The 56,834-nt window shown below is 59.5% G+C and carries 53 protein-coding genes and 1 pseudogene; 20 read left to right on the plus strand and 34 right to left on the minus strand.

Going from position 1 to position 56,834, the window contains the following annotated elements; genetic code table 11:
* Positions 1–22: 22 nt before the first annotated feature.
* The 3 genes from ACZ3HH_RS04520 to ACZ3HH_RS04530 form a co-directional block, all read right to left on the minus strand.
* Entirely contained in the window at positions 23–730 is a 708-nt protein-coding gene (locus ACZ3HH_RS04520; RefSeq protein WP_123358790.1) for an SPOR domain-containing protein, read from the minus strand.
* A gap of 1 nt (position 731) precedes the next feature.
* Entirely contained in the window at positions 732–2,468 is a 1,737-nt protein-coding gene (argS, locus tag ACZ3HH_RS04525) for an arginine--tRNA ligase (protein ID WP_465802986.1), read from the minus strand.
* Between the two features lie 238 nt (positions 2,469–2,706).
* Positions 2,707–4,926: a primosomal protein N' gene (locus ACZ3HH_RS04530; RefSeq protein WP_465802988.1), complete on the minus strand. Its 2,220-nt coding sequence runs from the start codon at positions 4,924–4,926 to the stop codon at positions 2,707–2,709.
* A gap of 170 nt (positions 4,927–5,096) precedes the next feature.
* On the opposite strand from ACZ3HH_RS04530, the gene rpmE reads away from it, so the two are divergent.
* From rpmE to ACZ3HH_RS04545, 3 genes are all read left to right on the plus strand, one after another.
* The gene (gene rpmE, locus ACZ3HH_RS04535) at positions 5,097–5,327 is read left to right on the plus strand and encodes a 50S ribosomal protein L31 (protein ID WP_007899231.1); all 231 of its coding nucleotides are present in this window, start codon (positions 5,097–5,099) and stop codon (positions 5,325–5,327) included.
* 14 nt (positions 5,328–5,341) lie between these two features.
* Complete coding sequence (locus ACZ3HH_RS04540) at positions 5,342–6,142, plus strand: thermonuclease family protein (RefSeq protein ID WP_465802989.1); 801 nt, start codon at positions 5,342–5,344, stop codon at positions 6,140–6,142.
* A 183-nt stretch (positions 6,143–6,325) separates the two neighbouring features.
* Positions 6,326–7,594, plus strand: a complete 1,269-nt coding sequence (locus ACZ3HH_RS04545) for a malic enzyme-like NAD(P)-binding protein (RefSeq protein ID WP_007899225.1) — start codon at positions 6,326–6,328, stop codon at positions 7,592–7,594.
* Positions 7,595–7,865: 271 nt separating this feature from the next.
* Here ACZ3HH_RS04545 and ACZ3HH_RS04550 read toward each other — a convergent pair whose 3' ends face one another.
* Positions 7,866–10,304: a penicillin-binding protein 1A gene (locus tag ACZ3HH_RS04550; RefSeq protein WP_465803394.1), complete on the minus strand. Its 2,439-nt coding sequence runs from the start codon at positions 10,302–10,304 to the stop codon at positions 7,866–7,868.
* Between the two features lie 218 nt (positions 10,305–10,522).
* Here ACZ3HH_RS04550 and ACZ3HH_RS04555 point away from each other — a divergent pair, with 218 nt between their 5' ends.
* The 11 genes from ACZ3HH_RS04555 (at position 10,523) to hemE (ending at position 26,317) form a co-directional block, all read left to right on the plus strand.
* Positions 10,523–11,587, plus strand: a complete 1,065-nt coding sequence (locus ACZ3HH_RS04555; RefSeq protein WP_465802991.1) for a pilus assembly protein PilM — start codon at positions 10,523–10,525, stop codon at positions 11,585–11,587.
* Positions 11,587–12,153: a PilN domain-containing protein gene (locus ACZ3HH_RS04560; RefSeq protein WP_465802993.1), complete on the plus strand. Its 567-nt coding sequence runs from the start codon at positions 11,587–11,589 to the stop codon at positions 12,151–12,153. Before ACZ3HH_RS04555 ends, ACZ3HH_RS04560 begins: the two co-directional genes overlap by 1 nt.
* The gene (pilO, locus tag ACZ3HH_RS04565; RefSeq protein WP_465802995.1) at positions 12,150–12,770 is read left to right on the plus strand and encodes a type 4a pilus biogenesis protein PilO; all 621 of its coding nucleotides are present in this window, start codon (positions 12,150–12,152) and stop codon (positions 12,768–12,770) included. Before ACZ3HH_RS04560 ends, pilO begins: the two co-directional genes overlap by 4 nt.
* The gene (locus ACZ3HH_RS04570; RefSeq protein WP_465802997.1) at positions 12,767–13,294 is read left to right on the plus strand and encodes a pilus assembly protein PilP; all 528 of its coding nucleotides are present in this window, start codon (positions 12,767–12,769) and stop codon (positions 13,292–13,294) included. Before pilO ends, ACZ3HH_RS04570 begins: the two co-directional genes overlap by 4 nt.
* 13 nt (positions 13,295–13,307) lie before the next feature.
* A complete protein-coding gene (pilQ, locus tag ACZ3HH_RS04575) occupies positions 13,308–15,383 on the plus strand; it encodes a type IV pilus secretin PilQ (RefSeq protein ID WP_465802999.1) in 2,076 nt (691 codons plus the stop codon).
* A gap of 4 nt (positions 15,384–15,387) precedes the next feature.
* Positions 15,388–15,906, plus strand: coding sequence for a shikimate kinase AroK (gene aroK, locus ACZ3HH_RS04580; RefSeq protein WP_201121330.1), 519 nt, complete (start codon positions 15,388–15,390; stop codon positions 15,904–15,906).
* Positions 15,907–16,056: 150 nt separating this feature from the next.
* Positions 16,057–17,157, plus strand: a complete 1,101-nt coding sequence (aroB, locus tag ACZ3HH_RS04585) for a 3-dehydroquinate synthase (RefSeq protein ID WP_465803001.1) — start codon at positions 16,057–16,059, stop codon at positions 17,155–17,157.
* Positions 17,158–17,167: 10 nt separating this feature from the next.
* Positions 17,168–18,754, plus strand: coding sequence for an AAA family ATPase (locus tag ACZ3HH_RS04590; RefSeq protein ID WP_465803003.1), 1,587 nt, complete (start codon positions 17,168–17,170; stop codon positions 18,752–18,754).
* A gap of 351 nt (positions 18,755–19,105) precedes the next feature.
* Positions 19,106–23,551, plus strand: coding sequence for a glutamate synthase large subunit (gltB, locus tag ACZ3HH_RS04595; protein ID WP_465803005.1), 4,446 nt, complete (start codon positions 19,106–19,108; stop codon positions 23,549–23,551).
* A 33-nt stretch (positions 23,552–23,584) separates the two neighbouring features.
* Complete coding sequence (locus tag ACZ3HH_RS04600; RefSeq protein WP_465803007.1) at positions 23,585–25,003, plus strand: FAD-dependent oxidoreductase; 1,419 nt, start codon at positions 23,585–23,587, stop codon at positions 25,001–25,003.
* A 246-nt stretch (positions 25,004–25,249) separates the two neighbouring features.
* Positions 25,250–26,317, plus strand: a complete 1,068-nt coding sequence (gene hemE / locus ACZ3HH_RS04605) for a uroporphyrinogen decarboxylase (protein ID WP_465803008.1) — start codon at positions 25,250–25,252, stop codon at positions 26,315–26,317.
* 181 nt (positions 26,318–26,498) lie between these two features.
* On the opposite strand, the gene ACZ3HH_RS04610 is transcribed toward hemE, so the two are convergent.
* Complete coding sequence (locus ACZ3HH_RS04610; RefSeq protein WP_465803396.1) at positions 26,499–27,725, minus strand: MFS transporter; 1,227 nt, start codon at positions 27,723–27,725, stop codon at positions 26,499–26,501.
* Positions 27,726–27,891: 166 nt separating this feature from the next.
* Here ACZ3HH_RS04610 and ACZ3HH_RS04615 point away from each other — a divergent pair, with 166 nt between their 5' ends.
* Complete coding sequence (locus ACZ3HH_RS04615; RefSeq protein ID WP_465803010.1) at positions 27,892–28,794, plus strand: LysR family transcriptional regulator; 903 nt, start codon at positions 27,892–27,894, stop codon at positions 28,792–28,794.
* Between the two features lie 45 nt (positions 28,795–28,839).
* Here the strand turns inward: ACZ3HH_RS04615 and ACZ3HH_RS04620 are convergent, their stop codons facing one another.
* Both ACZ3HH_RS04620 and ACZ3HH_RS04625 read right to left on the minus strand, forming a co-directional pair.
* On the minus strand, positions 28,840–29,094 hold the full coding sequence (locus ACZ3HH_RS04620; RefSeq protein WP_253417139.1) for a hypothetical protein: 255 nt from the start codon (positions 29,092–29,094) through the stop codon (positions 28,840–28,842).
* Between the two features lie 36 nt (positions 29,095–29,130).
* Positions 29,131–29,511, minus strand: coding sequence for a DUF6124 family protein (locus ACZ3HH_RS04625; RefSeq protein ID WP_465803011.1), 381 nt, complete (start codon positions 29,509–29,511; stop codon positions 29,131–29,133).
* Between the two features lie 413 nt (positions 29,512–29,924).
* On the opposite strand from ACZ3HH_RS04625, the gene ACZ3HH_RS04630 reads away from it, so the two are divergent.
* Together ACZ3HH_RS04630 and ACZ3HH_RS04635 are read left to right on the plus strand one after the other, a co-directional pair.
* Positions 29,925–30,521, plus strand: coding sequence for a helix-turn-helix transcriptional regulator (locus tag ACZ3HH_RS04630; RefSeq protein ID WP_332731989.1), 597 nt, complete (start codon positions 29,925–29,927; stop codon positions 30,519–30,521).
* Positions 30,514–31,386, plus strand: coding sequence for a queuosine precursor transporter (locus tag ACZ3HH_RS04635; RefSeq protein WP_465803012.1), 873 nt, complete (start codon positions 30,514–30,516; stop codon positions 31,384–31,386). The genes ACZ3HH_RS04630 and ACZ3HH_RS04635 overlap by 8 nt, the downstream gene beginning before the upstream one ends.
* Before the next feature lie 37 nt (positions 31,387–31,423).
* Here ACZ3HH_RS04635 and queC read toward each other — a convergent pair whose 3' ends face one another.
* From queC to ACZ3HH_RS04660, 5 genes are all read right to left on the minus strand, one after another.
* Entirely contained in the window at positions 31,424–32,122 is a 699-nt protein-coding gene (queC, locus tag ACZ3HH_RS04640) for a 7-cyano-7-deazaguanine synthase QueC (RefSeq protein WP_465803014.1), read from the minus strand.
* Between the two features lie 221 nt (positions 32,123–32,343).
* Positions 32,344–32,622, minus strand: a complete 279-nt coding sequence (locus tag ACZ3HH_RS04645; RefSeq protein WP_465803015.1) for a DUF6953 family protein — start codon at positions 32,620–32,622, stop codon at positions 32,344–32,346.
* Positions 32,623–32,651: 29 nt separating this feature from the next.
* Positions 32,652–32,963, minus strand: a complete 312-nt coding sequence (locus ACZ3HH_RS04650) for a (2Fe-2S) ferredoxin domain-containing protein (protein ID WP_253417133.1) — start codon at positions 32,961–32,963, stop codon at positions 32,652–32,654.
* Between the two features lie 19 nt (positions 32,964–32,982).
* Positions 32,983–33,879, minus strand: coding sequence for a DMT family transporter (locus ACZ3HH_RS04655; RefSeq protein WP_253417132.1), 897 nt, complete (start codon positions 33,877–33,879; stop codon positions 32,983–32,985).
* A complete protein-coding gene (locus tag ACZ3HH_RS04660; protein ID WP_465803017.1) occupies positions 33,879–34,649 on the minus strand; it encodes an iron-containing redox enzyme family protein in 771 nt (256 codons plus the stop codon). Before ACZ3HH_RS04660 ends, ACZ3HH_RS04655 begins: the two co-directional genes overlap by 1 nt.
* 132 nt (positions 34,650–34,781) lie before the next feature.
* Between ACZ3HH_RS04660 and ACZ3HH_RS04665 the strand changes: the two genes are divergently transcribed.
* Entirely contained in the window at positions 34,782–35,696 is a 915-nt protein-coding gene (locus tag ACZ3HH_RS04665) for a LysR family transcriptional regulator (protein WP_465803019.1), read from the plus strand.
* Between the two features lie 12 nt (positions 35,697–35,708).
* Positions 35,709–35,857, plus strand: a pseudogene (locus ACZ3HH_RS04670) (DUF6124 family protein); the annotation flags it as partial.
* A 162-nt stretch (positions 35,858–36,019) separates the two neighbouring features.
* Here ACZ3HH_RS04670 and ACZ3HH_RS04675 read toward each other — a convergent pair.
* The 21 genes from ACZ3HH_RS04675 to ACZ3HH_RS04775 form a co-directional block, all read right to left on the minus strand.
* The gene (locus ACZ3HH_RS04675; protein ID WP_465803021.1) at positions 36,020–36,823 is read right to left on the minus strand and encodes a hypothetical protein; all 804 of its coding nucleotides are present in this window, start codon (positions 36,821–36,823) and stop codon (positions 36,020–36,022) included.
* Positions 36,824–36,848: 25 nt separating this feature from the next.
* On the minus strand, positions 36,849–38,075 hold the full coding sequence (locus ACZ3HH_RS04680; protein WP_465803022.1) for a beta-ketoacyl-ACP synthase: 1,227 nt from the start codon (positions 38,073–38,075) through the stop codon (positions 36,849–36,851).
* On the minus strand, positions 38,075–38,803 hold the full coding sequence (gene fabG / locus ACZ3HH_RS04685) for a 3-oxoacyl-ACP reductase FabG (protein ID WP_465803023.1): 729 nt from the start codon (positions 38,801–38,803) through the stop codon (positions 38,075–38,077). The genes ACZ3HH_RS04680 and fabG overlap by 1 nt, the downstream gene beginning before the upstream one ends.
* Complete coding sequence (locus tag ACZ3HH_RS04690) at positions 38,803–39,261, minus strand: hotdog family protein (protein WP_465803024.1); 459 nt, start codon at positions 39,259–39,261, stop codon at positions 38,803–38,805. Before ACZ3HH_RS04690 ends, fabG begins: the two co-directional genes overlap by 1 nt.
* The gene (locus ACZ3HH_RS04695) at positions 39,258–40,466 is read right to left on the minus strand and encodes a beta-ketoacyl-[acyl-carrier-protein] synthase family protein (RefSeq protein WP_465803026.1); all 1,209 of its coding nucleotides are present in this window, start codon (positions 40,464–40,466) and stop codon (positions 39,258–39,260) included. Before ACZ3HH_RS04695 ends, ACZ3HH_RS04690 begins: the two co-directional genes overlap by 4 nt.
* The gene (locus ACZ3HH_RS04700; RefSeq protein ID WP_465803028.1) at positions 40,463–40,960 is read right to left on the minus strand and encodes a hypothetical protein; all 498 of its coding nucleotides are present in this window, start codon (positions 40,958–40,960) and stop codon (positions 40,463–40,465) included. The genes ACZ3HH_RS04695 and ACZ3HH_RS04700 overlap by 4 nt, the downstream gene beginning before the upstream one ends.
* Entirely contained in the window at positions 40,960–41,685 is a 726-nt protein-coding gene (locus tag ACZ3HH_RS04705; protein WP_465803030.1) for a class I SAM-dependent methyltransferase, read from the minus strand. The genes ACZ3HH_RS04700 and ACZ3HH_RS04705 overlap by 1 nt, the downstream gene beginning before the upstream one ends.
* Complete coding sequence (locus ACZ3HH_RS04710) at positions 41,682–42,929, minus strand: NAD(P)/FAD-dependent oxidoreductase (protein ID WP_465803031.1); 1,248 nt, start codon at positions 42,927–42,929, stop codon at positions 41,682–41,684. The genes ACZ3HH_RS04705 and ACZ3HH_RS04710 overlap by 4 nt, the downstream gene beginning before the upstream one ends.
* On the minus strand, positions 42,916–44,076 hold the full coding sequence (locus ACZ3HH_RS04715) for a sodium:proton antiporter (protein WP_465803033.1): 1,161 nt from the start codon (positions 44,074–44,076) through the stop codon (positions 42,916–42,918). The genes ACZ3HH_RS04710 and ACZ3HH_RS04715 overlap by 14 nt, the downstream gene beginning before the upstream one ends.
* The gene (locus tag ACZ3HH_RS04720) at positions 44,073–46,412 is read right to left on the minus strand and encodes an MMPL family transporter (protein ID WP_465803034.1); all 2,340 of its coding nucleotides are present in this window, start codon (positions 46,410–46,412) and stop codon (positions 44,073–44,075) included. The genes ACZ3HH_RS04715 and ACZ3HH_RS04720 overlap by 4 nt, the downstream gene beginning before the upstream one ends.
* Positions 46,396–46,998 carry an outer membrane lipoprotein carrier protein LolA gene (locus ACZ3HH_RS04725; protein ID WP_465803036.1) on the minus strand — a complete coding sequence of 201 codons (603 nt, stop codon included), beginning with the start codon at positions 46,996–46,998 and terminating at the stop codon, positions 46,396–46,398. Before ACZ3HH_RS04725 ends, ACZ3HH_RS04720 begins: the two co-directional genes overlap by 17 nt.
* Complete coding sequence (locus tag ACZ3HH_RS04730; RefSeq protein ID WP_367373881.1) at positions 46,995–47,420, minus strand: acyl-CoA thioesterase; 426 nt, start codon at positions 47,418–47,420, stop codon at positions 46,995–46,997. Before ACZ3HH_RS04730 ends, ACZ3HH_RS04725 begins: the two co-directional genes overlap by 4 nt.
* Positions 47,413–48,957: an HAL/PAL/TAL family ammonia-lyase gene (locus ACZ3HH_RS04735; RefSeq protein ID WP_465803039.1), complete on the minus strand. Its 1,545-nt coding sequence runs from the start codon at positions 48,955–48,957 to the stop codon at positions 47,413–47,415. Before ACZ3HH_RS04735 ends, ACZ3HH_RS04730 begins: the two co-directional genes overlap by 8 nt.
* Positions 48,938–49,885 (minus strand): LpxL/LpxP family acyltransferase, encoded by a 948-nt coding sequence (locus ACZ3HH_RS04740; RefSeq protein WP_465803040.1) that lies wholly within the window; start codon positions 49,883–49,885, stop codon positions 48,938–48,940. Before ACZ3HH_RS04740 ends, ACZ3HH_RS04735 begins: the two co-directional genes overlap by 20 nt.
* Complete coding sequence (locus ACZ3HH_RS04745) at positions 49,882–50,616, minus strand: glycosyltransferase family 2 protein (RefSeq protein WP_465803042.1); 735 nt, start codon at positions 50,614–50,616, stop codon at positions 49,882–49,884. Before ACZ3HH_RS04745 ends, ACZ3HH_RS04740 begins: the two co-directional genes overlap by 4 nt.
* Before the next feature lie 155 nt (positions 50,617–50,771).
* The gene (locus ACZ3HH_RS04750) at positions 50,772–52,454 is read right to left on the minus strand and encodes an ApeI family dehydratase (RefSeq protein WP_465803044.1); all 1,683 of its coding nucleotides are present in this window, start codon (positions 52,452–52,454) and stop codon (positions 50,772–50,774) included.
* Positions 52,451–52,996: a COG4648 family protein gene (locus tag ACZ3HH_RS04755; RefSeq protein ID WP_465803046.1), complete on the minus strand. Its 546-nt coding sequence runs from the start codon at positions 52,994–52,996 to the stop codon at positions 52,451–52,453. Before ACZ3HH_RS04755 ends, ACZ3HH_RS04750 begins: the two co-directional genes overlap by 4 nt.
* The gene (locus ACZ3HH_RS04760) at positions 52,993–53,247 is read right to left on the minus strand and encodes an acyl carrier protein (RefSeq protein WP_007903178.1); all 255 of its coding nucleotides are present in this window, start codon (positions 53,245–53,247) and stop codon (positions 52,993–52,995) included. Before ACZ3HH_RS04760 ends, ACZ3HH_RS04755 begins: the two co-directional genes overlap by 4 nt.
* A gap of 9 nt (positions 53,248–53,256) precedes the next feature.
* Entirely contained in the window at positions 53,257–53,517 is a 261-nt protein-coding gene (locus ACZ3HH_RS04765) for a phosphopantetheine-binding protein (protein ID WP_123721556.1), read from the minus strand.
* Complete coding sequence (locus tag ACZ3HH_RS04770) at positions 53,498–54,307, minus strand: lysophospholipid acyltransferase family protein (RefSeq protein WP_465803047.1); 810 nt, start codon at positions 54,305–54,307, stop codon at positions 53,498–53,500. Before ACZ3HH_RS04770 ends, ACZ3HH_RS04765 begins: the two co-directional genes overlap by 20 nt.
* Entirely contained in the window at positions 54,283–55,008 is a 726-nt protein-coding gene (locus ACZ3HH_RS04775) for a beta-ketoacyl synthase chain length factor (RefSeq protein ID WP_465803048.1), read from the minus strand. Before ACZ3HH_RS04775 ends, ACZ3HH_RS04770 begins: the two co-directional genes overlap by 25 nt.
* A gap of 357 nt (positions 55,009–55,365) precedes the next feature.
* On the opposite strand from ACZ3HH_RS04775, the gene ACZ3HH_RS04780 reads away from it, so the two are divergent.
* Positions 55,366–56,136, plus strand: coding sequence for a ParA family protein (locus ACZ3HH_RS04780; protein ID WP_008009127.1), 771 nt, complete (start codon positions 55,366–55,368; stop codon positions 56,134–56,136).
* Positions 56,137–56,281: 145 nt separating this feature from the next.
* On the opposite strand, the gene trxC is transcribed toward ACZ3HH_RS04780, so the two are convergent.
* Positions 56,282–56,716 (minus strand): thioredoxin TrxC, encoded by a 435-nt coding sequence (gene trxC, locus ACZ3HH_RS04785; protein WP_367373891.1) that lies wholly within the window; start codon positions 56,714–56,716, stop codon positions 56,282–56,284.
* Between the last annotated feature and the right edge of the window lie 118 nt (positions 56,717–56,834).

The following is a 56,834-nucleotide window of genomic DNA, read 5'->3' on the forward strand; positions in this document are numbered from 1 at the left end:
ACGCGGCTACCCTGTCGGGAAATCAGCGGCTCTGGCGTTGTTGTAACAACAGGTTGCTAAAACCGCTGCCAGCCAGTTGCTTCTGGGCGGTGGTCAGCTGTTCGCGATTGCTGAACGGGCCGACCAGCACCCGATACCAGGTCTCATCTTTCACCGTGCCGGATTCGACCGCCACGGCCTGACCCAGCAGGATGATCTGCGCACGCACCTTGTCGGCATCGGCTTCCTTGCGGAACGAACCAGCCTGCAGGAAGAACTTGGTCACCGGCGCCGCTTTCGCCACGGGTGGCGCTGGCGGCGGGGTGATGCCAGCCAATGCCGCTTGAGCCCGGGCGGTGTCGATCTTCGCCGCTTCCGCTGGCGTCACCGGCGTGGTCGGAATGGCCGGTACTTGTGGCGTCGGCAGGGTTTTCTCCGGCACCGCGTCCGGCGGCACGATGACTTCAGATTCCGGCAGCAAGGTGTAGAAGTCGTACTTCGGCTTCACCGGTTGCGTCGGGCTCGGCGGAGTCTTGTTGGCCTCGGCGATCTTGGTGGCTTTCTGTTGCTCGATCTTCTCGCGCTTGACGCTGTCGCTGCCCTTGCCCGGCTCCAGCTTCATCAGAAACACAATGAACGCGCCGACCGTCAGGCCGATGGCCATCCACAGCCAGCCCGGGATCGGTTGCTTTGCAGGAGCTTGGTAACGGCTGGCGCCACGCTTGGGTGCAGGTTTTTTCTTGGCAGCCAACTTACATACGCTCCAGAGTTTCCAGACCCAAGAGTTCCAGGCCTTGCTTGAGAGTGCGGCCGGTCAGCGCGGCGAGGCGCAGACGGCTCTGCATTTGCGCCGGGGTGTCGGCGCCGAGGATCGGGCAGTTCTCGTAGAAGCTGGAGAACAGGCCGGCAACATCGTACAGGTAGGTGCAGAGGATGTGCGGCGTGCCTTTGTCGGACACGTTATTGAGGATTTCACCAAACTGCGCCAGTTTTGCCGCCAACTCATGTTCGTGGGCGGCTTCGAGGACGATCTGCCCTTCGACTTCGCTGAAGTCCTTGCCGAGCTTGCGGAACACACCGGCCACACGGGTGTAGGCGTACAGCAGGTACGGCGCGGTGTTGCCTTCGAAGTTCAGCATCAGGTCGAAGTTGAAGCTGTAGTCGCTGGTGCGATGCTTGGACAGGTCGGCGTATTTCACCGCGCCAATGCCCACGACCTTGGCGATGTTGCGCAGTTCGTCTTCGGCAAGTTCCGGGTTTTTTTCCTTCACCAGGGTGTAGGCGCGTTCCTGGGCTTCGGTCAGCAGGTCGATCAGCTTCACGGTGCCGCCGTCACGGGTCTTGAACGGACGGCCGTCGGCGCCGTTCATGGTGCCGAAGCCCATGTGTTCCATTTCCATCGGATGGGTCACGAAGCCGGCCAGGCGCGCGACCTGGAACACTTGCTGGAAGTGCAGGGCCTGACGCTGGTCGACGAAGTACAACGCGCGATCAGCCTTCAGCACGCCGCTGCGGTAGCGCACGGCGGCCAGGTCGGTGGTGGCGTAGAGGTAGCCGCCGTCGGCCTTGACGATGATCACCGGCAGCGGGTCGCCGTCGGCGGTTTTGAATTCGTCGAGGAACACGCACTGGGCGCCGTTGCTTTCGACCAGCAGGCCAGCGGCCTTGAGGTCGTTGACCACGTTGATCAGGTCGTCGTTATAGGCGCTTTCACCCATCACGTCGGCCATGGTCAGTTTGACGTTCAGCAGTTCGTAGATTTTCTGGCAGTGCGACAGCGAGATGTCCTTGAACTTGGTCCACAGCGCCAGGCAGTCCGGGTCGCCAGCTTGCAGCTTGACCACCAGGCCGCGGGCGCGATCAGCGAACTCTGCGGATTCGTCGAAGCGCTGCTTGGCGGCGCGGTAGAAGTTTTCCAGGTCCGACAGCTCATCGCTGGTGATCGGGTTTTCCTGCAGATAAGCCATCAGCATGCCGAACTGGGTGCCCCAGTCGCCAACGTGGTTCTGGCGGATCACTTCGTCGCCGAGGAATTCCAGAACCCGGGCCACGCCGTCGCCGATGATAGTCGAACGCAAATGGCCGACGTGCATTTCCTTGGCCAGGTTCGGAGCCGACAGATCTACCACGGTGCGCTGCACCGGGCCGGCCTTGCGCACGCCGATGTGGTCGTCGGCCAGCGCCGCGTCCAGGCGGCTCGCCAGGGCTTGAGTGTTCTGGAAGAAGTTCAGGAAGCCAGGGCCTGCGATTTCGGTTTTGGAGACGTTCTCGTCGGCGGGCAGCGCGGCGATGATTTTCTCGGCCAGGTCGCGGGGTTTCATGCCCGCAGGCTTGGCCAGCATCATGGCGATGTTGCTGGCGAAGTCGCCGTTTTTCTTGTCGCGAGAGTTTTCCACCTGGATCGCCGGCGACAGGCCTTCAGGCAACACACCTTCGTTGACGAGTTGGGTGATGGCTTGTTGGATCAGCTGGCGAATGGTGTCTTTCATGGTCTTCTCTTTCGACCGCAAGCGCGGCGGCGCATCGATGCGCTGGTGGAAAAACTGGGCATTATCCGTTGCGAAGGCGGGCTTGCCAACTATAGCGGGCAGGTTATGGATATGTGGTGACAAATCGACCGCTATCGCGGGCAAGCCCGGCTCCCACAGGAATCATCGATGTCCACAGGGTCTGTGTCATGACACAGATCCTGTGGGAGCGGGCTTGCCCGCGATGGCGATTTTGAAATCAATACAAATCGACGGGGTCGACATCCAAAGACCAACGCACCGCCCGCCCGCTCGGCATCTGCTCCAACACCAGCAACCAACTGCTCAACAACCGATGCAGTGGCGCCCGGGCCGTCGCTTGCAGCAACAACTGCGCACGATAACGCCCGGCTCGGCGTTCCATCGGTGCCGGCACCGGCCCGAGCAGTTCAATCCCGGTCAGGTTCTGTTCGGCCAGCAAACGCTCGGCCTCGCTGCATGCCTCATCGAGGAAGCCTTCGGCCTGCCCTGGTTTATGCGCTTCGGCCCGCAGCAGTGCGAGATGAGCAAACGGTGGCAGACCGGCGGAGCGGCGTTCGCTCAGCGCCTGTTCGGCAAAGGCGAAATAGCCCTGTTCGGTCAGCTGCACCAGCAGCGGGTGGTCTGCCAGGTGCGTCTGGATAATCACTTTGCCAGGCTCTTCGGCCCGCCCCGCGCGCCCGGCGACCTGGACGATCAACTGCGCCATACGTTCGCTGGCACGGAAGTCGCCGGAGAACAGTCCGCCGTCGGCATCCAGAATCGACACCAGGGTCACCCGTGGAAAGTGATGCCCTTTGGCAAGCATCTGTGTGCCGACCAGAATGCACGGCTGGCCTTTCTGGATGGTGGCAAACAGTTGATTCATCGCATCCTTGCGCGAGGTGCTGTCGCGATCGACCCGCAATACCGGAACACCGGGAAACAGGATGCCCAGCCGCTCTTCGGCACGCTCGGTACCAGCACCCACAGGGCGCAAATCGACTTTGCCGCATTTCGGGCAATGGCGGGGCACCCGCTCGACCTCGCCGCAATGGTGACAACGCAGTTCGCCTGAGCGCTGGTGCACGGTCATCCGCGCATCGCAACGCTTGCACTCGGACATCCAGCCGCAGTCGTGGCATAGCAGCGTCGGGGCGAATCCTCGACGATTGAGGAACACCAACACCTGCTGGCCGGCGGCCAGGGTCTGACCGATGGCTTGCTGCATCGGTCCGGAAATGCCGCTGTCCAGCGGGCGACTTTTCACGTCCAGGCGCAGGAAACGCGGTTGCTTGGCGCCACCGGCCCGCTCATTCAGGCGTAGGAGGCCGTAACGACCGGTGTAGGCGTTTTGCAGGCTTTCCAGCGAAGGTGTAGCGGAGCCGAGGACAATCGGGATGTTTTCCTGCCGGGCGCGGACCAGTGCCAGGTCGCGGGCGTGGTAACGCAGACCTTCCTGCTGCTTATAAGAGCCGTCGTGCTCTTCATCAATGATGATCAGGCCGGGGTTCTTCATCGGCGTGAACAGTGCCGAACGGGTACCGATAATAATGTCGGCCTCGCCATCCCGTGCCGCCAGCCAGGCTTCCAGGCGTTCGCGGTCATTGACGGCGGAGTGGATCAGCGCGATGCGCGCATTGAAGCGCTGCTCGAATCGGGCCAGGGTTTGCGGGCCGAGGTTGATCTCCGGGATCAGCACCAGGGCTTGCTTGCCGGCCTCGAGGGTTTCGCGGATCAGCTGCAAATAGACTTCAGTCTTGCCACTACCAGTGACGCCGGCCAGCAGGAACGCGTGATAACTGTCAAACCCGGCGCGAATCGCCTCGTAAGCGGCGCGCTGCTCCGGGTTGAGCGGCAGTTCCGGTTGCGCCAGCCAGTGTTCGTGGCGCACACCGGGCGCGTGCCTGCGGATGTCTACCTGCACCAGATCCTTGGCCAGCAACAGATCGAGGCTGTCCTTGCTCAACATCAGTTTGCTCAGAAGCTGATGAGCGACGCCGTGGGGATGCTGAGCCAGGGTCGCCAGTGCTTCACGTTGTCGCGGGGCGCGGGCGATGCGCGGGTCGTCAAGGCTGGCGCCGGGCGCGGCGGACCAGAAGCGTTCCTGACGAGCTTCGGCCAGTTCACCCTGTCGCAACAGTACCGGCAGTGCCCAGCTCAACGTGTCGCCGAGGCTGTGCTGGTAATACTGAGAGGTCCACAGGCACAGCTTGAACAGTGCGGGGGGCAGCGGCGGCGTGGCGTCGAGCAGCGCCAGGGCCGGTTTGAGCTTTTCTACCGGTACTTCACTGGTGTCGGTGACCTCCACCAGAATCCCGATCATCTCCCTCCGACCGAACGGCACCCGCAAGCGCATGCCCGGGTGCAACTGGGCGCGCAGGACTCCGGCCGGGGCACGGTAATCGAACAGGCGGCGCAGGGGCGAAGGCAGGGCGAGGCGCAGAATGGCGTTGGGCACGCGATTGTTTTCTCGATGAGAGGGCGATGAAGAAGGCCGGGAGCCTAGCAGACGACTGGTTTAAGCGACAGCTTGCGTGATTGCAAAGGTCTGGTAGAATCCGCGGCCTAATTACGTGCGGTATTCAACAATGGTGTTGAGTGGCGGCACGCTAGCCTGAGGAATACATCATGAAAGCCGATATCCATCCAACATACGAAATCACCGCAGTTACCTGCAGCTGTGGCAACAAGTTCGAAACTCGTTCGAACCTGGCCAAGCCTCTGGCGATCGACGTATGCAACGAATGCCACCCGTTCTACACCGGTAAGCAGAAGACTCTGGATACTGGCGGTCGTGTACAGCGCTTCGCAGACCGTTTCGGCGCTTTCGGCAAGAAAGCTCCAGCTGCTGCAGAGTAAGGTTGAAAGGCCCGATGGGCTTTTCCTTGCTGATGAAAAAGGCGTCCCTCGCGGGCGCCTTTTTTGTGTCCGCGATTTGGCTTTCCGGTGCCCAGGCTTTCTGCCCGGCGCCGAGCGGGCTGACGTCGGTCGCGGTGCAGCGGGTGGTGGATGGCGACACCTTGCGCCTGCGCGATGGCCGCAGTGTGCGAATGATCGGTTTGAATACGCCAGAGTTGGGCAGGCAGGGGCGTTCTGACGAGCCGTTCGCCGTGGCCGCGCGCAAGCGCCTTGAAGCTCTGGTGGCCGCCAGCGACGGGCGCGTCGGTTTGCTGCCGGGTAAAGAAAGCAAGGACCATTACGGCCGGACCCTGGCCCATGTTTACGGCATCGATGGTGCTAACTTCGAAGCACAGCTGCTCGCCGAGGGCCTCGGTTTTCAGGTGGCGGTGGCACCGAATGTCGATTTGGTCGCCTGCCAGCAAGCGGCCGAACGCAGTGCTCGTCAGGCCGGTCTCGGGCTGTGGCGACAATCACCTGTACTGAAAGCGGAGCAGATCAGCGCGTCCGGTTTCGCCATGATCAGTGGTCGTGTGAGCAAGGTTCAGCGCAATCGCGGCGGGGTTTGGATCGAGTTGCAGGATTCGGTTGTATTGCGGGTTGCACCCAATATGCTGGGTCAATTCGATGTCGCGTCGCTTGAAAAGCTCAAAGGCAAGCAAATCGAGGCTCGTGGCTGGGTGGTGGATCGTTCGCGCCGTGGTGGGTTGAAACCGGGGCAGGCTCGCTGGCTTGTGCCGCTGACCGATTCGGCGATGTTGCAGGCGGCGCCGTAAGAGAAAGTTGTAGACATTTTTTCTGTCGATTGTGAACAGTCTATCCCTTGTGTTCCGTGGCTCTTGGTCCAAAGTCGTAGGGCTGGGCGCTTGACAGGGGTGACTGGTCAGTCTTGTGAGGACTTTGCGAGGCGAGTATCCTCGGCGGTCCGTCTGTCCAACAGTAAAAAGCGGAATGCCCCTATGTCTGATTTGAAAACTGCCGCTCTCGAATATCACGCCCATCCCCGTCCAGGGAAGCTGAGTGTCGAGCTCACCAAGGCCACCGCTACCGCCCGCGACCTGTCGCTGGCCTACAGCCCCGGCGTAGCCGAACCAGTGCGCGAAATCGCCCGCGATCCTGAACTGGCCTACAAATACACCGGCAAAGGCAACCTGGTTGCAGTCATTTCCGATGGCACCGCGATTCTGGGCCTGGGTAACCTCGGCCCATTGGCTTCCAAGCCGGTTATGGAAGGTAAAGGTGTGCTGTTCAAGCGCTTCGCCGGTATCGACGTGTTCGACATCGAAGTCGACTCCGAAAGCCCGCAAGCCTTTATCGACACCGTCAAGCGTATCTCCATTACCTTCGGTGGCATCAACCTGGAAGACATCAAGGCACCTGAGTGCTTTGAGATCGAACGCGCTCTGATCGAGCAGTGCGATATTCCGGTATTCCACGATGACCAGCACGGCACCGCAATCGTTACTGCGGCCGGCATGATCAACGCCCTGGAAATCGCTGGCAAAACCCTGGCTGACGCCAAGATCGTCTGCCTGGGCGCCGGTGCAGCTGCCATCTCCTGCATGAAATTGCTGGTGAGCATGGGCGCAAACATCGAAAACATTTACATGGTTGACCGTACCGGTGTGATCCACTCCGGCCGTGACGACCTGAACCAGTACAAGGCTGTGTTCGCTCACGCGACCGAGAAGCGCACCCTGGCTGACGCGCTGGAAGGCGCTGACGTGTTCGTTGGCCTGTCCGGCCCGAACCTGCTGAGCGCTGAAGGCCTGAAATCCATGGCGGCCAACCCGATCGTGTTCGCGTGCTCGAACCCGGATCCGGAAATCTCCCCGGAACTGGCTCACGCCACCCGTAACGACGTGATCATGGCCACCGGCCGTTCGGACTACCCGAACCAGGTCAACAACGTACTGGGCTTCCCGTTCATCTTCCGTGGTGCCCTGGACGTTCGCGCCAAGCGCATCAACGAAGAAATGAAAGTGGCTGCCGCCAACGCCCTGCGTGAACTGGCCAAGCTGCCAGTGCCTCAGGAAGTATGCGACGCCTACGGCGGCATCAAACTGGAATTCGGTCGTGAGTACATCATTCCGAAACCAATGGATGCCCGTCTGATCACCCTGATCTCCGATGCCGTGGCCAAGGCTGCGATCGAGACCGGTGTGGCGACCCTGCCGTATCCGAAGAACTACCCGCTGAAAAGCGTGGATGACGTGTTCAACGGCTAAGCCGTTGTAGCGCTTCAACCAAAAGCCCTGGCTCGCTCTGAGTCGGGGCTTTTTTGTATCTGAGGGTTTTGCATCGTTTGTAAGGGCCTCTTCGCGGGCAAGCCCGCTCTCCCACAGGGATCGCTTTGGTTCACAACCCCTGATAGCGCCACAGAACCTTGTGGGAGCGGGCTTGCCCGCGAAGGGGTCGGGTCATTCAGCGCATAACCGGCAGGCAATAAAAAGCCCCGCTCATCTTTCGAAGGCGGGGCTTTTTGGTGTCGCTACACGATCAGAACAAATCGATCGGCGCCGCCTCATCCGCTGGCAACGGGCTGCCCGGCACATTGCCGTTACCCAGCTCGTTCACCGATGGTGGCGTGTCTTCTGCCTTGAACAGCTCGAAGTAGGCACCTGGCGTGCCTGGAGTGGCTGCACGACCGCTGACCGGGTCGACGCGCAGGCTGAGAATGCCCTCGGGTTCCGCTTGGGTGTGGGGCGGTTTGTCTTTGAGGGCCGCCGCCATGTAGTTCATCCAGATCGGCAAGGCAACGGTGCCGCCGAACTCGCGTTTGCCCAGGCTTTCCGGCTGGTCGAAACCGGTCCAGACGGTGGTCACGTAATCGGCGTTGTAGCCGGAGAACCAGGCGTCCTTGGATTCGTTGGTGGTGCCGGTCTTGCCCGCGATGTCGCTGCGGCCCAAGGCTAGTGCACGGCGGCCGGTGCCGAGTTTGATCACATCCTCAAGCATGCTGTTGAGAATGTAAGTGGTGCGCCCATCGACGATACGTTCGGCCACGGCTGGTGTTTGTGGCACTGGCTGGGTGCTCGGTGCTTCGCCTGGAATGGCGTTGACTGTGAAGGTGTTGTAGGCCGGCACGGCGATGCCATCGCTGGCGACGGTGCCTTTTGGAACGCTCGGCGGGTTGGCGACGAATAGCGTGTCGCCGTTGCGGCTTTCAATCTTGTCGATGATGTACGGAGTGATCTTGTAGCCGCCGTTGGCGAAGGTGCTCCAGCCGGTGGCGATTTCCATTGGTGTCAGGGTCGCGGTGCCCAGGGCCAGGGACAGGTTGCGCGGCAGGTCCTGCTTGTTGAAGCCGAATTTGCTGATGTAGTCGATGGTGCGGTCGACGCCCAGCGCTTGCAGCAGGCGGATCGATACCAGGTTGCGCGATTTGTAGAGCGCTTCACGCATGCGGATCGGGCCGAGGAAGGTGTTGGTGTCGTTTTTTGGACGCCAGACCTTGTCCAGGTACTCGTCGACGAACACGATCGGTGCGTCGTTCACCAGGCTGGCGGCGGTATAGCCGTTGTCCAGGGCGGCGCTGTAGACGAATGGCTTGAAGCTTGAGCCCGGCTGACGCTTGGCCTGCATGGCGCGGTTGTAGTTGCTCTGCTCGAAGGCGAACCCGCCGACCAGCGAACGAATGGCGCCGTTCTGTGGGTCGAGGGAAACCAGTGCGCCCTGGGCCTGCGGAATCTGGCTGAATTTGAGCGAATTGTCTGGCTGACGCTGCACGCGAATCAGATCACCGACCTGCGCGACATCCGACGGCTGCTTCGGATTGGCGCCCATGCTGTTGGTGTTCAGGAAGGGGCGAGCCCACTTCATGGTGTCCCAGGCAACGTGTTCTTCGCCGCTGCGGGTCAGCACCTGCACGCCGTTCTTGTCGATCTGGGTCACGATCGCCGGTTCCAGGCTGCTGATGGTCCGCTGCTTGGTCAGCTCCAGGGTCCAGGCCTCTCGGGTTTTACCCGGCAGACGTGACTCGGGGCCGCGATAACCGTGCCGTTGATCGTAGGTCATCAAGCCTTCGTGAACCGCGGTGTTGGCCATCTCCTGCAAATCACTCGGTACCGTGGTGGTGACACGGAAACCTTCGGTGTACGCATCGCTGCCATAGCGGCCGACCATTTCGGCACGGGCCATTTCGGCGATGTACGGAGCGTTCACTTCCGGGGTCGGCACATGGTAGCTGGCGTTCAGCGGCTCATTGATCGCAGTGGTGTAGTCGGCTTCGGTGATCTTGCCGAGCTTGTACATGCGCCCAAGGATCCAGTCGCGACGCTCCTTGCTGCGGGCCGGGTTGGCCAGCGGGTTGAAGCGCGAGGGGGCTTTTGGCAGGCCGGCGATCATCGCCATCTGCGCCAGGCTGACGTCACGAATCGACTTGCCGTAATAGACCTGTGCCGCCGCCTCGATGCCATAGGCGCGGTTGCCCAGATAGATCTTGTTGACGTACAGCTCGAGGATCTCGTCCTTGGTCAGCTGTCGTTCGATCTGCAGCGCCAGGAGGATTTCGGTGGTTTTGCGCGAGAAGCTGCGTTCGCTGGTGAGGAAGAAATTCTTCGCCACCTGCATGGTGATGGTGCTACCGCCGGACTGAATGTGTCCGCTTTTTACCAGTTGGGTAGCGGCCCGCATCAGGCTGCTGGGATCGACGCCGTAGTGGTTGGCGAAATTGTCGTCTTCAGCACTTAGTAACGCATTAATGAAATTGGGGGGAATGTCGGCGAAACGGATCGGCGTGCGGCGCATTTCGCCAAATTCTGCGATCAACTTGTTGTCGCTGCTGTACACCCGTAAAGGAATCTGCAACTGAATACTTCTCAGCGCCTCCACGGATGGCAATCCGGGGCTAAGGTAAAGAAAAGCGCCGCTCAGACCCAGGAGCAGTCCGCAGAAAACGGCGACGATGGACCAACCGAAAAATTTCAGCAGACGAATCAAGGCTTTTGGATATCCAGGGCAAAGAATGAATTAGGCATCAGGGTTCAGGCTATACAGAGAATGACCCGCGCTTGCAGTGAAAGCGGAAAAAACGCTCGGCATTATAAGCATTTTTCCGTTGGGGGCGTCATTTGCGCTTCTGTCAAGACGGGGGGTATTGAACGCAATGGATATTACAGAGTCCGTAACTCACGGATAGTCATAGGGAATTGGTAGTGCTAGGACTCTTCAATAAAAAAGCCAATACGCTTTTGGGGATCGACATCAGCTCCACGTCGGTGAAGCTACTGGAGCTAAGTCGCCAGGGCGACCGCTATCGGGTCGAGGCCTATGCGGTCGAACCGCTGCCCGCCAGTGCCGTGGTCGAGAAAAATATCGCCGAGCTCGAAGGTGTGGGGCAGGCTCTTGCGCGGGTGCTATCCAAGGCCAAAACCAGCCTCAGGAACGTTGCCGTGGCGGTGGCCGGCTCGGCGGTGATCACCAAGACCATCGAGATGGACGCCGGTCTTTCCGACGACGAGATGGAAAACCAGCTGAAGATCGAGGCCGATCAGTACATTCCTTATCCACTGGATGAAGTGGCGATCGATTTCGAAGTGCAGGGCGCGTCGCCGCGCAACCCCGAACGGGTCAATGTGCTGCTGGCGGCCTGTCGCAAGGAAAACGTCGAGGTCCGCGAAGCGGCCCTGGCTCTGGCCGGGCTGACCGCGCGAGTGGTCGATGTTGAAGCCTATGCCCTGGAGCGATCGTTCGGTCTGCTGGCAACCCAGTTGGCCGCCTCTCAGGAGCGTCTGACCGTGGCGGTGGTCGATATCGGTGCCACCATGACCACCCTGAGCGTGCTGCACAATGGGCGGATCATCTACACCCGCGAACAATTGTTCGGCGGCCGTCAATTGACGGAAGAGATCCAGCGTCGTTATGGCCTGACGGTCGAGCAGGCGGGGCTGGCGAAGAAGCAGGGCGGTTTGCCGGACGATTACGTCAGCGAGGTCTTGCAGCCGTTTCGTGATGCGTTGGTGCAACAGGTGTCGCGTTCGTTGCAGTTTTTCTTTGCCTCCGGCCAGTACAACTCGGTCGATCACATCCTCTTGGCTGGCGGCACTGCCTCGGTCCCCGGGCTGGAGCGATTGATCGAGCAGCGACTGGGTACGCCGACCCAGGTCGCCAATCCATTCTCCAACATGACCCTGAGCAGCAAGGTCAACGCCGGGGCCCTGGCGAGCGATGCCCCGGCACTGATGATTGCCTGTGGGCTGGCCCTCAGGAGTTTCGACTGATGGCGCGGATCAATCTTTTACCCTGGCGTGAAGAGTTGCGCGAAGGGCGTCGCAAGCGCTTTTTACTGGCGTTGGTCGGTGTGCTGGTGGGGTCAGTGGGGGCATTGCTGATCGCGGACCAGGTCATTGACGGCGCCATTGATCGGCAAGTTGCGCGTAACGATTACATCAGTAAGCAGATTGCGGTGGTCGACGAGCGGATCAAGCAGATCAGCGACTTGAAGGCCCGTCGACAGCAACTCGTCGAGCGCATGCGCATTATTCAGGACCTGCAAGGCAACCGGCCGATCAGCGGCAGGATTTTCGATCAATTGGCGCGTACTTTGCCGGAAGGAGTTTATTTCACCGAAGTGAAAATGCTCGGCAAGACGTTGTCTATCACCGGCGCGGCGGAGTCCAACAATCGTGTTTCGGATCTGATGCGCAATCTTGATGCCTCCGACTGGTTCGATGCGCCCAACCTTACGGAAGTCAAAGCGACCACCGCCGGTCAGCTGGATCAGGCTAATGTTTTTCAGTTGACCGTCCGTCAGACTCAGCCCGCAGTTGTGGGGGGCGCTAAATGAAACTGTCCGAATGGTTCGAAGGGTTACGCCAGATCGACATCAACGATCTGGACACCAACAACATGGGTTCCTGGCCACCGGCGATCAAGGTTCTGGCGAGTGTCCTGCTGATGGTTCTGGTGATGGCCCTGGGCTACAGCTTCTTGATCAGCGATCTGCAAAACCACTTGCAACTCAGGCGCGAGGAAGAGTCGACGCTCAGGGAGCAATTCGCGACCAAAGCCCATATGGCGGCGAATCTGGAGCTGTATACCCAGCAAATGAAGGAAATGGAGAACTCCTTCGGCATGCTATTACGGCAATTGCCCAGCGACACCGAAGTGCCCGGCCTGCTGGAAGATATCACCCGCACTGGTCTGGGCAGCGGCCTGGAGTTCGAAGAAATCAAGCTGCTTCCGGAGGTCACCCAGCAGTTCTACATCGAGCTGCCTATCCAGATCACCGTCACCGGCGCTTATCACGACCTGGCCACTTTCGTCAGCGGCGTGGCCGGGCTGCCGCGGATCGTCACCCTGCATGACTTCGACTTGGCGCCGGCCAATCCTGATGGTCCGAAGTTGCGCATGAGCATCCTTGCCAAGACCTATCGCTACAACGACAAGGGGTTGCAGAAATGAGCCCGATTCGTTGCCTGTCGATGGGTATGTGTCTGGTCGTCCTGGCCGGTTGTGGCGGCGACACTGATTTCAGTGACCTGGACGCCTATCTGAACGAAGTGCGCCTGCGTGCGCCCGGCAAGATTGAACCAACGCCGACATTCCGGTCTTACCCGACATTCACCTACAACGCTGCCAACCTGCGTAGCCCGTTCTCCCGGCAGGTCAGAGTCGATCTGGCCGGCCAGAAGCATGGCTCGCGCAACGTCAAACCCGACCCCAACCGGGTCAAGCAGTACCTCGAAGGTTTCAACATCGAGCAATTTGAAATGGTCGGCACGATCTCCAATGCAGCTGGCTCCTTTGCGCTGTTGCGCGGGGCGGGCGGCGTGCATCGGCTGAAAGTCGGCGATTACCTGGGGCGTAACGATGGGCGGATCGTCGCCATCAGCGGTTCGCAAGTCGACGTGGTCGAAATCGTTCCCGATGGCGAAGGTGCCTGGCTGGAACGGCCGCGAACCATCCCTTTGAAAGAGCACTCATAGTGGAACTCGAATAATGAACAGGATTTTCTCAACCTTCGGTATTTCGCTATGGATAGCGTTTCTGTCGCCGATGGTAGTGGCGGCCAACCTCAAAGCGCTGGATGTCGCTGCGTTGCCCGGTGACCGTGTCGAGTTGAAGTTGTCGTTCGATGGGCCGCCGCCGCAGCCTCACGGTTACACGACAGAGCAGCCTGCGCGGATTGCGCTGGACCTGCCGGGGGTCACCAGTCAGCTGGCGAACAAGAATCGGGACCTGGGCGGCGGCAATGCCCGCAGCGCTACGGTGGTTGAGGCCAAGGACCGCACACGGCTGATCATCAGCCTGACTCAATTGACTCCATACAACGCCCGCGTCGAAGGCAACAATCTGTTCGTGGTCGTCGGGCAAGGGCCCGCTAGCAAGGCGCCCAAGCCGATCACCAACGCACCGCGCGCAGCTACTGCGATACCGGCGCCCGCCAGGGTCAATGCACCCGTGGGCAAAGCCATCCGGGGCGTGGATTTCCAGCGCGGCACCCAGGGTGAGGGCAATGTGGTCATTGATCTGTCGGATCCGTCGATCGCCCCGGACATCCAGGAACGTGATGGCAAAATCATCGTCGGTTTCACCAAGACCCAACTGCCTGAACGGTTGCGTGTACGCCTCGACGTCAAGGATTTCGCTACGCCGGTGCAGTTCGTCAACGCCAGCGCCACGGGCGACCGGGCCATTATCAGTATCGAGCCCAGTGGCGCCTTCGATTATTCGACCTACCAGACCGACAACAAACTGACCGTCAGCATTCGGCCGATGACTGCCGACGACTTGCAGAAGCGCAACACCGAACGCTTTGCCTACACCGGCGAAAAACTCTCGCTGAATTTTCAAGACATCGATGTGCGCTCGGTGCTGCAACTGATCGCCGATTTCACCAACCTCAATCTGGTGGCCAGCGACACGGTGCAGGGCGGCATCACGTTGCGTTTGCAGAATGTGCCGTGGGATCAAGCGCTGGACCTGGTGCTGAAAACCAAAGGTCTGGATAAACGCAAGATCGGTAACGTGCTGCTGGTGGCGCCGGCTGATGAAATCGCTGCCCGAGAGCGTCAGGAGCTGGAGTCGCAGAAGCAGATCTCCGAACTGGCGCCTCTGCGTCGCGAGCTGTTACAGGTCAACTACGCCAAGGCCGCCGATATCGCCAAGCTGTTCCAGTCAGTGACCAGCGCCGACACGAAAGTCGACGAGCGAGGTTCAATTACTGTCGATGAGCGAACCAACAACATCATTGCCTACCAGACCCAGGATCGCCTCGACGAACTGCGTCGCATTGTTGCGCAGCTGGATATCCCGGTGCGTCAGGTGATGATCGAGGCACGCATTGTCGAAGCCAACGTCGATTACGACAAAAGCTTAGGCGTACGCTGGGGTGGTTCGGCGCAGAAGGGTAATTGGAACACATCCGGGGTCAACGGCTCTTCGACCACCATTGGTACTCCGGGAAGCACCAGCACTAACTCGCCGTTCGTCGACCTGGGGACCTCTGGCAACACCTCGGGGATCGGCATCGCCTTCATTACCGACAACGTGCTGCTGGACCTTGAGCTTTCGGCCATGGAGAAAACCGGCAACGGGGAAATCGTCTCGCAGCCCAAGGTGGTCACGTCCGACAAGGAAACCGCGAAAATCCTCAAGGGCACCGAGATCCCCTATCAGGAAGCCAGTTCCAGCGGCGCCACCTCGGTGTCGTTCAAGGAAGCTTCGCTGTCCCTGGAAGTGACTCCGCAGATCACGCCGGACAATCGAATCATCATGGAGGTCAAGGTCACCAAGGACGAACCGGACTACCTGAACAAAGTGCAGGATGTACCGCCGATCAAGAAAAACGAGGTCAACGCCAAGGTATTGGTTAACGACGGCGAGACTATCGTCATTGGTGGGGTTTTCTCAAATACTCAGAGCAAGGTTGTAGATAAGGTGCCATTTCTCGGTGATGTGCCGTATCTTGGCCGCCTTTTCCGGCGTGATGTGGTTTCGGAGAAAAAATCCGAGCTGCTGGTATTTCTCACTCCGCGTATCATGAACAATCAGGCGATTGCTGTGAGTCATTGATTCTGTGCGAAATTTGATTCTTGTTGGACCGATGGGGGCTGGAAAAAGCACCATCGGCCGTTTGCTGGCCAAAGAGCTGCGCCTGCCATTCAAAGATTCCGATAAGGAAATTGAATTGCGCACGGGCGCCAATATCCCGTGGATTTTCGATAAGGAAGGCGAACCGGGCTTTCGTGACCGCGAGCAGGCGATGATTGCCGAGTTGTGCGCATTCGACGGCGTGGTGTTGGCGACCGGTGGCGGCGCGGTGATGCGCGAAGCCAATCGTCGAGCGCTGCACGCCGGTGGTCGGGTGGTCTATCTGCATGCGTCTGTCGAGCAGCAGGTCGGCCGAACAGCTCGCGACCGCAACCGGCCACTGTTGCGCACCGCTGATCCGGCCAAGACCCTGCGGGACTTGCTGGCGATCCGTGATCCGCTGTATCGGGAGATCGCCGACCTGGTGGTTGAAACCGATGAGCGGCCGCCGCGAATGGTGGTGCTCGACATTCTCGACCGCTTGCAGCAACTACCGCCCCGTTAATGCGTGGCGTGAAATGCGCTATCCTCGGCGTCCTGTCGCAGTCGCTCAAGGTTGTGGCGGCTGGCTACCGAACGGCGTCGCACCAGCAGACGTCATGAAATTCGTAAACTGAAGGCAGGATGCCTGATTCAATCTTCACTGTGGGGACACATGCAGACACTCAAGGTCGATCTAGGCGAGCGCAGCTACCCGATTCATATTGGCGAAGGTTTGTTGGATCAGCCTGAGCTGCTGGTCCCGCATATCCGCGGGCGGCAGGTGGCGATCATCTCCAACGAGACCGTCGCGCCGCTCTACCTCGAGCGTCTGACTCGCAGTCTTGCGCAGTTCTCGGTGATTTCCGTGGTGCTGCCCGATGGCGAAGCCTTCAAAACCTGGGAAACCCTGCAACTGATTTTCGACGGTCTGCTGACCGCACGGCATGACCGCCGCACCACGGTAATCGCCCTCGGTGGCGGTGTGATTGGTGACATGGCCGGTTTTGCTGCCGCCTGTTATCAGCGCGGTGTCGATTTCATTCAGGTCCCGACCACGTTGCTGTCGCAAGTCGACTCCTCGGTGGGCGGCAAGACCGGGATCAATCACCCGCTGGGCAAGAACATGGTCGGCGCCTTCTATCAGCCGAATGTAGTGCTGATCGATACCGCCACCCTAAACACCTTGCCGCCCCGCGAACTGTCCGCCGGGCTGGCGGAAGTCATCAAATACGGGCTGATCTGCGACGAGCCATTCCTGACCTGGCTCGAAGAAAACGTCGATCGCCTGCGAACGCTGGACCAGACCGCCCTGACTTACGCCATTGAACGCTCCTGCGCGGCCAAGGCTGCGGTAGTCGGTGCCGACGAGAAAGAGACCGGTGTGCGTGCCACGTTGAACTTGGGCCACACCTTCGGCCATGCGATCGAAACCCACATGGGCTATGGTGTCTGGTTGCATGGCGAAGCAGTCGCTGCTGGCACCGTAATGGCATTGGAAATGTCTGCGCGCCTGGGCTGGATCAGCGAACAGGAACGTGATCGCGGTATTCGTCTGTTCCAGCGTGCCGGCCTGCCGGTCATTCCGCCGGAAGAGATGAGCGAAGCCGATTTTCTCGAACACATGGCAATTGACAAGAAAGTGATCGACGGTCGTTTGCGCCTGGTGCTGCTGCGCCACATGGGCGAAGCAGTGGTGACCGACGATTATCCGAAAGAGGTTTTACAGGCCACGCTGGGGGCGGATTACCGCGCCCTGGCTCAGCTTAAAGGTTAATAAGATCCCGATGACTAGTTTGCATGCCGACGAGGCTTTCCTCGGCCATTACCAGTTAAGTCATGACCCTTTCGCTCCACGGGTGCCTGGCTTCAAATTTTTCCCGGCCCAGCGTAAACCGGTGCTGGGACAGCTGCATCATCTGGCCCGTTACAGCCAGTTGTTGCTGGTGGTCACTGGCCCTCAAGGCAGCGGCAAAACCCTGTTGCGTCAGGCCCTGGTGGCCAGCACCAACAAACAGTCAGTGCAGAGCGTGGTGGTTTCCGCCCGTGGCGCGGGCGATGCAGCCGGTATGCTGCGTCAGGTGGCTCAGGCGCTGGACGTCGAGCAGGCCGAAATCGGCGCCATCCTGGCCCAAGTGGTACAGCTTGCCCTCACGGGGCAGGAAGTCTATTTGCTGGTGGATGATGCCGAGCAACTCGACGAATCCGCGCTGGAAGCCTTGCTGGCCTTGGCCGCTGGTGCGCCGGAAGGTCGCCCGCACGTGTTTCTGTTTGGCGAGTCCTCGATGATTGCTCAACTTGAAGCCCTGAGCCTCGAGGAAGAGCGTTTCCACGTTATCGAATTGCAGCCTTACACCGAAGAAGAAACCCGCGAATATCTGGACCAGCGTCTCGAAGGCGCTGGCCGGGGTATCGAACTTTTCACCGCGGATCAGATCTCTGATATTCACGAAAGCTCCGACGGTTGGCCTGGCACCATCAACCAGGTCGCCCGCGATGCGATGATCGAAGCCATGATTGCCAGCCGCTCAGCGGTGAAGCGTCCAAGTATGGGGTTCAACATGCCGAAGAAACACGTATTGGCGATTTCCGCCGTTGTCGTGGTCGCGGTAGCCGCCGCCTGGTTGATGCCGGGTCGCAGCAAAGCGCCGACCACCGGCGCGCCTGCCAACGAACAGGCGCAACTGCCGCTGGGCCAGGGCACGCCACAATCTGACAGTGGTGGCGCTCCCGCCGTGGAGTTCGCCGGTAACTCGCAGCCGATGCCGTTGCCGTTGGTCGGCAACTCGCAGCCGGTGATGCGTGGTCCATTGGCCGAAGCCGCCGGTGGTATCACCGAAGGCGACGACGGCGTGCCGGTCGAAGGCTCCAGCGCTACACCGCCAACCGTGACCACGACTGCGCCGCCTGCCGGCATCCAGCCGGGCCCGGCGCCAACGCCTGCCGCCAAACCGGTTCCAGCGCCGACTCAGGTCGCTACAGCCAAGCCCGCGCCTGCACCTGTTGCCAAACCGGCTCCAGCGCCCGCCAAGCCGGTCGCCGCCGCCAAACCTGCCGAGAAGCCTGTCGCTGTGGCTAAAGCAGCCGGCGGCAGCTGGTACGCAGGCCAGGCGTCGGGTAACTACGTGGTGCAAATCCTTGGCACCAGCTCCGAATCGGCCGCGCTGAGCTTCGTCAAGGAGCAGGGCGGCGAGTACCGTTATTTCAAGAAAGTACTCAACGGCAAGCCGCTTTACGTCATCACCTACGGTAGCTTCGCCAACCGCGATGCAGCCGTTACCGCCATCAAGGCCTTGCCAGCGAAGGTTCAGGCTGGTAAACCTTGGCCTCGCACTGTCGCCAGCGTCCAACAGGAACTGGCAACAACTCGCTGAAGATTCGGCGGCCTTACCCAGGCCGCCTCTCCAAGCACCTCAAAATTTCTGCAAGCGCATGCCGTCTCTCCAGGCCGCGTGCCTTGTGGTGTCTGCGTCACAGTGGTCTTTGAGTCGTTGCGGTCAAAATTAAAAAAAGTTTTGACTAGCACAGCATATCGCTTTAAACCTTTCACAAATGCGACATAGATTTGCGACATTTCGTCGTCAAATTTGTGAGCCTCAGTGTCGGTGTGTACAATGACCTCCCTTTTGCCCCCGCAAAGCTGGCGTACGTTCGGCGTGGATGGTAACCGGTTGAATTGAAAAGAAATTTGCCTCGACAAGAGGCAGCCTGGTGAGAAAGTGTCTATGAAAGCAGGTCTGTACCAACCAGATGAATTCAAGGATAACTGCGGTTTCGGCCTGATAGCCCATATGCAGGGCGAGCCCAGTCATACCCTTTTGCAAACGGCCATTGAGGCCCTGACCTGCATGACCCACCGCGGTGGGATCAACGCCGACGGCAAGACCGGTGACGGTTGCGGTCTGCTGATTCAAAAGCCGGATGTATTCCTGCGTGCGATTGCCCAGGAAACCTTCGGCGTCGAACTGCCCAAGCAATATGCCGTGGGCATGGTCTTCTTCAACCAGGACCCGGTCAAAGCTGAAGCCGCTCGCGAGAACATGAATCGCGAGATCCTGGCCGAAGGCCTGACCCTGGTCGGCTGGCGCAAAGTGCCGATCGACACCAGCGTCCTCGGCCGTCTGGCCCTCGAGCGCCTGCCGCAGATCGAACAAGTGTTCATCGGTGGTGAAGGCCTGAGCGATCAGGACATGGCGATCAAGCTGTTCAGCGCCCGTCGTCGTTCGTCCGTGGCCAACGCCGCTGACGTCGATCACTACATCTGCAGCTTTTCCCACAAGACCATCATTTACAAAGGCCTGATGATGCCGGCGGACCTGACCGCCTTCTATCCAGACCTGAGCGACCAGCGCCTGCAAACCGCAATCTGCGTGTTCCACCAGCGCTTCTCCACCAACACCTTGCCGAAATGGCCGCTGGCGCAGCCGTTCCGCTTCCTCGCCCACAACGGCGAGATCAACACCATCACCGGCAACCGCAACTGGGCCGTGGCCCGTCGCACCAAGTTCACCAATGACCTGATGGATCTGGAAGAACTTGGCCCGCTGGTTAACCGTGTAGGTTCCGACTCCTCCAGCATGGACAACATGCTCGAGTTGATGGTTACCGGTGGTATCGACCTGTTCCGTGGCGTGCGGATGATCATTCCGCCTGCGTGGCAGAACGTCGAAACCATGGACCCGGATCTGCGTGCGTTCTACGAATACAACTCGATGCACATGGAACCGTGGGACGGCCCGGCCGGCGTGGTCATGACCGACGGTCGTTACGCGGTGTGCCTGCTCGACCGTAACGGTCTGCGTCCGGCGCGTTGGGTCACCACCAAGAACGGCTTCATTACCCTGGCCTCGGAAATCGGCGTCTGGAACTACCAGCCTGAAGACGTGATCGCCAAGGGCCGCGTCGGTCCGGGGCAGATCTTTGCCGTGGACACTGAAACCGGTCAGATCCTCGACACCGATGCCATCGACAACCGTTTGAAGTCCCGGCATCCGTACAAGCAATGGCTGCGCAAGAATGCCCTGCGCATCCAGGCGACCATGGAAGACAACGACCATGGATCGGCGTTCTACGACGTCGACCAGCTCAAGCAGTACATGAAGATGTATCAGGTCACGTTCGAAGAGCGCGACCAGGTGCTGCGTCCGCTCGGCGAGCAAGGCTACGAAGCCGTCGGCTCGATGGGCGACGATACGCCGATGGCTGTGCTGTCCCAGCGTGTGCGCACGCCGTACGACTATTTCCGCCAGCAGTTCGCGCAGGTGACCAACCCGCCGATCGACCCGCTGCGCGAAGCCATCGTCATGTCGCTGGAAGTCTGCCTCGGCGCCGAGCGCAATATCTTCCAGGAGTCGCCGGAACACGCCTCGCGCGTGATCCTCAGCTCGCCGGTCGTTTCCCCGGCCAAGTGGCGTTCGCTGATGAACCTCGATCGCCCAGGCTTCGAGCGTCAGATCATCGACCTCAACTATGACGAGAGCGTCGGCCTCGAAGCGGCGGTGCGTAATGTCGCCGATCAGGCTGAAGAAGCCGTGCGTGCCGGTCGCACCCAGATTGTGCTGAGTGACCGTCATATCGCCCCGGGCAAGTTGCCGATCCACGCTTCGCTCGCCACCGGCGCGGTACACCACCGCCTGACCGAAAAAGGCCTGCGTTGCGACTCCAACATTCTGGTAGAAACCGCTACTGCTCGTGACCCGCATCACTTCGCGGTGCTGATCGGTTTCGGCGCCTCGGCGGTCTATCCGTTCCTGGCTTATGAAGTGCTGGGCGACCTGATCCGCACCGGTGAAGTGCTGGGCGACCTCTACGAGGTGTTCAAGAACTACCGCAAAGGCATCACCAAAGGGCTGCTCAAGATCCTCTCGAAGATGGGTATCTCGACCATCACGTCGTATCGTGGTGCACAGTTGTTCGAAGCCATCGGCCTGTCCGAAGAAGTCTGCGAACTGAGCTTCCGTGGCGTGCCAAGCCGCATCAAGGGTGCGCGTTTCGTCGATATCGAAGCCGAGCAGAAAGCCCTGGCGGCCGAAGCCTGGAGCCCGCGCAAGCCAATCCAGCAAGGCGGCCTGCTGAAGTTCGTCCACGGCGGCGAATATCACGCCTACAACCCGGACGTGGTCAGCACCCTGCAAGCGGCTGTGCAGCAGGGCGACTACAGCAAGTTCAAGGAATACACGGCGCTGGTGGACAACCGTCCGGTGTCGATGATCCGCGACCTGTTCAAAGTCAAAACCCTGGACACGCCGCTGGACATCAGCGAGATCGAACCGCTGGAATCGGTGCTCAAGCGCTTCGACTCCGCGGGCATCTCTTTGGGCGCATTGTCGCCGGAAGCTCACGAAGCCCTGGCCGAAGCCATGAACCGCCTCGGCGCGCGTTCCAACTCCGGCGAAGGCGGCGAAGACCCGGCGCGTTACGGCACCATCAAGAGCTCGAAAATCAAACAGGTTGCGACTGGCCGTTTCGGTGTGACCCCGGAATACCTGGTCAACGCTGAAGTGCTGCAGATCAAAGTCGCTCAGGGCGCCAAGCCCGGCGAAGGTGGTCAGCTGCCAGGTGGCAAGGTCAACGGTCTGATCGCCAAGCTGCGTTACGCAGTGCCGGGCGTGACCCTGATCTCGCCTCCACCACACCACGACATCTATTCGATCGAAGACTTGTCGCAGCTGATTTTCGACCTGAAACAAGTTAACCCGAAGGCTTTGGTCTCGGTGAAGCTGGTTGCAGAAGCCGGCGTCGGCACCATCGCTGCCGGTGTGGCCAAGGCCTACGCGGACTTGATCACCATTTCCGGCTACGACGGCGGTACCGGTGCATCGCCACTGACCTCGATCAAATACGCGGGCGCACCGTGGGAACTCGGCTTGGCCGAAACCCACCAGACCCTGCGCGGCAACGACCTGCGCGGCAAAGTGCGGGTACAAACCGACGGCGGCCTGAAAACCGGCCTCGACGTGATCAAGGCTGCCATCCTCGGCGCTGAAAGCTTCGGCTTCGGCACCGCGCCGATGATCGCGCTGGGCTGCAAGTACCTGCGTATTTGCCACCTGAACAACTGCGCCACCGGCGTCGCGACTCAGAACGAGAAGCTGCGTAAGGATCACTACATCGGCACCGTCGACATGGTGGTGAATTTCTTCACCTACGTCGCCGAAGAAACCCGTGAGTGGCTGGCCAAGCTGGGCGTGCGCTCCCTCGAAGAGCTGATCGGTCGTACCGATCTGCTGGACATCCTCGAAGGCCAGACCGCCAAGCAGCAACACCTGGACCTGACGCCATTGCTGGGCAGCGATCACATCCCGGCGGACAAGCCTCAGTTCTGCCAGGTGGACCGCAACCCACCATTCGACAAAGGCCTGCTGGCCGAGAAAATGGTCGACCTGGCCACTTCGGCCATCAACGACATGAGCGGCGCCGATTTCGCGCTGGATATCTGCAACTGCGACCGTTCGATCGGCGCGCGGATCTCCGGTGAAATCGCTCGCAAGCACGGCAACCAAGGCATGGCGAATGCGCCGATCACCTTCCGCTTCAAAGGGACGGCCGGTCAGAGCTTCGGTGTGTGGAACGCTGGCGGCCTGAACATGTACCTGGAAGGCGACGCCAACGACTACGTCGGCAAAGGCATGACCGGCGGCAAACTGGTCATCGTTCCGCCGAAGGGCAGCATCTACAAGACTCAGGACAGCGCCATTATCGGCAACACCTGCCTGTATGGCGCCACCGGGGGCAAGCTGTTCGCCGCCGGTACCGCGGGCGAGCGTTTCGCGGTGCGTAACTCCGGTGCTCACACCGTCGTGGAAGGCACTGGCGATCACTGCTGCGAGTACATGACCGGTGGTTTCGTCTGTGTGTTGGGCAAGACCGGTTACAACTTCGGCTCAGGCATGACCGGCGGTTTCGCCTACGTGCTCGACCAGGACAACACTTTCGTTGACCGGGTCAACCACGAACTGGTGGAAATCCAGCGGATCAGCGGTGAGGCGATGGAAGCCTATCGCAGCCACCTGCAACGCGTGCTGAACGAATACGTCGAGGAAACCGACAGCGAGTGGGGTCGTAACCTCGCTGAAAACCTCGATGACTATTTGCGTCGTTTCTGGCTGGTCAAGCCCAAGGCTGCCAACCTGAAATCGTTGCTTTCCAGCACCCGTGCCAACCCGCAGTGATATGCGCCTGAAGAGTTTGATGAGGTTTTAACAATGGCTGAACGTCTGAATAACGACTTCCAGTTCATCGATGTCGGGCGCAAGGATCCGAAGAAGAAACTGTTGCGTCAACGCAAGAAAGAGTTCGTGGAAATCTACGAACCCTTCAAACCCCAGCAGTCGGCCGACCAGGCCCACCGCTGCCTGGGTTGCGGTAACCCGTATTGCGAATGGAAGTGCCCTGTGCACAACTTCATTCCGAACTGGCTCAAGCTAGTGGCCGAGGGCAACATCCTTCAGGCCGCCGAGCTGTCGCACCAGACCAACACCCTGCCGGAAGTCTGCGGCCGGGTTTGTCCCCAGGATCGTCTGTGTGAGGGTGCCTGCACCCTTAACGACGGTTTTGGTGCGGTGACCATTGGTTCGGTCGAGAAGTACATCACCGACACCGCATTCGCCATGGGCTGGCGCCCGGACATGTCCAAGGTCAAACCGACCGGCAAGCGTGTCGCGGTTATCGGCGCGGGCCCTGCCGGCCTGGGCTGTGCCGACGTGCTGGTACGTGGCGGCGTGACCCCGGTGGTATTCGACAAGAACCCGGAAATCGGCGGTCTGCTGACCTTTGGCATCCCCGAGTTCAAGCTGGAAAAGACCGTGCTGAGCAATCGCCGCGAAGTCTTCACCGGCATGGGCATCGAGTTCCGCCTGAACACCGAAATCGGCAAGGACGTGACCATCGAGCAACTGCTCGAAGAATACGATGCCGTGTTCATGGGCATGGGCACCTATACCTACATGAAGGGCGGCTTTGCCGGTGAAGATCTACCGGGCGTGTATGACGCGCTCGACTTCCTGATCGCCAACGTCAACCGCAACCTGGGCTTTGAAAAGTCGCCGGAAGATTTCGTCGACATGAAAGGCAAGAAGGTCGTGGTGCTGGGCGGTGGCGACACGGCGATGGACTGCAACCGTACGTCGATCCGTCAGGGCGCCAAGTCGGTGACCTGTGCGTATCGTCGTGACGAAGCAAACATGCCGGGCTCGCGCAAAGAGGTGAAGAACGCCAAGGAAGAAGGCGTGAAATTCCTCTACAACCGTCAGCCGATCGCTATCGTGGGTGAAGACCGCGTCGAAGGCGTGAAGGTGGTCGAGACCCGTCTCGGCGAACCGGACGCCCGTGGCCGTCGCAGCCCCGAGCCGATCCCGGGCTCCGAAGAGATTATCCCGGCCGACGCCGTGGTCATCGCCTTCGGTTTCCGTCCAAGCCCGGCGTCGTGGTTCGAACAGCACAGCATCCAGACCGACAGCCAGGGCCGCGTTGTGGCCCCGGAACAAGGTCAGTACAAGCACCAGACCAGCAACCCGAAAATCTTCGCCGGTGGCGACATGGTGCGCGGTTCCGATCTGGTGGTAACGGCGATCTTCGAAGGCCGCAATGCCGCTGAAGGAATCCTGGACTACCTGGGCGTCTGATCACTTTCCAACATTGGAATGCAATACCTGTGGGAGCTGGCTTGCCAGCGATAGCATCACCTCGGTCTGACTGAAAGACCGAGGTGCCCGCATCGCTGGCAAGCCAGCTCCCACAGTGTTTTTTGGTGTAACGAAAACTGCATTCCACCGCGACAAATTGACCCGATAGACAAAAGGAACGGCTCTTACCGTGCCTTTTGCGTCGCGCTCTGAGAAAATGCCCGCACTTTTTTTCCGGATGCCGACATGACTGCCCTGAAGAACGACCGTTTCCTTCGCGCCCTGCTCAAGCAACCCGTAGACGTCACCCCTGTGTGGATGATGCGTCAGGCCGGTCGCTACCTGCCGGAATACCGCGCCAGCCGTGCCAAGGCCGGCGACTTCATGAGCCTGTGCATGAACCCGGAGTTCGCTTGCGAAGTCACGATGCAGCCGCTCGACCGCTACCCACAACTGGACGCGGCGATCCTGTTCTCTGACATCCTGACCATCCCCGATGCCATGGGCCAAGGCCTGTACTTCGAGACCGGTGAAGGTCCGCGCTTCAAGAAAGTCATCAGCACCCTGGCCGACATCGAAGCTCTGCCGATTCCTGATCCGCACAAAGACCTCGGCTACGTCATGGACGCAGTCAGCACCATCCGCCGCGAACTGAACGGCCGCGTGCCGCTGATCGGCTTCGCCGGCAGCCCATGGACCCTGGCCACCTACATGGTCGAAGGCGGCTCGTCGAAAGACTACCGCAAGACCAAAACCATGCTCTACGACAACCCGCAAGCCTTGCACCTGCTGCTGGACAAGCTCGCGCAGACGGTCACCAGCTACCTCAACGGCCAGATCATGGCCGGGGCGCAAGCAGTGCAGATCTTCGACAGTTGGGGCGGCAGCCTTTCGGCGGCGGCGTACCAGGAATTCTCCCTGGCCTACATGCGCAAAATCGTCAGCGGCCTGATCCGCGAGCACGAAGGCCGCAAAGTACCGGTCATCCTGTTCACCAAGAACGGCGGCCTGTGGCTGGAAAGCATCGCTGACGCTGGTGCTGATGCGCTGGGCCTGGACTGGACCTGCGACATTGGCGAAGCCCGCCAACGGGTCGGCAGCAAAGTCGCCCTGCAAGGCAACATGGACCCGACCGTGCTCTACGCCAAGCCAGAAGCCATCCGCACCGAAGTCGGCCGGATCCTCGCCAGCTACGGCAAAGGCAGCGGCCACGTGTTCAACCTCGGCCATGGCATTACACCTGAAGTTGATCCGGAGCACGCAGGCGCTTTCTTGCGCGCGGTGCATGAGCTGTCGGCGCAATATCACGAGTGATCGTCGCCCGATAAAAAACGCCCGGCATTTGCCGGGCGTTTTTGTTTGTGGTTCAGAAAATGATAAGTGGATGCAGTTCATTGTGGGAGCGGGCTTGCCCGCGATGGCGTCATCTCATACAACACATATGCTGAACCGACCATCGCTATCGCGGGCAAGCCCGCTCCCACAGGGTTGTGCGTCACGCCTTCAAATTCTCCAACGGCGGCAACTTCGCCAGCTTCAACGCCACCAACAGCGCAATTACCAGCAATCCGCTGATGAACAACCCGATCCCGTTCCAGCCCCCCAAATGCCAAGCCACGCCGCCCGCCGTACCCGCAATACTCGAACCGGCGTAATAGCTGAACAGATACAGCGACGACGCCTGTCCTCTGGCCTTGATCGCACGACGGCCAATCCAGCTACTGGCCACCGAATGCGCCCCGAAGAAGCCGAAGGTAAAGATCAGCATGCCGAGAATCACCAGCGGTAACGGCGTGAACATGGTCAAAGCGATGCCCGCGAGCATGACCACGATGGTTGCCCAGAGCACTTTGCGCCGGCCGAGCTGGTCGGCCAGGGCGCCGATTTTCGCCGAGCTGTAGATGCCCGACAGGTACACCACCGAAAGCAGCCCTACGAAGGCCTGGTCCATATGGTACGGCTCGGCCAGCAAGCGATACCCGATGTAGTTGAACAGCGTGACGAACGCGCCCATCAGCACGAACGCTTCGACAAACAACAGTGGTAGACCAGCATCGCGAAAGTGCATGGTGAAACCGTCCAGCAAGCTACGCGGATGCAGCGAGCGGGCGCGGAAGTTGCGCGATTCCGGGAGGATTTTCCAGAACACCGCTGCGGCAATCAGTGCCAGACCACCGATGACCAGCATCGCCGTGTGCCAGCTGACGAAGTCGATCAATACCCCGACGATCAACCGTCCACACATGCCGCCGATGGCGTTGCCACCGATGTACAAACCCATGGCCAGGCCAAGGTGCTGCGGGTGAATTTCTTCGCTCAGGTAAGTCATCGCGACCGCCGCCAGACCGCTCAACGACAGCCCCACCAGCGCCCGCATCACCAGCACGCCTTGCCAACTCGGGATCATTGCGCTGGCCATGGTGCAGAGAGCGGCGGCGAACAGTGCGGCGACCATCACCGGTTTACGCCCGATGCGATCAGAGATCGGGCCGGTGATCAGCAAACCGATGGCGAGCATGCCGGTGGCGACCGACAGGATCAGGCTGCTCTGGGCCGCGTTGATGGAAAACTCGCGGGACAGCAGCGGCATCATCGGCTGCACGCAATACAGCAAGGCAAAGGTCGCGAAACCGCCCGAGAACAGCGCCAGCACCGTGCGCATAAACATCGGTGTGCCTTTTTCGATGTAGATCTCCTTTAGCTCGGCGACAACATCGTCCACCGCTGCGGGCGGAACTTCATGGGCAAGTGGAGCGACAGCAGTTTTCACTTCGGACCTCGGGGGGCGCAGCCGGTCAGGCAATGAAAAAAGCATATAGCTGCCTAATGATTCAATCCAATATATTGTTCGACCTATTTGATAGGTTGTACGACCTAATGGAGTTTTCATGGAATTGCGCCACCTGCGCTACTTCATCGCCGTCGCCGAAGAACTGCACTTCGGCCGCGCCGCCCAGGTGCTGGGCATCTCGCAGCCGCCGCTGAGCCAGCAGATTCAGGCGCTGGAGCAGGAAGTGGGGGCGCGTCTGTTCGAGCGGACCAATCGTCGGGTTGAACTCAGCGAGGCCGGTCGGCTGTTTCTGGAAGAGGCGCGGTTGGTGCTGGCTCAGGTCGACAAAGCGGCGGACGTTGCACGACGGGCACAACTCGGTGAGTTGGGTGAGCTGAAGATCGGCTTCACCTCGTCGGCACCGTTCAACTCGACCATTCCCCAGGCAATTTTCTCGTTTCGCCAGCGCTTTCCGGCGGTGCATTTGCATCTGCGGGAAATGAGCAGCACCCAAGTAGCCGATGCGCTGGTGGATGAGTCGATCGAAGTCGGCATCATGCGACCGCTGGGGTTGCCGGACTCGCTCAGCGTGGTGGAACTGACGCGCGAGCCACTGGTGGCGGTGCTCAGCTCCAAGCATCCGCTGGTGAATGGCAGCGAAGACGGCCTGTTCCTGTCAGCCCTGGCCCTCGAACCATTCGTATTTTTCCCACGCAGCTATGGCAGTGGTTTGTACGCACAGCTGCTCAGCCTGGCGCGGGATGCCGGTTTCAGCCCGCACTTCGCCCAGGAGGCTGGCGAGGCAATGACGATTATCGGTTTGGTGGCGGCGGGGCTTGGGGTGTCGGTGTTGCCGGCGTCTTATCAGCGGATGCGCATTGATGGTGTGGTCTATCGGCCTTTGCTCGATCCGGAAGCGGTGTCGGCGGTGTGGCTGGTACAGCGCAAGGATCAGAAGTCGCCGATGGCGAAGGCGTTTGTGGAGTTGTTGACGCGTAAGGTTGAGCCTTTGAAGACGTAACGACGGGTAACCTCAGTGAGGTCACCCGTTTTTCTTTACCAGGCACTACACCGAGACCTGCACCTGCAATCGTCGACCAATGACATCCATCAAATCGCAGCCATCGCGCAACGAAGTCACCAACACCCGCGCCAGCTCACTGTAAATGCCCTCGCTAGACGCGAAATTTTCCAGCAGTTGGGTCGCGGTGCGAATGCGGTAGGCCGCGGTTTCGTGCAACACGTCCAGCGGTGCTTCGGTGTCGATCACCAACGATGCGATGGTGCAGTCGATGCCGGTGATAGGCATGTATCGATCCATGACGAGAAACCTCCATTTGGTAACAGAACGTACTACTCAGCATTGGCTGTTTGAGGGAGCTGCTGACCCATCGGACAGCTCCAGTTTGTCTAGCACCCGATTGACCAATAACTCCCCCAGCACGGCCAGTTGCTGGATGGCCAACGCCACATTGTGGCGCGAGCCTTCGAGTTCGCCAGCCAGATCGGTGCTCATGACATTCAGCGATGCGAGGGTTTCGCAGGCATGACAGAGCAGAGATTCCGTGTCGGCATCCGGGACGATGGTGAAGACGTGGCTGACAGGGTCGGGACGGTCTGGATGGCGCAGGCGGGCGCTGACGCGACGTTCGGTGATTTCGGAGAGCTTGGGTAAATCGACGGTGTTGTCGGATGATGAATTTTGCGAATCCGAGGGGGTAGGGGGGATCTTTTTCATATTGGAATTCCCTTCAAGATTTAAGAAGCCACTAGCCCCATGCAGTAAGCCAAGATTGATTGGCTGCGTGCAAAGGAGAGTGGAGCGGTAGATTTATTACCAGAAAATTCTATTTGATTAATCAAATAAATGAACATTTGCATAATTAAATGATTCATTTCTTGTCAAGTAAATTCTGTAGGGGTTTGCTGTAAGAAATGAATGTGGGAAGTTTCGCAAGGTTGAGTGATCAATAACAACGGGATGGCATTTCAAGAGTCGGGAGTGAAATATTATTTAACGATTGTTTGCCATGTTCGCGACATTAATTTTTGTACAGCTCCTGGAGGTGTAGGATGCTGGTATCTCACAGCGGCGCCTCTGTAGTTTCAGCAAGGGTGCAGTTGGCTCAAGCAATAAGTGGTTGATATTTAATGTATAAGAAAGAAAAAACAGAAAATTTGAAGAATAATATTAAATACTTGATAAAAAGTCGTGGGGAGACGCAGCTGTCCTTGTGCAATGCAAGTGGATTAACCAGAACTACGATATATAACATCCTGGAAGGGAGAGTGGTGAATGTTCAACAATCTACAATTCGCAAGATTTCTGATTTCTTTGGTGTGTCTTACAAAGAGATAGAGACTGTTGATTTTGAAGAAAGGGAGATCATAGAAAATAGCGTATCTTTGCAAGGCAATATGAACCCAGCAGCCGTCCCTATCATTAAAGAGAGCTTGCTTGAGCAGAGTCTTGGCAAGAGGATTGGCGAATTGGTCGCAACCCATCCGCTGACTTACTACTTCGGTACGGCCTGCAATTTAATCGGTGTGCTTCTGGAGAATGAAATTAGCGGTGTGAATGAGTCGGGGGATTTGTTAATAGTTAAGAAGGGTTTGCCGAGTAGCAATAAAGAAAAATTGGTGTACGACAAGACGACGAAACGGTTGTCCATAACCAGTGAACCTTGCTGTTGCTCTGACGTTGTTCTTGTAATTGGGGAGTTAATGGAGGAGAGGTTCAATGGATAGTGTTTCGGAAAACAAAAAGTATAAGCTGTTAGGGTTCGAGAATAGTAAGGGACTTGCCGTTGTCATGATTGTCTCAACGGGAAAGGTCATCAAAGTTAGGCTCGATGATTTATTGAAAAGTGAAATAGTGGATGATTTAAGCAGGTCAGAGATGAAGTCGGTGTACAGGAAGTTTTATTCTGGCGGGGCTGCATTGACAGCGTATGAGGTAAATGATCGGCATGAAAGGTCGTGGATGGTTTATGTCGCTCTCAATCTACTGCTGTTTGCACTATATATCTTCACTAATATTGCCGCGACAAAGCTTGTGTATATTGAATTGCTTGGTGTTGTCGTGACGCCTGGAGTTTTTCTGTACCCGCTGACATTTTTAATAGTCGATATGTTAAATGAGTTTTATGGTCTTAGATTGGCAAGAAAAGCCATATTGTTTGCATTCGTAAGTAATGCGCTCATTACTGTTTTGCTGAGTGCGACCAGCTATCTTCCTGGCTTGTCAGGTTGGAAGCTTGATGCGCCTTACAGCGAAGTCATGACGCACGTGTCCTCGGTGTTGGTAGCATCCTCAGTGTCTTTTATTTTTTCTGAATATGTAAATTCATTTTTGCTGAGCAAAATAAAGGAGCTTACGAATGCAAGGTTGTTATTTTTGCGAGTGTTTTTAAGTACGTTTTTTGCGGTGATAATAGATAGTTTTATTTTTTGTTTTGTTGCATTTTACGGCACCATGACGAATGCGGAGTTACTTAATATCGTTTATGTCCAGATCGCCATAAAAATGTGTTTCGCTGTTTTTAACGTTTTGCCTGCGTATGGAGCAAGATCCTTGTTTAAGAGGTATGTGGCTGGAACACAGGCTGCGTAAAAGGCAGGGGATGAGGCTCCCCCTGCACGGTTAAACGCTATTTAATTTGCAGTTTTTCCTTCAGGCTTTTCATCACCGTTGATTTGTTTTCGAGATACTCATTAAAGCCTTTTGCTCGAAGATTGCACGCCTCACAGTCACCACATCCACTGCCTTTTACTCCGTTGTAGCAAGTCAGTGTGTGGTGCTGAATCAATTCAAGCTTTCCATAATGATCGGCCAGAGCCCAAGTTTCAGACTTGTTCAGCCACATGAGCGGTGTTTCAATTCGTAATTTATAGTCCATCCCCAATTCAACGGCTTTATTCATAGCCTTGATAAATTCATCCCTGCAGTCCGGATAGCCTGAAAAGTCGGTTTCACAAACACCTGTGATTACAGTCGTAGCGCTAACTTGATAGGCATAAATAGACGCCAGCGTTAAAAAAAGAATATTTCGACCGGGTACGAAGGTGTTTGGCAGGCTCCTCCCTGAACTGGCGGTGGTTGGTACTGGAATGTTGTCGCGAGTCAGGCTGCTGATCGCTAACTCATTTAATAATGAAACGTCGAGCACCTTGTGCGCTGTCACACCAAGTTTTGCCGAAAGCTGTTGCGCCACTTCAACTTCTGCGCGATGGCGCTGACCGTAATCAAATGTAATGCAGTGAATTTCATCATAAGTTTGCAGTGCATGGATCAAACAGGTTGTTGAGTCTTGTCCGCCACTAAAAACGATGACCGCCTTGTTATTCATGCTGTTCTCTTCCTTGGGATAATCCCGACATGTCGCTGGGGAACATGGACCCTACCGGGAAGCTAAAACTCTGGCTGTGGGACGTTTCCGAAATGACATGCTCCGCTTTCCCTTTGTTTCTTGGCATCCTTGCGCTCATTGCTTTTGTAGAAACAGACGATGTTGGTCACAGCGTTGTTTGTCGTTTGATGCAGACTGATGATTGCCGTCGGGATATCCTGTCAGCGGCTCACGCGTATCCCCGCTGGATCTTGTGCAGTTCTTTGCCTCCAAAGTTGAAAGCTTCGGCTCCATACCACGTACTCAGCAGTCAGAGCTTTAAAGGCTTCGAGGATTGGTTTGTTCACGGCCCAGTTGCCGTGGCGATTTTGGTACACATGAGCTTCACCGAACATCAGACGGATCTCCCGAGCGGCGAAGGCTTGCGGTAGATAGTCTTGTTTACGGTATTCGGCCAACATCCATTGGGCGATGCGCATGTCTTCATCTGTCCAGGTCATGGCGTGGATTCCTGCTTAGGCCACTTGGGTCACAACGGCTTATCGGGACGGAAGAGGTGTTGATTGAGAATGCGTTCAACCTGTTGCGGCGTCTTGCACGAGAACCACAGGTTAGCTGGGTAAATCACCATGACCGGGCCGTGGTCGCAGCGGCCCAGGCAGCCCGATGCGTTGGCGCGCGATGTTCCTGGTGCACCCATTTTGGCGAGCTTGCGTTTTGCTGCACTGAGCAATTCATGAGCGCCTGAGCCCGAGCAACTACGGCGACCATCAGGGCGCAGGTTGGTGCAGATCAGCACATGGTGTTCGTAGGCCAGGGTCGGATTTTCTGCATCATTCATAGGTGGTCACGATCTCTGTTCAAACTTTGTCGGCAGGAACCGCGACTTGCGATGGTTCCAGATTGAGGGCGAGTACGCTCGTCAGCACAATGATCGTTCCGACGATGACCATGGCCGAAGGGCGTTCACTCAGAACCAACGAGGCCATCAACATGGCTGTGGGCGGTATCAGGTAAAGCGAAATGGAGGCGCGGCTCACATTGCTGTGCGCCAGTACGTATGCCCAGGCGAGGTACGCAAGGGCGCTGGGGAAGATGCCCAGAATGAGCACCGCCAAGTTGGCCGAAGTTGAAGCGTTTTGCGCTTCGCTCCACAGGCCCGGGACATACACAAGGAGCAGCACCGTGCCGGACCAAATGGTGTAACACACCATCGTCAGCCCGTCGTAACGTTGGGAGTGGCGTTTTTGCAAGGCGAAATACAGACTCCAGGACAGCGCCGCCAACAGGATCAGCAGCCCGTGCGCGTCCAGCTCACCAAAACCACGGTCCCCGGTGACTACCACAGCGGCACCGAGTAGGCCGCACAGCACACAGATCCATTGCCAGCCGTTCACCCGGTCCTTGAACGCGAAATGCGCCAATAGCGTGCTGAACAGCGGCGTGGATTGTGCCAGTACGCTGGCGGCCCCGGCGCTAACGCCTTGTTGGCCATAGTTGAGGGCTATGTGATGCAGGCTGACGGCGAGGAATCCCAGCACGGCCAGCAGTGGCAGGTCTTTAAGGCGGGGCAGGGAAATACGCACCACCAACGCGACCCCGGCCATGAACGTTGAGGCGATGAGAAATCGCACCAGCGCGAGATGACCGGGCTCGTAAGCCTTTAGCCCGATGTGGATTCCAATGGGGGAATAGGCCCAGCAAAGGATTACAAAAACCGCCGCCAAAGCGACTTTTACGCTGGGCCTTGTATTCATCAAATCGTCATCCCGGACGCAACACGATTTTGCACGCTGGGCATGGCACGGGCTATACCGTTCCAGTACTGCTCGGTGATGACCAGGAAGCGGTTGAACGACGCGCTGACTTCCTCTATGTGCTGGTCGGTGGTGCATTCCTGGGTGGCGGCTTTCACGGCCTGGATCTTGTGTTCTTTTTCCGCATCCCCGATGTGGATGTAGAAGTACTCGCAGTGCTCATGAAAGTCGTCGTTATTGGCATACAGGTGCTGATAGTTACGTGCTCCTTCGTACAAACGGGTGAGCATCGAATAGGCCAGCCACTCCTGAGCCAACAATGTGCCGAGCACGTGGCGCGGATTATTGCTGTCACCACCGTCGGTATAAAGACTCAACTGCTCGCGGCTGAACGCAATAGTGCTTTCAAGCACAGGCACGGACATAAGTTCATCCATGCTGTACGGTCGATCAGCGAGACGACTGAGAAGGTCAATCAAATAACTTTCCAGCAGGGCAAGGTGGGCCTTTTCCGGGTTGCCGTAGCCCATCTCGGAGTACAGGTTTTTGACGATTTCGACCTGAGCGTATAGGTCGTCAGTGCCTATAAATGACAGGGCAACCATACGAGAGGTCTGCGTGGTACGGGCCAGATAGTTTCGAGCAAACACCTCAACGTCGGCGAGGGGGAGCGAGCCACCCATCCATCGTTGGTAGAACGCGTTATTCAATGCTTTATGGGTGAACACACTTTCGGCGAGGGACTGGATTTTTCGCTCAACTAACTCCATAAAAAACTCCTGCTCATCAAGGGATATGAAAGGGCGACGGCGTCACGCGATGCGCGCTAATTGGAGTATCAAAAACACGTCACATCACTACAAGTGACTTAAACTGATCTGAACATTCACTCTGGGTGAGTCATGGAATTGTCCCAACTGCGCATGTTCAAGACGGTTTACGACCTTGGCAGCATCGCGCGCGCCGCCGAGTTGTTGCACTGCGTGCCGTCCAATATCACCGCACGCCTCAAATCCCTGGAGCGGGAGCTTGGCACGCCACTGTTTTTCCGCGACGGTCGAGGGCTGCGGATCACTCCTGCCGGGGAGGTATTTCTTGATTACGCGACGAAAATCCTGGGTTTGGCTGATGAGGCCCGGCGCGCGGTAGCGCCTACCAATACGCCTGGCGGCCCTCTGCGCATTGGCGCCATTGAGTCTAGTGCTACGGGACGGCTGCCCCGGTTATTGGCCAAGTACCATGCGCTGTACCCGCAGGTGTCGCTGGAGTTGAGCACTGGCACTTGGGCTCAACTGCTGGACGATACGCAGCATCACCGACTTGATGGGGTGATCGTGGCGGTGAACATTGAACGCCCCGGGCTCAAGCGTGCAGTGGTGTACCGGGAAGATTTAATCCTCATCGCGTCCGCGTCCCATGGTCCTTTACGTCAGGCGGCGGATCTGCAAGGTAAGGAGATTTTCATGTGGCCCCCGGGCTGTCCGTACCGCTTCGCGCTGGAGCAGTGGCTGTTGCGCCATGAGCAGGTGTTGCCGATCGTCAGCATCGCAAGCTATGGCGCCATAGTCGGATGTGTCAGTGCAGGTGCCGGCGTTTCGCTGGTACCTCGCGGGATCTATGAGCAATACCGCCACAGTGCAGGTTGGCAAGGATACGAATTCCCGGAACTGACGAGTATCGACAACCTGTTTTACTGGCATGAAAACTCAGGTCGACACCCCGCTCGGGAGGCGTTTTTGGCGCTACTGCAGACAGAGTTCGAGGGCCCAACGGCATTGGAACGGGAGACCTGTGTACCTCAGGTAGAACCAGACTGACCGGAATTTGCCGCACTGGCCTCGGCGAGGGTGATGCTCAGGATTTTGCAGGGTTGATGGAGGAAACACATCGCAACACCCTGTTGGGGATTCAACAAGTGATCATGCTGGGGGAATTGGCGGTGAATCGGGCGCTGGATAACCTCGATCCGCCTGGCTAGATTGCCAAACCCTGTGGGAGCGGGCTTGCTCGCGAAGGCGGTGTATCAGGCAACGATGATGTCGACTGACACGGCCTCTTCGCGAGCAAGCCCGCTCCCACAGGTTGTGCACTTTAACTGACGGGCATTGGGGCAAGCCCCCTCGCCACGATTTTTCGTGTATCAGTCCACGTGCGCCAAATCACCACGCAACGCCACGCTGGATACCACCAGCCCGGCGCGGCACTGGAATTTTTCGGTGTCTTTGTAGAGGTCGCGCTTGTCGACACTGGCGATGTTGATCACCGCGTTTGCATCGGCTTTCTTCGCAGCGTCCTGCAAGGTCGCCAGGGCCGATTGCAGAGCCCAGAAGCAGGCGTCCTGATCAGATTTATTGGAGCCGTTGGTCTTGCGGCTGCTGCTCACGGTGTCGAGTTTTCGCACCTGCTTGGGCAAGGTTTCGCCGGCCAGGTAGAACTTGACGCTACCGTCCAGCAGGCCGGCGTCGGTGGCACGTTTTACGCCTTCGCGAAAACTCAGATAGGTCGGCTCTTCGGCGCCTTGCTTGATGATGCCCAGTTCATTGACCTGCTCGATGGTTGGATCGAAGGACAGCTCTTTGAGGACGTTGTCACGCAGTTTGTTGACCCAGCGGTTGTAGTTGCCGTGGATCTTGCCGTCCTTGTAGTCCAGGCCGTAGCTGCTGCGGTAGTCGATTTCGAACGAGGTCGGGGTGAACGGGATATCGACTTCGGCGTGGTGCCGGCCACGCACGGTGATGGCGGCCTTGATCATGCCCGGACGTACCGATTGCACGACCCATTCGCGGTCATTCAGGGCGGTAACGATGGCGCGGCTCATCTGCGATTGGGTGAAACCCAGGTCGGCGGAAAAGTCTTCCTTGGCGTTATACACCGGCTTGCTGGTGCAGCCGCCGAGCACAAAGGCCAGGGCCAGCAAGGCGACTATGCGGTGAAACTGAGTCATTCCCTTCACTCCATAAGTGGTTAGGTCAGTGCCAGCGGCGGAAAATCAACGAGGTGTTGACCCCACCAAAAGCGAAATTGTTGTTCATCACGTACTCATTGCTCATCTGCCGGAATTCACCGCGCAGGTAATCGAGCTTGCCGCACTGCGGATCGATCTCATCGAGGTTAAAAGTATGTACGTACCGGTCGCGGTTCATCATTTCGATGCTGAACCAGGACTCCAGCGCGCCGCAGGCTCCCAGGGTGTGACCGAGGAAACTCTTCTGTGAACTGATCGGCATGTGTTCGCCGAACAACGCGCTGGTTGCCAGTGTTTCGGCAATGTCGCCCTGTTCTGTAGCGGTGCCATGACCATTTACATAACCGATGGCGGTCGGTTCGAGCCCGGCGTCTTCCAGCGCCAGCTCCATGGCCCGGCGCATGGTGAGCTGCTCCGGACGGGTGGCGTGCTGACCGTCGGCGTTGCTGCCGAAACCTACGATCTCGGCGTGGATATGTGCGCCGCGTGCCAAGGCGTGTTCGAGCTCTTCGAGCACCAGCATGCCGCCGCCTTCACCAATGACCAGGCCATCGCGGCCGGAGTCGTAAGGGCGAGGGCTGGTTTGCGGGGCATCGTTTTTCAGGCTGGTGGCATAGAGCGCATCGAACACCATGGCTTCGGTCGGGCACAGCTCTTCGGCACCGCCGGCGAGCATCAGCGGCAGGCGGCCGAACTTGATTGATTCGTAGGCATAACCGATGCCCTGGCTGCCGCTGGTGCAGGCGCTGGAGGTCGGGATCAGTCGGCCGGTGAGGCCGAAGAAAATGCTGATATTCGCCGCCGTGGTGTGCGGCATCATCCGCACGTAGGAGTTGGCGTTCAAGCCTTCGGCCACTGAGTTGAGCAGCATTTTGCCGAACGCCTTGATCTCGTCGGTGCTGCCGGTGGACGAGCCGCAGGAAACACCCATGCGCCCGTCCTTGATCGACTCGTCACCCAGCAGACCGGCGTCCGCCAAGGCCTGTTCAGCCGCGCCAACGGCCAGGCGCGAGACGCGGCCCATGCTGCGCAGCTGCTTGCGGGTCCAGTGGCTCGGTACTTTGAAGTCATCGATCGGCCCGGCCAGGCGCGTGTTGAGTTCGGTAAAACGATCCCACTCGTCCATGCGGCGAATGCCGCTGCGATTGGCGGCGAAGTTGGCGGCGATGGTGTCCCAGTCGCTGCCCAGTGAGGTGATGCCGGCCATGCCGGTGACGACGACGCGCTTCATCAGCACAGGCCTCCGTTGACGGCCAGAACCTGCCGGGTGATATACGACGCTTCCGCCGACATCAGGAAATTCACCGCACCGGCTACCTCTTCCGGGGTGCCCATGCGCTGTGCGGGGATCATTTTCATCAATTCTTCCACCGGCACGTTTTCATCGAGCATTGCCGTGTCGATCAGGCCGGGTGCGACACAGTTAACCGTGATTTTGCGCTTGCCCAGTTCGATCGCCAGCGCCTTGGCTGCGCCGATCAAACCGGCCTTGGAGGCGCTGTAATTGACCTGGCCGCGATTGCCGATCAACCCGGAAACAGAGGTGATGCAGACAATCCGTCCGGCGGCGCGACGACGGATCATCGGCATCATCACCGGGTGCAGCACGTTGTAGAAACCGTCGAGATTGGTGCGCATCACCAGATCCCAATCCTCCTCGCTCAGGGCCGGAAAAGCACCGTCGCGGGTCAGGCCGGCGTTGAGCACCACGCCGTAATAGGCACCGTGGGTTTCGACATCGGCTTCAAGAATAGCTTTGCAACGGCCACGGTCGGACACGTCGAATTGCAGGATGCGAGCGTTGCGGCCCAGAGCCTCGACTTCGGCCTTGACGGCTTCGGCGTCCGCAAGGCCGCTGCGGCAGTGCAGCACGATGTCATGCCCGGCCCGGGCCAGACGCAACGCAATGGCGCGGCCGATACCACGGCTGGAGCCGGTGACCAGTACGGATTCAGTCATCACTCGACTCCTTGGGGTTCATGAAGATATTGCGCGGCTTGAGGCGGGCGGAACACGTTCAGCCGGGCAGTGGCGTGGATGCCGGGGGCGGTGAGGTGGCATTCGAACACACCCATGCCGTTGTCGTCTTCCAGCGAGCGTATCCCATGGATGGTCAACTCGGTGCCGGCGGGGAAGTGTTCCACGTTGCATTCGAATTTACGGGTGCCGAGCAGGAAGCCCAACTCTACCGCATTGCCTTTCTGACGCGCATGGCAGCCGGCGTACGCGGCGACGCTCTGGGCCATTAGCTCGATGCCGACCCAGGCCGGCAGGCTGCCGTCGGGGCGATTGAACAGGCCGTCGGGTTTGACGGTGAGTCGGGTATGAATCTGCTCGTCATCGAACGACAGGATTTGCTCAATGAGGATCATGTCGCCGGCATGCGGCAGCAGTTCGGCGAGCGGCCAGGCAATCATGGGGCGTCTCCGATAATCAGGCTGACGTTATTGCCACCGAAGGCAAAGGAATTGCTCATCAGATAGCGAGGTGCAATGGACGTCAGGTGGTCGGTCGGGGTCACCCAATGCAGGGCCGGCAACTCAGGGTCGGGCTGGCCGTCCCAGATGTGGGGCGGCAGGGCACGCTCACGATTGTAAGCGCGGCTGTCCGCGCTCAGGCTCAACCAGCAGAACGCTGCTTCCAAAGCGCCGGCAGCGCCGAGGGTATGGCCGGTCATCGGTTTGGTCGATGAGCAGGGCACGCCTTGCGGGAATAGCGTCGTCACGGCCAGGCTTTCCATGGCGTCGTTGTGTTGGGTGGCGGTGCCGTGCAGATTCAGATAACCGATCTGCTGCGGTTGCAGGCCTGCGCGGCTCAAGGCTTTGCGCATCGCTTGCAGGGCGCCACGGCCGGTCGGTTCCGGCGCGGAAATATGGTGTGCATCGGAGCTGGCGCCACTGCCGAGCAGGGCAATCGGTTGGCTGTTGCCGGCGTTTTTGCTCATCAGAAACAACACCGCCGCTTCGCCGATATTGATGCCGTTGCGGTTCGCCGAAAACGGGTTGCAGCGCTGTTCGGACACTGCTTCCAGAGCCGAGAAGCCGTTGAGGGTCAGCTTGCACAAACTGTCGACACCGCCGCACAACACGGCGTCGCACATGCCCAGGTCGAGCAGTCGTTGGGCACTCATCAGCGCACGGGCGCTGGAGGTGCAGGCGGTGGAAATCACATAGGCCGGGCCGCTCAATTGCAGCCAGTCGGCGAGAAACGTCGCCGGCGCGCCGAGTTCCTGTTGCTGATAGTCGTAATCGGCGGGGAACTGATGCTCTCGGATGTAATGGGCCAGGCCACTGCTGGCCTCGTGAATACCCGAGGTGCTGGTACCGAGAATGACGCCGATACGGTCGCGGCCGTGGGTCTGGATCGCTTGCTCGATGTCTTCGCGAATTTGCAGCGCAGCCTCCAGCAGCAATTGATTGTTGCGACTGTTTTGATGCGCCAGCTCAGCCGGAATCGGCGCCAGCTCACCGCGCACCGCCGCGACCGGCAGCGAGCGTTCCACGACCCAGCCGGCCTCGCTGCGCATGCCCGAGCAATCGCCGGCAAACAGGTTGCGGGCGACTTCCTGCTTGTCGCGGCCCAGGGCGCAGATCACCCCGAGGGCGTTCAGATAGGCCGTCATGGCGTGTGCTCGCCTAACGGAGTGACGCGATAATGCGGGCCTTGGGACACGTTCAATTCAAAGCTCAGTGGTTGTGAATAGCTTGGTTGTGAATAGCGGATGTTCCAGCGCGGTGACAAGGACCGTTGCCCGCCCTCCTGCCGGGCGGCGGGATAGTTGCTGTGCAACTCGCCCGCAGGGGTCAACGCGAACAACAGGGCGGCGAACAGCTCCCGGGCTTCCGGATTGGGCGGCAGCAGACCGTCGGCCTGCCATTGGCCATCGATCAGTTTCTGCCGTGCCACGGGAATCCCCAAAGGGTCCATCATCGACCAACGAATGCCTGGGCCTTCACGCTGGATCACCAGCAGCCAGTCCTGACGTTGCTCGGCCATCTGCCGTTCGATGTGCAGTTGCAGCGGCAACGCCAGGTTCGGGGTTCGCTCGGGCAGCGGCGCCTGGCTGGCGCAGGCGCTCAGCAACAGGACACAACCCAGAAGCAGGAAACGGATCATCAGGCACACCCTTCAAGGGGCTTGCGCGCGACCACATTGACCAGGGTTTCTTCCCGCTGGCCAAAGGGTTTCGGCTGGCGCAAGCCGAAGCGTTCGAGCAGGCCGAAATCCTTGGCGCGACTCCACCACAAATAAGGGTAAGACACGTTCTGCGGGCCGAATTCAAAACCCTGGCGACGAATCATGTCCAGGTAGCCGGCGGCGCTCTTCTGCACGTGCATCGGGTGACGGAACAGCCAGCGAATCACCCACGTATCAATGTAAGCCTCGGTGGACTCGGCGAACAGCAAATAGCCTCCCGGCTTGAGTACCCGATAGAACTCGGCCAGGGCCTGATCCTGCTCGACCAGGTGATGGAAGGTCTGGTGACAGAACAGCAGATCGACACTGGCGTCCGGTATTTTGATGCTCGCGCAGTCACTGCCGATCAGCTCCACATCCATGCCCTGGCGGGCCGCTTCTGCGCCGCTCAGGTTCAGGCTGTGAGGGTCGGCATCCAGCCCGATCAGGCGCCGAGGCGCGAAGGTCTGGCGCAGGTACTGGAACGACTTGCCCTGGCCGCAACCGGCATCCAGCAATACCGGGTTGTCGGGCAATGGCGCGTTGAACAGGTCGCGCAAATCATTAATCGCCACGCGCAATACATGGTGCTGCCAGGTGTGACTGCGCAGGAACCAGAAACCAAAACGGGTCTCTTCGACGTAGTTGTCGCTCAAATAACTCATGTCGGATCCTGTGCGCAAAGGTCCGAGATCATTCGCAGTCGACGTTTGGGTTCGCTGACGAACGGGTTGCGTTCATCCCAGGCGTAACCCGCGAGGATCGAGCTGATCATGCGGCGGATTTCCGCTGTGCCGCCCTGATAGAAAATCACATCCTGAAAGGTCCCCGCGTACCAGCCTTCGACGTAGCAACGGAAGGTGTCGACGCCGCGCTTGAGCGGTTCGGCGAACTCGGTCTGCCAGTTGACGCTTTCACCTTGCAGTTGGCGGTGCAGTACCCCGGCGGCCATGCTCGCCGAACGCATGGCGATGGTCACACCGGAAGAGAACACCGGGTCGAGAAATTCCGCTGCATTGCCCAGCAGGGCGAAACCTTGGCCGTGCAGGGTTTTGACGTTGGCCGAGTAGCCACCGATGGACCGCGCGGGCGTATCCCACACGGCGTTGTTCAGTACACCGGCCAGGCTTGGGGTTTCGGCGATGAAACCGCGCAGGCAGTCGTCCAGATTCTCGGTACGACCTTCGAAGTGTTCGGCGGCCGCCACCACGCCCACCGAGCAACGGCCGTTGCTGAACGGGATAGTCCAGAACCAGATATCGCGCTGGATCGGATGGGTGGTGATGAGGATTTTCTCCCGGTCGAAAGCCGGGTTGTCGATACAGTCTTCGACATGGGTGAACACGGCTTGGCGCACCGGGAAGTTCGACGGCGCTTCAAGGTCCAGCAAGCGCGGCAGCACGCGACCGTAGCCGCTGGCATCGAGCACGAAGTCGGCTTCGACGCGGTATTGGCTGCCGTCTTCGCGAAGCACGTCGAGCTGCGGTTTCGGCAGGCTGAAATCGGCGCTGACGATGGCTTCGCCGTAACGGACATCGACACCTTGCAGCTCAGCCTGATCGGCCAGTAGCTTGTCGAAGTCGGCGCGCTGGACCTGGAACGTCGTCGGCTTGCCGTTGGTGAACGTGTCGCCGAAGTCGAAGGCACTGTACTGATCGCCCCAAGCGAACGCTGCCCCGTTCTTGCGCTGGAAACCCGCAGCATTTACCGCCTCGAGCATGCCGGCTTCTTCGACGAAATCCAGGCAGTGGGACAACAGGCTTTCACCGATGGAAAACCGTGGGAAATGCTGGCGCTCGATCATCAGCACATCATGACCTTTACGCTTGAGCAGCGCGGCGGCGATGGCGCCCGAGGGGCCTGCGCCGATCACCAGTACCTGACGACGTTCCATTTCAACTGTTGGCACGGGTGCTCCTTGCCGGGGCGGCGATGTTCAAAGGGATTCGGTGCATGCCGGCGAGTGCCGGCAGCAGGGTTGCGATCAGGCCCATCAACATCAGCGCGAAATACAGCGCCGGGCTGATGAGTTGCTGTTGCAGCAGCAGATTGAGAAAGACGATCTCGCTCAAGCCGCGAATATTCAGTAAAAGGCTTTCCCGCCAGCGGCTGGCACCTTCAAACGAGGCGCCAGCCCAGCCGAGGCCCAGCCAGTTGCCCAGCAATTTGCTGGCGATCGGCAACAGCAGGAGCGCGGCCAGTTGCACCCCGTCGAGACTGTCGATGGCGCTGTGCACGTTGATCTGCACGATGCCGAACGTGAGGATCAGCGGGATGGCGATCCAGGTCTGCAAACGACTCATCCACGCCGCCGACAATGGCAGCACCAATGGCACCTTGAGCGCGGCCATGCACAGCAGATAGCCGATGCCGAAAATCAGCGCATTGAGTTTGAAGTGTTCGGCGACCACCAGCAGCGCGAAGAAGCAGCCGCTGTGCAGCAACGGTTGGCGCAACCCGAGCAGTCGCAGCAACAACGGCAGGCAGGCACCGGCCAGCGGCAGCAAGAGGCTACTCAGGTGCAGGCTGCCCTGGGCAAATGCGAACAGAGTCCAGCAGGTCAGGTCGATCAGGATCGCGGTCTGCACCAGGCGTCGGGTGGCAGCGGGCGGGTAGTTGATGTGTCGCAGGTACAGATACAACACCGGAATCGCGGTGATGGCGAACAGCAGACCGACCGCCAGCGAGCTGATCCACGGCTGCGGCGGCAACAGCCAGACCGCAGTCGCCAGCCCGCAGGCAAACGGAATACAGAAACTCGGCAGGGCGATTTTCAGGCTCTGACGTTCCAGCCGCAGGTCGATCACGTCGCTGAGGATGTGCCCCAGCAGCAAGGCAAAGCTCAGGCTGTAGAGGTTCTTCAGCCAGTCCGGCGAGATCAGGTCGGCACCGCTCAGGTGCCAGCCCGGTTCGATCCAGAAGTACATCAGCAGCGGCAGGCCGAAGGTCGCCAGCAGCAACTGGCTGACGATCGGAATCAGACCGAAATGACGGCCGACACGGGTAGCCATGGCGAACAACACCAGGGCCATCAACCAGAACGCAGCGACCATCATGCTGCCGGCTCCGTAATCGGTGCGATGTGGGCTTGTCGTCCGGCCCACGGCGCCAGAACGAAACTGAATGCCAGGCCGAGGCTCACCGACAGGCCGAAGTTGCTCACCGCCGGCGTGCTGGACACTGCCAGCAGGCCAAACGACAGCCAAGTGGTCACCGCTGCCAGCAAGGTGCCCAGCAGACTCGCCGCGGCGCCGCCGATCTGTTCGCGCATGAGGATCGCGTAGTCGACGCTGATGGCCGTCACCAGCAGCAGGCCGAACAGGCTGAACAATGTCAGCGGCTGACCGAGCCAACCCAGGCTTGCCAGACTGCACAGAGCCGCCAGCAACGGCAGAGAGACGATTCGTAATGCGCCACCGAAACCGAATGGCAGGATCAGCACCAGCACGATCAGTACGCAGGAGGCGAGTTTCAATTCAGCGGCGCTGATTTGAGTGGCGGCGAAAACCTGGTTCAGTTCGCCGAGGCGGTCCACCAGTTCCACGCCCGGCAAGTCCTGCACCTGGACCCGTAACAGCGCGGGATTATTCAAGCCTTGCAGGCTGACCATCGCGGCCACGCCGTCATCGGTCGGCCCCAGCCACAGCGTGCGGTAGGGTTCGGCCAATGGACCGGCCAGCGCTGCGTCGATATCTTCGGTGGGCAGCGCCTGCAACGTTGCCAACTCGGCCTGCAACGCGGCGGCCGGCACGCCGAGGTCGAGCAACGGTTGCCAGAACTGCGGCAACTTGCTCAGTGCTTCACGCACTTTGCGCTGTTCGCTCGGCTGGCTGACCAGTTGATTGAGCGCTAGATAGCCCTGAAGTTTCTCCAGATTGACCAACTGATCCAGACGCTCGCTCAGTGCCGTTTGGCGCTCGAGCAATTCCTGCTGATTGGCCGCGCGCACCAGGAAGAACTGGCTGGTGGGTTGATAGCCGGTGATGCGTGCGATGGTCTGGGCTTCGTCAGTCAGTTGCTGCGGCGTGCCGACCCATTGGCGAATATCGTTTTTGCTCTGCAGCTGCAACAGACCGCCGACACAGAAGGCGATCAACAGCGCCAGCAGCACCGGCGTGCGTACGTATTTGAGCAACGTTTCACGCAGCTCCAGCAACTTCTCGGCGATGCGCATCGGCCATTGCGCCGGCCGCAGATCCACGCCCTTGAGCAGCGCCGGCAACAGGCACACTGCCGACAGGTAGGCGCCAAGCAGGCCGGCGGCGGAGAACACGGCAATTTGGGTCAGGGCCGGGAACGGCGTCCAGGCCAGGGCCAGGTAGCCGATGCAACTGGTGATCAGGCTCAGCGTCAGCCCCGGCAGGGTCAGGCGCAACGCCGGCCAGCTATGCCAGGGCTTCAGGCTCCAGCTTTTGGACAGGTAATGCAGCGGGTAATCCACCGCCACGCCGATCAGGCTGGAGCCCAGCACCAGCGTCATCACATGCATGTGACCGAACAGCGCCACACAGGCCACCGTGCCGAACAGCATGCCCACCAGCACCGGGACGAATGCCAGCAATACACGCCAACGCCGGAAGGCCAGCAACAGCAGCAACAGAATCCCCACCGTGGCGCCGCCGCCGACCCAGGTCATCTCGCGCGCGGCTTGCCGTTGACCGCTGGCGGCATACAGCAGGCCACTGGCGGCGAGCAGTTGCACATCCGACCGGGCGGCTTCTTCGCGACTGTGCTGGAGCAGGTCGGCCACTTGCAGCGGCAGGTTCATGTCGAATGCGTTGCCGGCGGTTCGCGCCCGCAACATTACCCAACTCTTGCCGTCGGCATCGGCAACCAGCGCACCGCTGCCGATGTCCAGTTGCACCGAACCGTGCTGTGGCTGGCTGTTCTGGATGCGCCCGGTCAGGCCGAGCCAGTCGTCCTGGCTCGGCACCAGGCTGAAGCCGGTGAACGGGTCGAACAGGGCTTGTACCCGTTGCTGAATAAAGGCATCGGGGTGCTCGATGAGTTGCTGCCGGTCGGCCGCCGACAACATCGCCAGTCGGCCTTGCAGCAATTGTGTGCGCAGCGCCGGCAAGTCGGCCTGCAAGTTCCACTGGATCTTTTCGAAGACGCCGCTGGCCTGCCATTGCTCGCCGAGTTTTTGCGCCATGGCGATGGCTTGCTGGCGGTCTTTATGGCCGACCAGCACCAGCATTTCCCGGTTCAGCGGTTCTTGCATGCGTTGTTCTGCGCGCAGTTCCAGCGCGTCCGGCGCCGTGCCTGGTACCAGTTCCATCAGGTTGGCCGACAGCGGCGCGTCGTCACGCCATTGCCAGCCCGCAAGTGCGAGCACCGCCAGCAGCAGGATCAGAAACAGCCGCGGCAGCATCCGTTCACTCAGCAAAGTCATGTTGCTCCGCATCGCTCAAAGGTTGTGCGCTAGTGCTGTCCTGCATACGCAACAGGGTTCGGTCACCCTGGGTTTCGAGCAGCTCGATGCTATGCACCAGTTCGCCGCCGTCAATGTTGATCTGATTGAACACCTGCTTGAGCAGCATCGAACGCGGGGTCAGGGTCAGCTTCCAGCTTTGTGCATCGCCGCTCAGCGACAGTTCGAAATCCCGTTGCAGGCCACTGCTGTCGCCTTGCAGCACCGCGAGGAACAAACGGTTCTGCTCGGCGCCGGCACTCTTGTTCGGCAGCATTTGCCAACCGTTGGCATCACGCCGGGCAATGCCCTTGTCGCTGATGCGATAGTCCTGTTGCAGCGGGGTTTTCAGCAGCCAGAGCAGGCCGTGATTCTTCGCCAGAACGAAGGTGCCCTTGCTGGTCAGCGGCTGGGGCAGGGCGCGCAGGTGTTTTTCCTGGATGAAACTGCCGTGGATCACATCGGGTTTGGCCAGTTGATCGCTGAGTTGCTGTAGATCGAAAGCCTGCGCCAATGATGAAAGCCCGAGCAACGCTAAAACGCCAAGCCATTTGAACAGCGAATTCATGGCAGCATCCTTTCAACCGCGTCAGTGAACACCTTCGGTGAGGCCAGCTGCATTTCGCGGCTGCTCATGTCGACGGCGACCTGCACGGAACAGGCGCGGGTCAGGCGCTCGCCGGTGGCCAGATCGCTGATCAGGTAACTGATCTTCAGGCGGTTTTCCCACTCCACCAGGCTGGCGCGCACATTCAGCTTCTGGCCGAACACGGCGCCACGCACATAGCGCAGTTGCAAATCGATCACCGGCCACGCGTAACCCGACGCCACCATGGCGTCGTAGTTGTGGCCGATCTTGTCCAGCAACGCACAGCGAGCGACTTCCAGGTACTTGATGTAATGGCCGTGCCAGACCACGTTCATGGTGTCGACGTCAAAGAACGGTACGAGGATTTCCGTGTCGGTGTGAAGCACTCCCTTGCTACGCATGCAGCCTCCAGTGTTGTTCGGCGATGCGTTGCAGGCACAGGCGCAATTCGCCTTCCAGGGCACGGTCTTCGATGACCGGCGGGAAGTCCTTGGCTAATTCTTCGTGCATCGCGGCCAGGGCCGGTGGCAGTGGGCGCGCGTCTTCAGCCTGGCCGCGCAGCCAGACGCCTTGGTTGGCGGCCAGCAGCGTGGCGGCGGCGACCTGTTCCGTCAGCTCCAGCACGCGGATGGCGTCGCGGGCGGCGATGGTGCCCATGCTCACTTTGTCCTGGTTGTGGCACTCGGTGGAGCGCGAAAAGACGCTGGCCGGCATGGTGTTTTTCAGGGCTTCGGCGGTCCAGGCGCTGGTGCCGATCTGCACCGCCTTGAAACCGTGGTTGAGCATCGCACGGTCGGCGGTGGCGCCGGACAGGTTGCTCGGCAAGCCGTGGTTGTAACGCTCGTCCACCAGCAGCGCGAGCTGACGGTCGAGCAAGTCGGCGACGTTGGCCACCAGGTTTTTCAGGCTGTCCATGGCAAACGCAATGTGGCCGCCGTAGAAGTGTCCGCCGTGCAGCACGCGTTCGGCTTCGGCGTCGATGATCGGGTTGTCGTTGGCGCTGTTGAGTTCGATCTCGATGAACGAGCGCAGCCAGCTCAGGCTGTCGGCCAGTACACCGAGCACGTGCGGCGCACAACGCAGGGAATAGCGGTCTTGCAGGCGATGCAGCGGCGCGGTCGGCGCATCGATCGCCAAATCCTTGCGCAGCCACGCGGCGACTTGCATCTGCCCTGGATGAGGTTTGGCGGCGAACAGGCGCTCGTCGAAGTGCTCCGGGTTGCCCTGCAAAGCGACCACGTTCAGCGCGGTGATGCGCGTGGCCAGTTGCAGCAGGTAATCAGCGCGGGCGTAAGCCAGGCAGGCGAGGCCGGTCATGACTGCAGTGCCGTTCATCAGCGCCAGCGCTTCTTTGGGGCGCAACACCAGCGGCTTCCAACCCAGTTCGCGGTGCACATCGGCGGCTTGTCGGCGCTCACCACGGAACATCACTTCGCGCTCTCCGGACAAGGTCGCGGCGACGTAGGACAGCGGCGTCAGATCACCGCTGGCGCCCACCGAACCTTCTTCCGGAATCAGCGGCAGAATGTCGTGTTCAAGGAAGGCTTGCAGACGCTCCAGCAGCTCCACGCGTACCCCGGAAACGCCGTGGCACAGCGACTGCAAACGCGCTGCCAGCACCGCGCGGGTGGCTTGGGCGTCGAGCAGTTTGCCCAGGCCGCAACCGTGGAAGGTATACAGATGACGGGGCAGGGCTTCGACGTGGTGCAGCGGCACCGCCACCACACAGGAATCGCCATAACCGGTGGTCACGCCATAGATCACGCCTTCCTTGTCCAGCAGGGAATCAAGGAACTGCGGGCCCTTGGCGATGCGCTGGCGAAACTCAGCGTCGCTCTGCAACTGCGTCGGCACCTGACGGTTGGCCAGGGCCAGCACGTCTTCGATGCGCAAAGGGAGTTCGCCGAAGGTTACCGGCTCAAGCGTTGGCGTCGTCATCGATCTTCCAGAAAGGGTAAAAGTTGAACCATTGTTGGGGCGCTTCAAGGCAATAGTGACCCAGGCGTTCGGCGTAGCGGGAGGCCCACTGATGAATGACCTGTTCGCGGTCGCTGCGTTTCCACACGATGGCATCGGCGAACGGTTCGAGGGTCAGTCGATAGTCGCCCGTGGGTTTCTTCAGGCACAGCATCAGGTTGATCGGGCATTTCAACAGACCGGCCAGCAGCCACGGGCCTTGCGGGAACGCTGCCTGATGGCCGAGAAAATCCACCGTGACACTGCGCCCGCCATGCAGCGGCACGCGGTCGCCGGCAATCGCCAGCCATTCGCCGCGCTCGAGGCGTTCATGCAGTTGCAGCATGATCACCGGGTCCAGCTCGCTGACCTGAATCAGCCGCAGATTGGTCGCCCCGGCTTCGCCCAGCAGACGGTTGAATTGTTCGGCGTGTTTGGTGTGCACCAGCACGTTCATGGTGACTTTCTCACCGATCTCGGCCAGCGCCCGACAAACCTCGAGATTGCCCAGGTGCGCGCCCACCAGCATTTGCCCGCGTGTGCCGCGCAGTTTATTGCGCAGCAGTGCCGGGTCGATGATTTCGATTTGATCGATGCTCAGCTTGCCGTTCCACACATCGAGTTTGTCGAGCATGGAGTCGGCGAAGGCCATGAACTGGCCGAACACCCGCCAATGGCTCGGGCGCAATTCGCTACGACCGCTCCAGTCGGCAAGCCGCTGCTGGTATTGCCAGGCACTGTGGCGGGCGCTGCGCCCGAACAGAAAAAAGTACAGCACGATGCCGTACAGCAACGGGCTCAACAACCGACGGCCCAAGACTTTTGCGCAGAGCGCGGTGAACTTCATCAACCAGAAGCTGCCGCGTTCCTGGCGGTCGGCCCAGTGCTGTTTGTCTGCGTTCTCGCTCATGCTCGCCACCGTCGCCAGAGGATCACCGGTGAGCGCAGCAACATGCCGAAGAACAGCCGGGTGTGCATGCTCGAAATCAGTACATTGTCGTGGAACAGCCGGAAATGCGAGACGCCATCCAGAGGGTAATGGACCCTGGTTTTCAGCCACTGCATCGGCTGATTGCGCCAGGCCAGGCGCACCAGAATGTCGGAGTCGAAGTCCATACGCTTGCCGATCCTGGCCGAGTCGATCAGTGCCAGGGTTGGCGGCAACGGGTAGACGCGGAAGCCGCACATCGAGTCGCGAATCTGCAACGACAGGGTGTTGATCCACACCATCACATGAGTCAGGTAGCGGGCGTACAAACGCCCCTTCGGGACGCTGGCGTCATATTGCGGATAACCGCAGATCACTGCCTCTGGATGGGTCCGCGAATGCTCGATGAAGACTTTGACGTCTTGCAGGTCATGCTGGCCGTCGGCGTCCACCTGCAAGGCATGGCTGAAGCCCAGGCGCGAGGCCTCTCGCAGACCGGTCATCACTGCGCCACCCTTGCCTTGATTGATAGTGAGCCTGATCAGGTAAACCCGGTCACGCTGGGCCAGTTGGTCAAGCACCTTGGCGCAGGCCGGGCTGCTGGCATCGTCCACCAGAATGCATGGCAGGCCACTGGCAAGCAGGGCATCGACCACGGCAGTGATTGCGGTTTCGTGGTTGTAGACCGGGATTACGGCGCAGGGGTTATGCATGATCAGAAACCTCCACAGAACCCTTGTTGTAAAGGAGCTTACTGTGGCGAGGGAGCTTGCTCCCGTTCGAGTGCGAAGCGCTCGCAATGAAGTCTGCGTCGGTTGATTTTGGGGCCGCTTCGCAGCCCAGCGGGAGCAAGCTCCCTCGCCACAGGTTATGCATCGCCTGAGGTCTCCAGCAAAATCCGCCCGCTGGAACAGGTGGCGGCTTCATTGCGATAGGCGAAATACAATTTACTGCGCGCCGAGTCGAAGCGCAGGTGCAACTGGATTTCATCACCGGGGCGTACCAGTTGCTGGAATTTCAGCACTTCCATACCGGCGAATTTTGCCGGCAGATCCATCAATTGCTGGCCCAGGCTCAATGCCCAATCCACCTGCACCACGCCGGGCAATACCGGCGCTCGGGGAAAGTGGCCGCTGAAATACGCCAGGTCTGGCGGGACAGCCAGTTGCAGGCTCCACTCGCCATCGACTTCAAGCTGCTCCAACACTTGCGGTGCCTTTGGGCGGGGCGCCAGCAGCAAGGCTTCAACCTCGGCCTGGGGCAGTTTGCCTTGCGCGTTCAGCGGCAGTTGCCGCAACAAGCGCCAGCGACGTGGCAGGGCAAGCGTTTCACAATGCTGACTCAGATGCTGACGCAAGGCTTGAGTGAGGCTGCGTCGACCCTGATTGCGCAAGGCATGCAGGCCTTGTTCGCTGAGTACCAGCAACGCCCCTAATGAGGCGCGGCTTTCCTGAACCACACCGAGGCGCGCTTCGGCGACCCAGCGGTGCGCCATCAGCGCCTGTTCGAGCATCGGTAGCGAGATACGTTTTTCTTCCAGTTTGACGATTCGGTCCAGCCGTCCCAGCAGCTCGAAACGGCCGTCGGCGGCGATGCGTGCGGCGTCGGCGGTGTGTTCGATATGGCCGGCCGGCAAGTACGGTGAGGCGATAAGCAGGGCGCCATCGCTGTCCTGGCTCAGCGCAACATCGGCGAAGGGCTGCCAGAGATTCTGGCCCTGACGCCAAGCGATGCCGCCGGTTTCCGAGCTGCCGAAAATTTCCGTCGGCCATTGTTGCAGACGCTCATGCAGGCTTTGCGCCGCTTCGGCGGACAACGCACCACCGGAGGAAAACACTCGGCGCACCGCGCTCAGCGCTGGCCAGTCGAGGTTGTCGCCCATGCGTTTGAGCAGCGCAGGGCTGGCGACCCAGGCGAAGGCCGGGTGTTCGCGGCTGGCGCGCTGCAGGTCTTCCGGGAAGGCCAGTTGTTTACGTACGAACGAGCGCCCGGCGCACAACGGCCACAGCACCCGAAACAGCAACCCGTAGATGTGTTGAGTGGCGACGCTGCCGATGATGCAGGCCTTGCCCAGATCTGCGCCCCACAGGTGCTCCAGCGCTTCGACTTCATTGGCCAATTGGCGCAGGGTTTTGTCGATGCGCTTGGGTTCGCCACTGGAGCCGGAGGTGCACAGGCTCAGCTGACAGCGATCCAGGTCCAGTGAGTTAGTCGGCAGCGGTGGATGCTGATAATCGCTCAAATGAGCATCATCGGTCTGATCGGTCAGCCACAGATCGACCTCGGTCGACCAGCGCTGGCGAGTCTGCGCTTGCAGGTCGGCGGGCAGCAGTACGCTGACCCCGGCACGCCAGGCGCCGAGCAGGGCAATGGCCAGGTCGGCGGCGTCCTCAAGGTGCACGGCGATGCGCTGCACTCCCTGAGCTTGCAGGCCGGCAGCCAGGCTCAGGGCCTGTCCGCACAATTGCGCGTGATTCAACGCAGGTTCCACCGTCACGGCTCGGTCCGGCTGAGCCTTGAGCAACAGTTGCTCAAGTGTTATCCAATTCATGGGCGGCCTCTTACCCGTTGTCGTATCAGCCATTCAATGGCAAACATCAGGCCGATCAATCCATAGGAGATCAGGCCGGTGTACAACATCCACCAACTCAGCGGCGCCCAAAGAGTCAGGGCGGCGGCGCACAAGCCGTTGAAGAGAAAAAACACGCTCCAGGCAATCGTCACCTGGCGGGTGTAGCGAATGGCCCCGGCCGGTAATTCCGGCTCTCGCAGACGGGCCAGCCGTTCAATCATCGGTGGGCCGTATTTCAGGCTCAGGCCGAACAGCACCAGCATGAAGGCGCTGATCAACACCGGGTACCAGCGCAGCAGCACCGGGCTGTCGAACAGCGCCAGCAGCAGGCAAAACCCGATGGCGACCGTGGCCATCCACAGGCTTCCGGGACGCCGCTCGCCGGTCAGCGCTCGCGCCAGCCACAGGCTACCCAGCAGCAGACCGAACTGCCACGGGGCAAAATGCTCCATGCCGAAATACACCGCAAAGGGGTACAACAGGCCTGCCAGCAGCAGGCCCAGGCCGATCAGTCGGCTCATGCGGCTGGTTGAACCAGACGGTAGACCGCCTCGACCACGTCGCTGACGGTACGCACCGATTTGAATTCTTCGGCGGCGATTTTCTTGCCGGTCTGGCGTTTGATGTGATCGATCAGGTCGACCGCATCGATGCTGTCGATTTCCAGATCCTGATACAGGTTGGACCCCAGGCTGATGCGCTCGGGCTCCAGCTCGAAGAGTTCGACCAGAGCATCGCGCAGGGTATTGAAAATATCGTCACGAGTTTGCATGGTCCGGTCTCAAGCTGCCTGTTTTGCAGTGACGAACGCCGCAAGGCTCGCCACGTTGGTGAAGTGATTACGGGTGTCCTTGGCGTCGGCATCGATTTTGATGCCGTACTTTTTCTGGATCGCCAAGCCGAGTTCCAGGGCGTCTACCGAGTCCAGGCCCAGGCCTTCGCCGAACAGTGTCTGGTCATCGCCAATGTCGTCGACGCTGATGTCTTCGAGGCCCAGGGCGTCAATGATCAGTTCTTTGATTTCACGGTGTAGATCGCTCATCTTCGGCGAGCTCCTTGATAAAGTAAGAATGCAAATAGTCGTTGAGCTTGCGCGAGGCCTGAGGTGCGGCACCCAGCGCGGCGAAGGTCTGTGGGTCTATATCGGCCCCGACACGAAAACTGAAGTGCACGCGGCGTTTGGGAATCCGATACCAGGGTTCGGCCTTGGTCAATGTGGTCGGGCTGACCTTGATGATCACCGGGGTGAGGATTCTCGCACCGCGCAAGGCAATTGCCGCGCCCCCCCGATGAAAGGCCGGCGATTTGCCGGGTTGGGTGCGGGTGCCCTCGGGGAAAATGATCAGGGTCTGACCGCTTTTCAGCGCGTCGGCAGCGGCGTCGAGCATGTCCATGCTGCCGTCGTTGCTGATGTAATCGGTACGGCGTAGCGGGCCGCGGGTGAACGGATTTTCCCAGAGGCTTTTCTTGACCACGCAGTTGGCGTGGCCCACCAGGCCGATCAAAAACACCACATCGATCAGCGAGGGGTGATTGGCGACGATCATCTGGCCTGGCCGTCCGAGTTTTTCCGCACCCTGAATGTCATAGGTCAGCACGCCAGTGCGAGCCATGAATCGAATGAAAAACCAGAAACACCGGCTGACGGTCTGTCGTGCCCGCTGACGATGGGTCTGGTTGTCTCCCGGCAGGCAGTTCAACAGCGGGAACACCACCAGTCGCAGGCAAAGCCCGCCCAACCCGAACAGGGTGAAGCTTGCGGCAGTGGCCAGCAGGCGCCAGTAATAGGCGTCGCGGTTTTTATCGGTTACAGGTTGCGTTGCCAGGTCCATAGACGATTTTTCCAGGCATGTTGGCAGGTGGTCTGCTGGCTGAGCAGGGTACGCAACAGATTCAGGGCATGAGGCCAGTGGGGTTTGGACAACGCTTGTGAGGTGCTGTTCAGCGACAGCTGCCACTGATTGCCGGGCGTAATCAGCAGGCCGACCGCGTAAGGGAATGGCACGTCGTCGATCCAGGCCGAGTAAGCCGCGGGCGGTTGCTCTTCAGTCACTACCAGCAGTACTGCAGGCGCCCCTTCCTCAAGCAATGCCGCCGCCTCCAGCATGCCGTGTTCAAGGCCATCGCCAGCTGCGGCGAGGGCGGTCATCTCGCTGGTTTCACCACGCATGATCGACCACAGGCCAATGACCGCATTGTGCACCGACAGGCTGAACTGGGTGGGCGACAACGGTTGGTCAGTCGCCAGATCGCTGAGAATTTCGAAAGTGCGTGGAGTTTCGCCGTGGCGGGAAATAAAGACCAACGGCAGGTCCTGGCGACCATCGGCCAATGGCCAGCCGACACTAAACGCCATCCGCGCCAGACGGCTGAGTCGCCGACGCTGCATGGCCGGCAGAAACGATACATCGGGGGCGGCATCGCTGGGCCCGAGCACGACCGGTTGTCGGCTCCAGGCCTGCCAATCATCCACGCTTTCAAGCCCAGGGGCCCATGCGCGCCATTGGGCGATGTTGAAGTTGATCACAGACATTCATCCCGCCCCTGCGGGGCTTCCTTGACCGCGGCAAGTCGCAAAAACCGCGGCTGACCTTACGTGGCGCTTAACGCCGAGTGGCGCGCATTATCCCGGTGCGGCGGGCGTGTAGCAAATGCTGGTTACATTTTGCGCAACGAAATGTACCGTCTGGTTCGCAAAAAAACTGTCGTTTGGCCATTATCCACGTTGCAGCGGACATGTCTGTCAGCTCTATCGGCTATCGATGGGCGAGTTGGCGGCTTTTCCGCCGGATATTTTCCAATGACTGTGTAGTCCCGATGCCGGCGAGGTAGCTAAGCAGCGCCGTGGACTACTACACTCGGTCATTCTTTGATACACGGAGGTTTTGACATGCGGCGCGTGGTGTTCAATCAGAAAGGTGGCGTGGGCAAGTCAAGCATTGCCTGTAATCTGGCGGCGGTCAGCGCCAGCGAAGGCTATCGCACGCTGTTGGTGGATCTCGATGCTCAGGCCAATTCCACTCAATACCTGACGGGACTCACCGGTGATGATATCCCGATGGGGATCGCTGACTTCTTCAAGCAGACTCTGTCCTCAGGTCCGTTCTCGAAGAAAAACCAGGTCGACATCTACGAAACCCCATTCGACAACCTTCACGTCGTCACCGCCACCGCCGAGCTGGCTGATTTGCAGCCCAAGCTTGAGGCCAAGCACAAGATCAACAAGCTGCGCAAATTGCTCGAGGAGCTGGACGGCGATTACGACCGAATCTACCTCGATACGCCGCCAGCACTGAATTTCTATGCCGTCTCGGCCTTGATCGCCGCTGATCGTGTGCTGATTCCCTTCGACTGCGACAGTTTCTCGCGCCAGGCGCTGTATGGCCTGTTGGCGGAAATCGAAGAATTGAAGGAGGACCACAACGAAGGGCTGGAAGTTGAAGGCATCGTCGTCAACCAGTTCCAGGCCCGCGCCAGTTTGCCTCAGCAAATCCTCGACGAACTGATCGCCGAGGGCCTGCCGGTGTTGCCAGTGTACCTGGCCAGTTCGGTGCGCATGCGCGAATCCCACCAGGCCAACACGCCGCTGATCCACCTCGACCCGCGGCATAAACTGACCCAGCAGTTCGTCGACCTGCACAATCTGTTGGAAAATGCCTGATTCCTGTAAACAACACCGAACCACTGTGGGAGCGAGCCTGCTCGCGAAAGCGGAAGTCCAGTCAACAGAGATGTTGAATGCGAAGCCCTCTTCGCGAGCAGGTCGAATCGTCGCACCGTCGCTCCCACATTTATTTGTGGTGGCTCTAAATCCCTTGGCTACGCAACCAGCTCATCAATTGCGGTAACGGGAAGGCTCCGCTCTGGCGAGCCACTTCCCGGCCATTCTTGAACAGAATCAGGCTCGGGATCGAGCGAATCCCCAATTGCGCCGACAACTGCTGATTCGCCTCGCTGTCCAGCTTGGCCAGCCGACATTTGCCCGCCAACTGCCCCGCCGCCTGCTCGAACACCGGCGCAAACGACTTGCACGGCCCGCACCAGTCCGCCCATACATCCACCAGCAACGGCAGGTCGCCCTTGATCTGACTGGCGTAGTCGCCTTGCTTCAATTCGAACGGCTTGTTGAGCAGGACTTCGGCCTTGCAGCGGCCGCATTTTGGATGGTCGTCGAGGCGTTCGGCGGGGATGCGGTTAAGGCCGTTGCAGTGGGGGCAGGGGATGAGGAGTGGGTCAGGCATGATCGGGTTCCGGATGAGTAGGCAATCTATGGCACTGATCTGGAGTCGGAAATGATGTTTATCAAGGCAGAAGTTTGTAGGCAATAACCTTCCTTGGTTAGAGATACACCCTACGAGT

This window comes from Pseudomonas sp. PME37.24/025 (assembly GCF_055556615.1).

Excerpts from the sequence above, each read along its gene's own strand:
- ACZ3HH_RS04625 (WP_465803011.1), bottom strand. The coding sequence starts at position 29,511 with ATGAAAAAGATCCCCCCTACCCCCTCGGATTCGCAAAATTCATCATCC.
- ACZ3HH_RS04705 (WP_465803030.1), bottom strand. The coding sequence starts at position 41,685 with ATGAGTTATTTGAGCGACAACTACGTCGAAGAGACCCGTTTTGGTTTC.
- gltB (WP_465803005.1), top strand. The coding sequence starts at position 19,106 with ATGAAAGCAGGTCTGTACCAACCAGATGAATTCAAGGATAACTGCGGT.
- ACZ3HH_RS04730 (WP_367373881.1), bottom strand. The coding sequence starts at position 47,420 with ATGCGTAGCAAGGGAGTGCTTCACACCGACACGGAAATCCTCGTACCG.
- ACZ3HH_RS04590 (WP_465803003.1), top strand. The coding sequence starts at position 17,168 with ATGACTAGTTTGCATGCCGACGAGGCTTTCCTCGGCCATTACCAGTTA.
- ACZ3HH_RS04760 (WP_007903178.1), bottom strand. The coding sequence starts at position 53,247 with ATGCAAACTCGTGACGATATTTTCAATACCCTGCGCGATGCTCTGGTC.
- fabG (WP_465803023.1), bottom strand. The coding sequence starts at position 38,803 with ATGACTGAATCCGTACTGGTCACCGGCTCCAGCCGTGGTATCGGCCGC.
- ACZ3HH_RS04735 (WP_465803039.1), bottom strand. The coding sequence starts at position 48,957 with ATGACGACGCCAACGCTTGAGCCGGTAACCTTCGGCGAACTCCCTTTG.
- ACZ3HH_RS04545 (WP_007899225.1), top strand. The coding sequence starts at position 6,326 with ATGTCTGATTTGAAAACTGCCGCTCTCGAATATCACGCCCATCCCCGT.
- ACZ3HH_RS04695 (WP_465803026.1), bottom strand. The coding sequence starts at position 40,466 with ATGACGGCCTATCTGAACGCCCTCGGGGTGATCTGCGCCCTGGGCCGC.
- ACZ3HH_RS04780 (WP_008009127.1), top strand. The coding sequence starts at position 55,366 with ATGCGGCGCGTGGTGTTCAATCAGAAAGGTGGCGTGGGCAAGTCAAGC.
- ACZ3HH_RS04755 (WP_465803046.1), bottom strand. The coding sequence starts at position 52,996 with ATGAGCCGACTGATCGGCCTGGGCCTGCTGCTGGCAGGCCTGTTGTAC.
- ACZ3HH_RS04675 (WP_465803021.1), bottom strand. The coding sequence starts at position 36,823 with ATGACTCAGTTTCACCGCATAGTCGCCTTGCTGGCCCTGGCCTTTGTG.
- ACZ3HH_RS04715 (WP_465803033.1), bottom strand. The coding sequence starts at position 44,076 with ATGATGGTCGCTGCGTTCTGGTTGATGGCCCTGGTGTTGTTCGCCATG.
- ACZ3HH_RS04620 (WP_253417139.1), bottom strand. The coding sequence starts at position 29,094 with ATGGATCGATACATGCCTATCACCGGCATCGACTGCACCATCGCATCG.
- ACZ3HH_RS04770 (WP_465803047.1), bottom strand. The coding sequence starts at position 54,307 with ATGGACCTGGCAACGCAACCTGTAACCGATAAAAACCGCGACGCCTAT.
- ACZ3HH_RS04560 (WP_465802993.1), top strand. The coding sequence starts at position 11,587 with ATGGCGCGGATCAATCTTTTACCCTGGCGTGAAGAGTTGCGCGAAGGG.
- pilQ (WP_465802999.1), top strand. The coding sequence starts at position 13,308 with ATGAACAGGATTTTCTCAACCTTCGGTATTTCGCTATGGATAGCGTTT.
- ACZ3HH_RS04630 (WP_332731989.1), top strand. The coding sequence starts at position 29,925 with ATGTATAAGAAAGAAAAAACAGAAAATTTGAAGAATAATATTAAATAC.
- ACZ3HH_RS04700 (WP_465803028.1), bottom strand. The coding sequence starts at position 40,960 with ATGATCCGTTTCCTGCTTCTGGGTTGTGTCCTGTTGCTGAGCGCCTGC.
- ACZ3HH_RS04660 (WP_465803017.1), bottom strand. The coding sequence starts at position 34,649 with ATGGAGTTAGTTGAGCGAAAAATCCAGTCCCTCGCCGAAAGTGTGTTC.
- ACZ3HH_RS04645 (WP_465803015.1), bottom strand. The coding sequence starts at position 32,622 with ATGACCTGGACAGATGAAGACATGCGCATCGCCCAATGGATGTTGGCC.
- ACZ3HH_RS04540 (WP_465802989.1), top strand. The coding sequence starts at position 5,342 with ATGGGCTTTTCCTTGCTGATGAAAAAGGCGTCCCTCGCGGGCGCCTTT.
- pilO (WP_465802995.1), top strand. The coding sequence starts at position 12,150 with ATGAAACTGTCCGAATGGTTCGAAGGGTTACGCCAGATCGACATCAAC.
- ACZ3HH_RS04750 (WP_465803044.1), bottom strand. The coding sequence starts at position 52,454 with ATGAATTGGATAACACTTGAGCAACTGTTGCTCAAGGCTCAGCCGGAC.
- ACZ3HH_RS04650 (WP_253417133.1), bottom strand. The coding sequence starts at position 32,963 with ATGAATGATGCAGAAAATCCGACCCTGGCCTACGAACACCATGTGCTG.
- ACZ3HH_RS04720 (WP_465803034.1), bottom strand. The coding sequence starts at position 46,412 with ATGACTTTGCTGAGTGAACGGATGCTGCCGCGGCTGTTTCTGATCCTG.
- ACZ3HH_RS04600 (WP_465803007.1), top strand. The coding sequence starts at position 23,585 with ATGGCTGAACGTCTGAATAACGACTTCCAGTTCATCGATGTCGGGCGC.
- ACZ3HH_RS04635 (WP_465803012.1), top strand. The coding sequence starts at position 30,514 with ATGGATAGTGTTTCGGAAAACAAAAAGTATAAGCTGTTAGGGTTCGAG.
- trxC (WP_367373891.1), bottom strand. The coding sequence starts at position 56,716 with ATGCCTGACCCACTCCTCATCCCCTGCCCCCACTGCAACGGCCTTAAC.
- ACZ3HH_RS04745 (WP_465803042.1), bottom strand. The coding sequence starts at position 50,616 with ATGCATAACCCCTGCGCCGTAATCCCGGTCTACAACCACGAAACCGCA.
- hemE (WP_465803008.1), top strand. The coding sequence starts at position 25,250 with ATGACTGCCCTGAAGAACGACCGTTTCCTTCGCGCCCTGCTCAAGCAA.
- ACZ3HH_RS04690 (WP_465803024.1), bottom strand. The coding sequence starts at position 39,261 with ATGATTGCCTGGCCGCTCGCCGAACTGCTGCCGCATGCCGGCGACATG.
- ACZ3HH_RS04775 (WP_465803048.1), bottom strand. The coding sequence starts at position 55,008 with ATGTCTGTGATCAACTTCAACATCGCCCAATGGCGCGCATGGGCCCCT.
- ACZ3HH_RS04615 (WP_465803010.1), top strand. The coding sequence starts at position 27,892 with ATGGAATTGCGCCACCTGCGCTACTTCATCGCCGTCGCCGAAGAACTG.
- ACZ3HH_RS04655 (WP_253417132.1), bottom strand. The coding sequence starts at position 33,879 with ATGAATACAAGGCCCAGCGTAAAAGTCGCTTTGGCGGCGGTTTTTGTA.
- queC (WP_465803014.1), bottom strand. The coding sequence starts at position 32,122 with ATGAATAACAAGGCGGTCATCGTTTTTAGTGGCGGACAAGACTCAACA.
- ACZ3HH_RS04680 (WP_465803022.1), bottom strand. The coding sequence starts at position 38,075 with ATGAAGCGCGTCGTCGTCACCGGCATGGCCGGCATCACCTCACTGGGC.
- ACZ3HH_RS04765 (WP_123721556.1), bottom strand. The coding sequence starts at position 53,517 with ATGAGCGATCTACACCGTGAAATCAAAGAACTGATCATTGACGCCCTG.
- aroB (WP_465803001.1), top strand. The coding sequence starts at position 16,057 with ATGCAGACACTCAAGGTCGATCTAGGCGAGCGCAGCTACCCGATTCAT.
- ACZ3HH_RS04740 (WP_465803040.1), bottom strand. The coding sequence starts at position 49,885 with ATGAGCGAGAACGCAGACAAACAGCACTGGGCCGACCGCCAGGAACGC.
- rpmE (WP_007899231.1), top strand. The coding sequence starts at position 5,097 with ATGAAAGCCGATATCCATCCAACATACGAAATCACCGCAGTTACCTGC.
- ACZ3HH_RS04725 (WP_465803036.1), bottom strand. The coding sequence starts at position 46,998 with ATGAATTCGCTGTTCAAATGGCTTGGCGTTTTAGCGTTGCTCGGGCTT.
- ACZ3HH_RS04570 (WP_465802997.1), top strand. The coding sequence starts at position 12,767 with ATGAGCCCGATTCGTTGCCTGTCGATGGGTATGTGTCTGGTCGTCCTG.
- ACZ3HH_RS04665 (WP_465803019.1), top strand. The coding sequence starts at position 34,782 with ATGGAATTGTCCCAACTGCGCATGTTCAAGACGGTTTACGACCTTGGC.
- argS (WP_465802986.1), bottom strand. The coding sequence starts at position 2,468 with ATGAAAGACACCATTCGCCAGCTGATCCAACAAGCCATCACCCAACTC.